This is a genomic window from Streptococcus taoyuanensis (genome assembly GCF_029589235.1).
Classification (GTDB): domain Bacteria; phylum Bacillota; class Bacilli; order Lactobacillales; family Streptococcaceae; genus Streptococcus; species Streptococcus taoyuanensis.
Genome location: NZ_JARQVW010000001.1, coordinates 229,378 through 287,048 on the forward strand (window position 1 = coordinate 229,378; position 57,671 = coordinate 287,048).

General features: G+C 41.0%; 51 protein-coding genes and 5 pseudogenes (2 of these 56 only partly in view). 7 read left to right on the plus strand and 49 right to left on the minus strand.

The window, feature by feature from the left end:
• On the minus strand, positions 1-797 hold the 5' portion of the coding sequence (locus P5Y91_RS01110; RefSeq protein ID WP_277838773.1) for a cysteine desulfurase family protein. The gene continues 346 nt to the left of window position 1, outside the view; the window shows 797 of its 1,143 coding nt (coding positions 1-797); it begins with the start codon at positions 795-797; its stop codon lies off the left edge, out of view.
• A gap of 192 nt (positions 798-989) precedes the next feature.
• Between P5Y91_RS01110 and P5Y91_RS01115 the strand changes: the two genes are divergently transcribed.
• Positions 990-1,424 carry a DUF6556 family protein gene (locus tag P5Y91_RS01115; RefSeq protein WP_277838774.1) on the plus strand — a complete coding sequence of 145 codons (435 nt, stop codon included), beginning with the start codon at positions 990-992 and terminating at the stop codon, positions 1,422-1,424.
• A gap of 133 nt (positions 1,425-1,557) precedes the next feature.
• Here P5Y91_RS01115 and P5Y91_RS01120 read toward each other — a convergent pair whose 3' ends face one another.
• The 12 genes from P5Y91_RS01120 to P5Y91_RS01175 form a co-directional block, all read right to left on the minus strand.
• The gene (locus P5Y91_RS01120) at positions 1,558-2,001 is read right to left on the minus strand and encodes a hypothetical protein (RefSeq protein WP_277838775.1); all 444 of its coding nucleotides are present in this window, start codon (positions 1,999-2,001) and stop codon (positions 1,558-1,560) included.
• 34 nt (positions 2,002-2,035) lie between these two features.
• Positions 2,036-2,473 (minus strand): lipoprotein BUG3, encoded by a 438-nt coding sequence (locus tag P5Y91_RS01125; RefSeq protein ID WP_277838776.1) that lies wholly within the window; start codon positions 2,471-2,473, stop codon positions 2,036-2,038.
• A 31-nt stretch (positions 2,474-2,504) separates the two neighbouring features.
• On the minus strand, positions 2,505-2,966 hold the full coding sequence (locus P5Y91_RS01130; protein ID WP_277838777.1) for a hypothetical protein: 462 nt from the start codon (positions 2,964-2,966) through the stop codon (positions 2,505-2,507).
• Between the two features lie 38 nt (positions 2,967-3,004).
• Positions 3,005-3,475 (minus strand): hypothetical protein, encoded by a 471-nt coding sequence (locus tag P5Y91_RS01135; RefSeq protein ID WP_049498235.1) that lies wholly within the window; start codon positions 3,473-3,475, stop codon positions 3,005-3,007.
• A 120-nt stretch (positions 3,476-3,595) separates the two neighbouring features.
• Positions 3,596-4,666, minus strand: coding sequence for an ABC transporter substrate-binding protein (locus P5Y91_RS01140; RefSeq protein ID WP_003016505.1), 1,071 nt, complete (start codon positions 4,664-4,666; stop codon positions 3,596-3,598).
• Complete coding sequence (locus P5Y91_RS01145; protein ID WP_003002847.1) at positions 4,663-5,436, minus strand: ABC transporter permease; 774 nt, start codon at positions 5,434-5,436, stop codon at positions 4,663-4,665. The genes P5Y91_RS01140 and P5Y91_RS01145 overlap by 4 nt, the downstream gene beginning before the upstream one ends.
• Positions 5,433-6,239 carry an ABC transporter permease gene (locus P5Y91_RS01150; protein WP_003011144.1) on the minus strand — a complete coding sequence of 269 codons (807 nt, stop codon included), beginning with the start codon at positions 6,237-6,239 and terminating at the stop codon, positions 5,433-5,435. Before P5Y91_RS01150 ends, P5Y91_RS01145 begins: the two co-directional genes overlap by 4 nt.
• Positions 6,220-7,377, minus strand: a complete 1,158-nt coding sequence (locus P5Y91_RS01155; protein WP_003002881.1) for an ABC transporter ATP-binding protein — start codon at positions 7,375-7,377, stop codon at positions 6,220-6,222. The genes P5Y91_RS01150 and P5Y91_RS01155 overlap by 20 nt, the downstream gene beginning before the upstream one ends.
• A gap of 207 nt (positions 7,378-7,584) precedes the next feature.
• On the minus strand, positions 7,585-8,481 hold the full coding sequence (gene murB, locus P5Y91_RS01160; protein WP_277838779.1) for a UDP-N-acetylmuramate dehydrogenase: 897 nt from the start codon (positions 8,479-8,481) through the stop codon (positions 7,585-7,587).
• Between the two features lie 118 nt (positions 8,482-8,599).
• Positions 8,600-9,580, minus strand: a complete 981-nt coding sequence (locus tag P5Y91_RS01165; protein WP_118228064.1) for a hypothetical protein — start codon at positions 9,578-9,580, stop codon at positions 8,600-8,602.
• Between the two features lie 83 nt (positions 9,581-9,663).
• Complete coding sequence (gene thrB / locus P5Y91_RS01170; RefSeq protein WP_118228063.1) at positions 9,664-10,530, minus strand: homoserine kinase; 867 nt, start codon at positions 10,528-10,530, stop codon at positions 9,664-9,666.
• Positions 10,531-10,532: 2 nt separating this feature from the next.
• On the minus strand, positions 10,533-11,819 hold the full coding sequence (locus P5Y91_RS01175; RefSeq protein WP_049507335.1) for a homoserine dehydrogenase: 1,287 nt from the start codon (positions 11,817-11,819) through the stop codon (positions 10,533-10,535).
• 175 nt (positions 11,820-11,994) lie between these two features.
• On the opposite strand from P5Y91_RS01175, the gene P5Y91_RS01180 reads away from it, so the two are divergent.
• Positions 11,995-12,873, plus strand: a complete 879-nt coding sequence (locus tag P5Y91_RS01180) for a polysaccharide deacetylase family protein (protein WP_277838780.1) — start codon at positions 11,995-11,997, stop codon at positions 12,871-12,873.
• Between the two features lie 126 nt (positions 12,874-12,999).
• On the opposite strand, the gene P5Y91_RS01185 is transcribed toward P5Y91_RS01180, so the two are convergent.
• The 3 genes from P5Y91_RS01185 to P5Y91_RS01195 form a co-directional block, all read right to left on the minus strand.
• Complete coding sequence (locus P5Y91_RS01185; protein ID WP_049523709.1) at positions 13,000-13,842, minus strand: CPBP family intramembrane glutamic endopeptidase; 843 nt, start codon at positions 13,840-13,842, stop codon at positions 13,000-13,002.
• A gap of 49 nt (positions 13,843-13,891) precedes the next feature.
• Positions 13,892-14,464 carry an HD domain-containing protein gene (locus P5Y91_RS01190; protein WP_023918398.1) on the minus strand — a complete coding sequence of 191 codons (573 nt, stop codon included), beginning with the start codon at positions 14,462-14,464 and terminating at the stop codon, positions 13,892-13,894.
• 99 nt (positions 14,465-14,563) lie between these two features.
• A complete protein-coding gene (locus P5Y91_RS01195) occupies positions 14,564-15,133 on the minus strand; it encodes a TetR/AcrR family transcriptional regulator (RefSeq protein WP_049483763.1) in 570 nt (189 codons plus the stop codon).
• A 129-nt stretch (positions 15,134-15,262) separates the two neighbouring features.
• Between P5Y91_RS01195 and P5Y91_RS01200 the strand changes: the two genes are divergently transcribed.
• Complete coding sequence (locus P5Y91_RS01200) at positions 15,263-16,105, plus strand: DegV family protein (protein WP_049483762.1); 843 nt, start codon at positions 15,263-15,265, stop codon at positions 16,103-16,105.
• A 192-nt stretch (positions 16,106-16,297) separates the two neighbouring features.
• Here P5Y91_RS01200 and P5Y91_RS01205 read toward each other — a convergent pair whose 3' ends face one another.
• The 4 genes from P5Y91_RS01205 to P5Y91_RS01220 are packed head-to-tail and all read right to left on the minus strand — an operon-like array spanning position 16,298 to position 23,481.
• Positions 16,298-17,944 carry a hypothetical protein gene (locus tag P5Y91_RS01205; protein ID WP_155124814.1) on the minus strand — a complete coding sequence of 549 codons (1,647 nt, stop codon included), beginning with the start codon at positions 17,942-17,944 and terminating at the stop codon, positions 16,298-16,300.
• On the minus strand, positions 17,934-18,677 hold the full coding sequence (locus P5Y91_RS01210) for an ABC transporter ATP-binding protein (RefSeq protein WP_045759582.1): 744 nt from the start codon (positions 18,675-18,677) through the stop codon (positions 17,934-17,936). The genes P5Y91_RS01205 and P5Y91_RS01210 overlap by 11 nt, the downstream gene beginning before the upstream one ends.
• 38 nt (positions 18,678-18,715) lie before the next feature.
• A complete protein-coding gene (locus tag P5Y91_RS01215) occupies positions 18,716-20,347 on the minus strand; it encodes a M20/M25/M40 family metallo-hydrolase (RefSeq protein ID WP_277838781.1) in 1,632 nt (543 codons plus the stop codon).
• A gap of 23 nt (positions 20,348-20,370) precedes the next feature.
• Positions 20,371-23,481: a CocE/NonD family hydrolase gene (locus P5Y91_RS01220; protein ID WP_155124813.1), complete on the minus strand. Its 3,111-nt coding sequence runs from the start codon at positions 23,479-23,481 to the stop codon at positions 20,371-20,373.
• Positions 23,482-23,653: 172 nt separating this feature from the next.
• On the opposite strand from P5Y91_RS01220, the gene P5Y91_RS01225 reads away from it, so the two are divergent.
• Positions 23,654-25,135: an alpha-amylase gene (locus tag P5Y91_RS01225; protein ID WP_223141787.1), complete on the plus strand. Its 1,482-nt coding sequence runs from the start codon at positions 23,654-23,656 to the stop codon at positions 25,133-25,135.
• A gap of 189 nt (positions 25,136-25,324) precedes the next feature.
• On the opposite strand, the gene trxA is transcribed toward P5Y91_RS01225, so the two are convergent.
• The 5 genes and pseudogenes from trxA to P5Y91_RS01250 all read right to left on the minus strand — a co-directional run.
• Positions 25,325-25,639 carry a thioredoxin gene (gene trxA / locus P5Y91_RS01230; protein ID WP_049483759.1) on the minus strand — a complete coding sequence of 105 codons (315 nt, stop codon included), beginning with the start codon at positions 25,637-25,639 and terminating at the stop codon, positions 25,325-25,327.
• Positions 25,640-25,736: 97 nt separating this feature from the next.
• Positions 25,737-28,754, minus strand: coding sequence for a CocE/NonD family hydrolase (locus P5Y91_RS01235; RefSeq protein ID WP_277838782.1), 3,018 nt, complete (start codon positions 28,752-28,754; stop codon positions 25,737-25,739).
• Between the two features lie 119 nt (positions 28,755-28,873).
• Positions 28,874-30,859: a peptide ABC transporter substrate-binding protein gene (locus tag P5Y91_RS01240; RefSeq protein ID WP_070449107.1), complete on the minus strand. Its 1,986-nt coding sequence runs from the start codon at positions 30,857-30,859 to the stop codon at positions 28,874-28,876.
• Positions 30,860-31,443: 584 nt separating this feature from the next.
• Entirely contained in the window at positions 31,444-32,481 is a 1,038-nt protein-coding gene (locus P5Y91_RS01245; protein ID WP_049506597.1) for a M42 family metallopeptidase, read from the minus strand.
• Positions 32,482-33,022: 541 nt separating this feature from the next.
• A pseudogene (locus P5Y91_RS01250) lies at positions 33,023-33,277 on the minus strand (hypothetical protein); the annotation flags it as partial.
• Between the two features lie 334 nt (positions 33,278-33,611).
• Between P5Y91_RS01250 and gshAB the strand changes: the two are divergent.
• Positions 33,612-35,876, plus strand: coding sequence for a bifunctional glutamate--cysteine ligase GshA/glutathione synthetase GshB (gene gshAB, locus P5Y91_RS01255; protein ID WP_070449109.1), 2,265 nt, complete (start codon positions 33,612-33,614; stop codon positions 35,874-35,876).
• 180 nt (positions 35,877-36,056) lie between these two features.
• On the opposite strand, the pseudogene P5Y91_RS01260 reads toward gshAB, so the two are convergent.
• The 13 genes and pseudogenes from P5Y91_RS01260 to P5Y91_RS01325 form a co-directional block, all read right to left on the minus strand.
• A pseudogene (locus tag P5Y91_RS01260) lies at positions 36,057-36,380 on the minus strand (transposase); the annotation flags it as partial.
• A 1-nt stretch (position 36,381) separates the two neighbouring features.
• Positions 36,382-36,597, minus strand: a complete 216-nt coding sequence (locus tag P5Y91_RS01265) for a hypothetical protein (RefSeq protein WP_277838835.1) — start codon at positions 36,595-36,597, stop codon at positions 36,382-36,384.
• 132 nt (positions 36,598-36,729) lie between these two features.
• Positions 36,730-37,176 (minus strand): riboflavin biosynthesis intermediates N-glycosidase, encoded by a 447-nt coding sequence (ybiA, locus tag P5Y91_RS01270; RefSeq protein ID WP_277838784.1) that lies wholly within the window; start codon positions 37,174-37,176, stop codon positions 36,730-36,732.
• Positions 37,163-37,807 carry a hypothetical protein gene (locus P5Y91_RS01275; RefSeq protein ID WP_277838785.1) on the minus strand — a complete coding sequence of 215 codons (645 nt, stop codon included), beginning with the start codon at positions 37,805-37,807 and terminating at the stop codon, positions 37,163-37,165. Before P5Y91_RS01275 ends, ybiA begins: the two co-directional genes overlap by 14 nt.
• A 48-nt stretch (positions 37,808-37,855) precedes the next feature.
• Positions 37,856-38,221, minus strand: coding sequence for a hypothetical protein (locus P5Y91_RS01280; protein ID WP_347272184.1), 366 nt, complete (start codon positions 38,219-38,221; stop codon positions 37,856-37,858).
• A 79-nt stretch (positions 38,222-38,300) separates the two neighbouring features.
• Positions 38,301-38,723: a hypothetical protein gene (locus tag P5Y91_RS01285; protein ID WP_277838787.1), complete on the minus strand. Its 423-nt coding sequence runs from the start codon at positions 38,721-38,723 to the stop codon at positions 38,301-38,303.
• 1 nt (position 38,724) lies between these two features.
• Positions 38,725-39,381 carry a DUF443 domain-containing protein gene (locus P5Y91_RS01290; protein ID WP_277838788.1) on the minus strand — a complete coding sequence of 219 codons (657 nt, stop codon included), beginning with the start codon at positions 39,379-39,381 and terminating at the stop codon, positions 38,725-38,727.
• Positions 39,375-39,701 carry a hypothetical protein gene (locus tag P5Y91_RS01295; protein ID WP_277838789.1) on the minus strand — a complete coding sequence of 109 codons (327 nt, stop codon included), beginning with the start codon at positions 39,699-39,701 and terminating at the stop codon, positions 39,375-39,377. The genes P5Y91_RS01290 and P5Y91_RS01295 overlap by 7 nt, the downstream gene beginning before the upstream one ends.
• A 393-nt stretch (positions 39,702-40,094) precedes the next feature.
• Entirely contained in the window at positions 40,095-40,418 is a 324-nt protein-coding gene (locus P5Y91_RS01300) for an ABC transporter (protein WP_277838790.1), read from the minus strand.
• A gap of 168 nt (positions 40,419-40,586) precedes the next feature.
• Positions 40,587-41,804: a tyrosine-type recombinase/integrase gene (locus P5Y91_RS01305; protein ID WP_001291561.1), complete on the minus strand. Its 1,218-nt coding sequence runs from the start codon at positions 41,802-41,804 to the stop codon at positions 40,587-40,589.
• A gap of 81 nt (positions 41,805-41,885) precedes the next feature.
• Positions 41,886-42,089: an excisionase gene (locus tag P5Y91_RS01310; RefSeq protein ID WP_000814511.1), complete on the minus strand. Its 204-nt coding sequence runs from the start codon at positions 42,087-42,089 to the stop codon at positions 41,886-41,888.
• Positions 42,090-42,549: 460 nt separating this feature from the next.
• Entirely contained in the window at positions 42,550-42,780 is a 231-nt protein-coding gene (locus P5Y91_RS01320; protein WP_000857133.1) for a helix-turn-helix domain-containing protein, read from the minus strand.
• Positions 42,777-43,199 carry a sigma-70 family RNA polymerase sigma factor gene (locus P5Y91_RS01325; RefSeq protein ID WP_000804885.1) on the minus strand — a complete coding sequence of 141 codons (423 nt, stop codon included), beginning with the start codon at positions 43,197-43,199 and terminating at the stop codon, positions 42,777-42,779. Before P5Y91_RS01325 ends, P5Y91_RS01320 begins: the two co-directional genes overlap by 4 nt.
• Positions 43,200-43,703: 504 nt before the next feature.
• On the opposite strand from P5Y91_RS01325, the pseudogene P5Y91_RS01330 reads away from it, so the two are divergent.
• Positions 43,704-43,925, plus strand: a pseudogene (locus P5Y91_RS01330) (helix-turn-helix domain-containing protein); the annotation flags it as partial.
• A gap of 73 nt (positions 43,926-43,998) precedes the next feature.
• Here P5Y91_RS01330 and P5Y91_RS01335 read toward each other — a convergent pair.
• The 4 genes from P5Y91_RS01335 to P5Y91_RS01350 all read right to left on the minus strand — a co-directional run bounded on the left by P5Y91_RS01335 (position 43,999) and on the right by P5Y91_RS01350 (position 48,775).
• Positions 43,999-46,917 (minus strand): Tn3 family transposase, encoded by a 2,919-nt coding sequence (locus P5Y91_RS01335; RefSeq protein ID WP_001240982.1) that lies wholly within the window; start codon positions 46,915-46,917, stop codon positions 43,999-44,001.
• A gap of 3 nt (positions 46,918-46,920) precedes the next feature.
• Positions 46,921-47,475: a recombinase family protein gene (locus P5Y91_RS01340; RefSeq protein ID WP_000576156.1), complete on the minus strand. Its 555-nt coding sequence runs from the start codon at positions 47,473-47,475 to the stop codon at positions 46,921-46,923.
• Between the two features lie 354 nt (positions 47,476-47,829).
• A complete protein-coding gene (gene erm(B) / locus P5Y91_RS01345) occupies positions 47,830-48,567 on the minus strand; it encodes a 23S rRNA (adenine(2058)-N(6))-methyltransferase Erm(B) (RefSeq protein WP_001038790.1) in 738 nt (245 codons plus the stop codon).
• Positions 48,568-48,691: 124 nt separating this feature from the next.
• Positions 48,692-48,775 (minus strand): 23S rRNA methyltransferase attenuation leader peptide, encoded by an 84-nt coding sequence (locus P5Y91_RS01350; protein WP_001865637.1) that lies wholly within the window; start codon positions 48,773-48,775, stop codon positions 48,692-48,694.
• Between the two features lie 233 nt (positions 48,776-49,008).
• Here P5Y91_RS01350 and P5Y91_RS01355 point away from each other — a divergent pair.
• Positions 49,009-49,146, plus strand: a pseudogene (locus tag P5Y91_RS01355) (XRE family transcriptional regulator); the annotation flags it as partial.
• A gap of 59 nt (positions 49,147-49,205) precedes the next feature.
• On the opposite strand, the gene P5Y91_RS01360 reads toward P5Y91_RS01355, so the two are convergent.
• The 7 genes and pseudogenes from P5Y91_RS01360 to tcpF all read right to left on the minus strand — a co-directional run.
• Positions 49,206-49,373 (minus strand): cysteine-rich KTR domain-containing protein, encoded by a 168-nt coding sequence (locus tag P5Y91_RS01360; RefSeq protein WP_000336323.1) that lies wholly within the window; start codon positions 49,371-49,373, stop codon positions 49,206-49,208.
• A 118-nt stretch (positions 49,374-49,491) separates the two neighbouring features.
• Positions 49,492-51,411 carry a tetracycline resistance ribosomal protection protein Tet(M) gene (gene tet(M), locus P5Y91_RS01365; RefSeq protein ID WP_000691745.1) on the minus strand — a complete coding sequence of 640 codons (1,920 nt, stop codon included), beginning with the start codon at positions 51,409-51,411 and terminating at the stop codon, positions 49,492-49,494.
• A gap of 15 nt (positions 51,412-51,426) precedes the next feature.
• Positions 51,427-51,474, minus strand: a pseudogene (locus P5Y91_RS10380) (hypothetical protein); the annotation flags it as partial.
• Positions 51,475-51,787: 313 nt separating this feature from the next.
• A complete protein-coding gene (locus tag P5Y91_RS01375) occupies positions 51,788-52,723 on the minus strand; it encodes a conjugal transfer protein (protein WP_001224320.1) in 936 nt (311 codons plus the stop codon).
• A complete protein-coding gene (locus P5Y91_RS01380; RefSeq protein ID WP_000769868.1) occupies positions 52,720-53,721 on the minus strand; it encodes a bifunctional lytic transglycosylase/C40 family peptidase in 1,002 nt (333 codons plus the stop codon). The genes P5Y91_RS01375 and P5Y91_RS01380 overlap by 4 nt, the downstream gene beginning before the upstream one ends.
• Entirely contained in the window at positions 53,718-55,895 is a 2,178-nt protein-coding gene (locus P5Y91_RS01385) for a CD3337/EF1877 family mobilome membrane protein (protein WP_000804748.1), read from the minus strand. Before P5Y91_RS01385 ends, P5Y91_RS01380 begins: the two co-directional genes overlap by 4 nt.
• A 2-nt stretch (positions 55,896-55,897) precedes the next feature.
• A protein-coding gene (gene tcpF, locus P5Y91_RS01390) for a conjugal transfer ATPase TcpF (protein ID WP_000331160.1) crosses the window boundary here: on the minus strand, positions 55,898-57,671 show its 3' portion. The gene runs 674 nt beyond the window's last position; the window shows 1,774 of its 2,448 coding nt (coding positions 675-2,448); its start codon lies off the right edge, out of view — the gene reads right to left on this strand; its stop codon occupies positions 55,898-55,900.

Genomic DNA, 57,671 nt, shown 5'->3' on the forward strand with positions numbered 1-57,671 from the left:
TGCTGGGTCTTGTTGGCAAAAGCTTCTTGGTTTTCCATAGCTAAGCGTAGGGCTTTTGCTGTTGCTGCGATTCCTGCCACATTCTCAGTTGTCGAGCGCATTTCTTTTTCTTGGCCCCCACCTGATAATAGAGGGGTGATCTTTTTGCCTTCTTTGATATAGACAAAACCTACTCCACGAAGGCCATGGAATTTGTGACTAGAGAAGGTCGCAAAGTCCACGCGCTCTGGTAGATAAACTTCTGTTGCTACCTTTGCCAAGGCTTGAACCGCATCGACATGGAAACTAATCGTTGGGCGATCTTCCAGAAGAGCCGCGATGTCATGGATGGGCTGGATGGAGCCAATCTCATTATTGACGGCCATGACAGAGACCAAGGTCGTATCTGGACGGAGTAGGTTAGCCAAGGCATCCACCTTGACAAAGCCACGCGCATCCACTGGAGCATAATCCACTTCGAATCCCTGCGTCTTTAACCAAGCAGCCGATTCCTTGATGGCAGGATGCTCGATGTCAGAGACAATGATATGCTTGCCATAAGGAGCTTTCTCAAATGCGACACCCTTGAGGATCCAGTTGTCTCCTTCTGTCCCACCAGACGTGAAGTAAATTTCCTCAGCTTTCTTGCCAATTAGCTCCGCAATTTGTTTCCGAGAAGCTTCCAAAATACGAGTAGCTTGACTACCTAGATTGTGCAAACTAGAAGGGTTGCCCCAGATCCGAGTCGCTACTTCTGTATAAGTCGCAAGGGCTTCTGGATAGGGTTTAGTCGTTGCTGAATTGTCAAAATAGATCATGTCCTACGCATCCATCACTTTCTTTTTACGTAACTTCTATTTTATCATTTCTAACCGCTTGGGACAAGGATTTGATAAAGAGAGATGTGGCAAAATCACTCTATAAAATTCAGTTCTTTTTAGACATTTTTCAGAAAATGACTTATAATAGGAAAGTGTTAAAAAACAATTTTTGATAGAAAGAGAATGAACATGTCACAATATTCAAGAAGTAACAAAAACCAAAAACCTGAGGAAAAAGTAGATTCAAGACCATCTCGCGGTGAGAAAGTCAAACAAGGGTTGTCCGTATTTCAAACCGTTGTAGCTACGATTGCCAGTCTCCTAGGGATTATCGTCACTTCCTTTACCATCATGAGTCTGCTCAATAAAGACAATCAAAAGACAGAAGACAAACCCTCTAGTAGCACCAGCGTCGTCGTGGTTCATGATAAGGGATCTGACTCAAGCGCTACCAATACAGATGCTAACACCAATACGCAAACCGATTCAAGCAATACAGATGCTAGTTCACAAAAAGAAACCGATAGCTCATCTGCTACAGAAACCAGTTCGTCTGCCGCACAAGACCAAGGCTCCACAGCAACAGACAGTGGCGCAGATACAGCATCATCTGGAACCAACTAAAAAATCAGTAAGGACAACCTTACTGATTTTTTTTGGCTTTCGATTCCAGCTTTTTCTGATTTTTATAGAAAGCATCTATCTCGTTGTCATACTCCCATTTGAGCTTTGAACGCTCTTCCTAGATTTGATCCAATTATTCAAATAATCTACCCCCTACTCTAATGTCGGATCCTATATACATCTCATCTAGATTCAATGTATTGTCCTCATTAATTGGGATATCTACTCCCCAACTCGATTCTTCAATATGATTTATACCTCCATAAACATTCATATAATATTCAGGAGTTGTAAGCCCACCATCACTCCATTGTGTCTGATCCCAATCAATCTGAACGGATTCGACTTTTGAATTTTGTGCTTTGACTAAATCAATAACCTCCTGTTCGTGTTCTTTTAGGTAGTCCAGTTGTTCTTTTTTTATGTCTCCTTCTGGCTTTTGTACGACTTTCTTTGAAGATGGGGTCGTTATCTTCTGTTCGGGTCTTTTGGTCAGGGTCATGATTTTTCCTCCAAGAAAAACCAGTCCTAGGATCGGTAACAAAATGATCAAAAATAGTTCCATTTGTCTCTTCATAAATCCTCCTTACAGGCTTTGAATCTTCCAGTTCTTACTCAATATAATCACCCTTAATACTAATATTATAGCCCATACTGAAAGTCATCTTTTGATCAGAATCAAATACAGCATCCACCCTCCATCCTGAATCTTCTAGCTGATTGACGGTACCAAAAATTTCTATGACCTCATCTCCACCTTGTGGTGTCCCATTTCCACCCTCAATCCATTGCGTTTCGTCCCAATAAATTTGAACAGATTCAATCTTTGAACTCTTCGATTTCACAAAATTGACTATTTCTTGCTCGTGCTCTTTGAGATAAGCGAGCCGTTTTTGTTTGATCACTTCTCTATCTTCTTTAGCGGAGGAAGAGGTGGCAGTTTGTGCTTGTTTCGTATGAGCTTTTTGCTTTACAGTACAACCTCCAATGCTTGTGAAAATTAGCATTAAAGCTATTAACTTAAGGGTACATTTCATTTTACTTTTCATGTTTCCTCATAACACTTATACTTCTATTTACTTAGGAAAAAATTTTCCAGCCACCATTTTCCTCGATATAGATATCATTTAACATCCCCATTTTTTTGATAGTTGGTATGCTATTTTGATCTTCTAGGTAAAAATCAACGGAGAATTTTGTGTTTTTTAATTGATTAATTTTACCAGAAATAGATAAATTGTATCCACCACCCTGAGGTGTTCCATTCCCAGACTCTTCAATTTGCATACTGTTCCAATCAATCTGAACGGATTCGACTTTTGGATTTTGAGCTTTCACAAAATCAACAATTTCTTTTTCGTGTTCTTTCAGATAGGCGAGCTGTTTTTGTTTAATGGTTTCTTTGTCCTCTTTTGTAGTTGAAGAGGTGACAGTTTGCGCTTGTTTCGTTTGCTCTTTTGATTTTATAGTGCATCCTTCGATACTAAATAAAGCAATTATCGATGTTACTGTTAGCAAAATAATTTTAGTATGTTTCTTCATAATTTATCCTTAAATTTCAACATAGATCAAAAGAACTACTACTCCAATATTTCTTCACCGATGGTTATATGGTTAAATATGGAAATTTTTTTCAAATCGATTGAATCATCATCATTAATCGGCATAGAGGCACTCCATCCTGAATCTTCAATATGATTCACTGTTCCATAAACTTCAATAGAATAATCAGGAAACAAGAAACCTCCATCACTCCATCTCACATCAGTCCAATCAATCTGAACTGACTCAATTTTTGAATTTTGAGCCCTCACATAATCAACGATTTCTTGCTCGTGTTCCTTGAGAAATGCGATTTGCTCTTTTTTTATTTCTTCTTCTGATTTTTGTACGACTTTCTTTGAGGATGAAGCCGTTACCTTCTGTTCGGGTCTTTTGGTCAGATTCATGATTTTTCCTCCTAGAAAAACCAGTCCTAGGATCGGTAACAGAATAATCAAAAAAAGTTCCAGTCGTCTTTTCATTTTTTCTTCTCCAATCCTTCCTTTCATGACTGAATGGGCCAGTCACTTTCCTTACTATTATAGCATCTTTCATTTGAATCTCAATCTAACTCACTAGTTAGAGACTATATGCAGCAATCAAAAAGGAACCCTGAGGTTCCTTTTGTGTTATTTTCGATACATCTTGACCTGAAGGTAAAGATCGTTATAGACTCCAAGCAATTTCTTGCCTAATTGTTGATAGACTTCCAAATGGTCCAGCGTTTCATCGCTTGGATAGAAGGATTGGTCATCTTGGATTTCTTTTGGCAACATGGCTTTGGCTTTTTTATTTGGCGTTGAGTAGCCGACATAAAGAGCATTTTTCAAAGCATTTTTAGGACGAAGCATGAAGTTAATAAAGGCATATGCTGCTTCTTTATTTTTCACGGTTTTTGGAATGACAATGTTATCAAACCAAAGGTTGCTGGCTTCAGTTGGGACGACATAGCGAAGATCCTTATTGGCTTCGAGCATTTGGCTGGCTTCTCCTGAGAAGGTAACCCCAATAGCCGCATTGTTTTGGATCATATAGCCTTTCATCTCATCAGCAACCAAAGCTTTGATGTTTGGCGTCAAGGTGTAGAGTTTATCTACTGCCTCTTGCAATTTCTTTGGATCCTTTTCATTGAGGCTATAGCCCAAGGTATTGAGACCAATTCCCATGACCTCACGCGCACCATCGTACATCATGATGTCATTTCTGTACTCTTCACGCCAGAGATCTGACCAATGTTCAGGAGCATTTTTGACCATCTTGGTATTGTAGATAATCCCCAAGGTACCCCAGAAGTAAGGGACTGAATATTGGTTGCCCGGATCAAACGATTGGTTCAAGAGTTTTGGATCGATATTTTCCATCCCTTTGATCTTGGATTGGTCCAACTTTTCAACCAGATGCTCATCCATCATCTTAGCAATCATGTATTCACTAGGAATCGCAATATCGTAAGTGGTTCCACCTTGCTTGATCTTGGTGTACATGGCTTCGTTGGAATCAAAGGTATCATATTGCACCTGAATCCCTGTCTCTTTTGTAAATTCCTTGAGCAATTCCGGATCGATATAATCTCCCCAGTTGTAGATGACCAGCTTGTCACTATTCTTGGTATTCATGCTCGCTTCGATCTGGTGGCTAATTCCCCAGAGGACCAGAATGACAAGGACAATCCCAGTTAGGAATGAATAAAGTTTTTTCATGCTGCTTCCTCCTTTTCACGGGTGATAAAGTAATAACCGATGACCAAGAGCACACTAAAGAGAAAGACAAGGGCGGACAAGGCATTGATACTGAGGGAAATCCCTTGACGCGCACGTGAGTAGATCTCTACAGACAAGGTTGTAAAGCCATTTCCGGTTACAAAGAAGGTCACGGCGAAGTCATCAAGAGAATAGGTAAAGGCCATAAAGTAGCCCGCAATGATGGCTGGTGTCAGATACGGCAACATGATCTCTTTGAGCATTTGCACTTGAGTAGCTCCCAAGTCATAGGCCGCATTGACCATATCCCGGTTCATTTCCTTGAGTCGTGGCAAGACCATCAAGACCACAATGGGAATCGAGAAGGCCACGTGGCTAGCCAGAACAGATAGGAAACCTAGCTGGTACTTCACCGTCGTAAAGAGAATCAAGAAGCTGGCCCCAATCATAACGTCTGGTGCTACCATGAGAATGTTGTTGATGGAGAGCAATGGTCCTTCTAACTTTTTCTTGGATTGGTAAATATAAATGGCTCCAAAGGTTCCAATCACTGTCGCAATCAAGGCTGACAAGAAGGCCAAGAGGAAGGTCTCTGATAAGATCAGCATCAGGCGACTATCTGCGAACAATTCATTGAAATGCTCAAGCGTGAAGCCCGTGAAGGCATTCATATCTCCCCCTTTATTGAAGGCATAAAAGATCAAATAGAAGATGGGAAGATAGAGGATCAGAAAGACGAAGCCTAGATAGAAATGGGATACTTTTTTCATCGTTCTCTCCTTTCTCTAGTTGCCCACATGGTAAAGAGCATAGCAAGGATCAGAACAACTCCGATGGTAGAACCCATTCCCCAGTTTTGTGTTGTTAGGAAGTGCTGTTCAATCGCAGTCCCTAAGGTAATGACGCGGTTTCCACCGATCATCCGTGTCAACATGAAGAGGCTCAGACTAGGAATAAAGACAGATTGTACACCTGAGCGGACTCCATTCATGGACAAGGGGAAGACCACATGACGGAAGGTATCCCAACGATTGGCTCCCAAATCATAGCTGGCATTGATCAAGTTTGGATCTAAGTCATCTAAGACATTAAAGATCGGCAAAATCATAAAAGGCAACTCGATGTAGCTAGCTACAAAGATAAAGGAGAAATCGGTAAAGAGGATCTGCTGGGGAGCGACTCCGAGAAAGCTTAAAAAGCTATTGATGGAGCCGTTTTGACCAAAAATTCCTATAAAGGCATAGGCCTTGAGCAAGAGATTGACCCAGGTTGGCAAGACGATCAACATCAACCACAACTGCCGGTGTTTGAGAAGCGTCAAAAAGTAAGCAGTCGGGTAGGAGATCAAGAGCGTCACCAGGGTGACGATTCCGGCATAAAGGACCGAATTAAAGCTCATCTTTAAATAGGTCAAATTTTGCGAAGTAAAGAACTCTTTGTAGTTTTCAAGTGAAAACTGCCCTTCAACGTTAAAAAACGATTGAAAGATGATCATGACTACAGGAGCCAAGACAAAGAGAAAAATCCACAAGAAATAGGGGAGGATAAATAGATTAGAGGTTGTTTTCTTCATCTCTTTCCTCCTCAATGGCATTAATCAAACCAGCTTCTTGCTCTTCCACTTCAACGTACTCTTCGATCCGCGCATCGAATTCTTCTTCGGTTTCATTGAGACGCATAACGTGGATATCTTCTGGTTCAAAGTCTAGCCCGATGACTTCTCCCACGATGGCCTTCCGAGTGGAGTGAATCATCCACTCATTTCCCAAATCATCATAGGCGATGATCTCGTAATGCACACCACGGAAGAGCTGGGTGTCCACCTTCACTTGGAGCTTGCCTTCTTCAGGAAGAGTGATTTGCAAGTCTTCAGGACGAATAACGACTTCAACTGGTTCATTTGGACGCATCCCACCATCGACGGCTTCAAAGCGTTTGCCATTGAACTCAACCAAGTAGTCCTCGATCATGCGACCATCTAGAATGTTGGACTCCCCGATAAAGGTAGCTACAAAGTGGTTGATCGGTTCATCATAGATATCTACTGGTGTACCAGATTGGACGATCTCCCCTTCATTCATGACAAAGATCCAGTCACTCATGGCAAGGGCTTCTTCTTGGTCGTGGGTAACAAAGACAAAAGTAATCCCCAAACGTTGTTGCAATTCCCGCAACTCATACTGCATGTCTGTCCGAAGTTTCAAGTCAAGTGCAGACAAGGGCTCATCTAAAAGGACCACTCGTGGTTCATTGATAATAGCCCGGGCAATAGCTACCCGCTGGCGTTGACCACCAGATAATTTTTGGATCGAGCGTTTTTCAAATCCAGCTAACTGGACCATTTTCAAGACTTCTGAAACCCGACGTTCGATCTCAGCCTTATCCACCTTTTTCAAACGAAGGGGAAAAGCCACATTTTCAAAGACCGTCATATGTGGAAACAGGGCATAGGACTGAAAGACGGTGTGGACGTCCCGTTTGTTGGTAGGGACATCATTGATCCGTTCCCCATCAAGGTAGACATCTCCAGTCGTCGCATCCAAAAGACCGGCAATGATATTCAGGATGGTCGATTTTCCAGATCCAGATGCACCAAGCAGGGTATAGAACTTCCCTTCTTCCAATTCAAAATTGATATCCTTTAGGACAACGGTTCCGCTATCTTCAAAGACCTTTGAAACATTTTTAAACTCAATAATTGGTTTTTTCAATTCACATAAATTCCTTCTTTACTGCGATTACCAAACTGCTTTTCATACGAAAATGCAGCGGCTGACAGGAAGACCTGTCAGACCACCAATACCTCTCGGGGACTTACTAGACTGCCCCACCTATTTACGGTATCGATAGGCACTCACCCCCTCTCCGACTGATGCTATCGATGGTTCACTATCAATTGTTCTTCAATACTAACGTTCTTAGGATTGGCCGATAATGCGAACTTCTGGTTCTAAACGGACGCCTGAGTGAGCTTCTACTGCCTCAATGACATGGGCGATTAGGTCTTCGTAGTCCTTAGCTGTTCCATTGTCGACATTGACCATAAAGCCGGCATGCTTTTCAGACACTTCAACACCACCGATTCGATAGCCTTTTAGACCTGCTTCGCTGATCAATTGACCTGCAAAATGGCCAACAGGACGCTTAAAGACGGATCCACAAGAAGGGTATTCAAGGGGTTGTTTCAACTGACGAAGATGGGTCAACCGATCCATCTCCTGTTTAATTTGCTCGTGATTGCCTGGTGACAAAGCAAATTTGGCAGAGATGACGATAGAACCTGTCTCTTGAATCTTAGAATGGCGGTAGCCAAAAGCTAGTTCACTCGCTGACAGAGTTTCGATCTCCCCATCTTTGGTCAAGACCTTACAGGATACTAGGACATGCGCGATCTCTCCTCCATAGGCTCCCGCATTCATAAAGACTGCGCCACCGACACTGCCTGGAATGCCACTAGCAAACTCGAAGCCTTTCAAACTATGGTGCAAGGCCACATGGGTGGTGTCGATGAGTTTAGCTCCTGCCTCTGCTTCGATCACATAACCATCCACACTGATGTCACGCAAGCGATCAAACATAATGACAAATCCCGGAATGCCCCCATCTCGGACAATGATATTGGACGCATTGCCCAGGACCATCCATGGGATTTGCTCTTGGTTAGCAAATTGGACGATGCGCTTTAATTCGTATTGGTTGCGAGGGAAGGCTAAAAATTCAGCATTCCCACCTACCTTTGTGAAGGTATAATGTTTTAAGGGTTCTTGAAAACGGATATCAATCCCTTCAAGAATTTGATTCATTTTTTCATTCATCTTTCTGTCTGTTCTCTCTCTATAAAAATACAAACTATTATACCAAATTTTTGACTATTTTTCGACCCTAAAAAACAAAAGAAGACCTATAATATTCAGGCCTTCCTTTTATCATTCACTATGCAATTTTACGAGCGATAGTACGATTCTTCTGTCCATCCAGAGCTGATTTGACCGAAATCCAAGCACCACCAAGAGTGAAGACAGCTAAGAGTCCTAGATTCAAGTAAAATTTATCTGGGACGTCCCCTGAGAATGTCGCTTCATTGAGAAGCGTCCAGGTCATACCAAATGGCAAATCCAGTTCACTCATGAGCGCCAAAGTATAATCTAATTGGTTGACCAAAAAGACCGTCAAGACCATCAAAATAGCTGAAACTACCACGCCTTTTTTAGTCAATTTCTTACCAAGGATCTCATAACCTTTGATAGTACAATAACCGAGGGCAGCCCCTGCTAAAACAGATACATAGCCAAGACGCGCTACTAAGAGGGCAACTGCTCCACCGATGATCACACCAATCACAGCACCTACAATCCCTAAAAGGAAGTTTTCTTCCCGCGCTTCATAAGCCTCAACTGTATCTTGCACTTCGGCTTGGTAGGCTCTAAAGGTTTCATCGTCGATTAAAAAGATCGCATCTCCAATTTGATACAGACCAATTGGTCCTTCCTCACCCGTTTGCGCATTCACTTGCACAAATTGGTGGTTGAGCAAGAAATCAACAATATCTTGGATAGCTGTCCATAAGGTTTCGACAGCCTTCCCTTTGGTCATTCCACCTTTGACGACGATCGAGGTCAAGTAACCATCAGAAGAGATGGCATTAATGGCTTTTGATTGTTCTTTTAATTCATTCCAAAGAATTTCACTATCTTCGATCAAGTCTCCTTCGGAACCTTGTTTCACACTGAGTGAAATGGTAAATACATTCTTGGTTTGAGCGCCTTCAATGACTAACAAGAAGCCTTCACGCTCTCCATACATCACACGGGCTTCGCCATCAAATTGCAGACCAAGATCGGTAGCAATACTATATAAATATTCTGGTTTCATGTTTCCCCCTAGATTTTCGGGAAAGCTTGAACTTTTCCCCATACAATTCCCATTCTACCATAGAAGAAGCAAAAAGGACATATACATTCGTATACATCCTTCTTTCATTTGTGTTACATTGAGGTTTATTTCTCAACACGAACGCCAAATGTGTCGATTTTAAGTTGGAAAATCTGACCATCTAGCCCGAGTTCTTCGAGAGCTGCGACAAAGGCTGCTGTATGCTCTGGCGCTAAGAGGTTCATGATCGTTGGGCCTGCTCCTGACAGATAGGTAGCGTAAGCCCCATGCGCATGCGCTACTTCTTTGACCTGAGGGAACTCTTTGACAAGAGATTGACGGTAGCGTTCGTGGAAATGATCTGACTCGATGGAGCGACCAGCCGTCAGCAAATCTCCCTTGAGGAGAGCTGCGATAGCGACATTGGCTACGCTACTAGCTGCAACAGCTTCCTTATAAGACCATTCTTTCGGTAGGACATTTCGACTATCACTGGTCTTCAATTGGTAGCTCGGTACAAAGGCCACAAGGTCACAGCTTGGGAAGTCAGCAGTGACATATTGGACATCTTCACCGATGTAGCTCGCAATGACCATATTCCCAAAGATAGCTGGAGCTACATTATCCGGATGACCTTCGATCTCGGTCGCGATGCGTAATTTCTCAGCATCTGATAGCTGGAGGTTAGCTAATTGGTTGGCCAATTCAATCCCTGCGACAATGACCGAGCTAGAAGATCCAAGACCACGCGCCAAAGGCACTTCACTAGTCATCTTGACCCGATGGGGTTGCATATCCGTTGAGATAGAAAGAGCTGTTGAGAGCAAGAGGTTTTTCTCATCTGTCGGAATCCCTGCTCCTAGATCATGCTCAATGAACCAAGCATCAGCTGGTTCAAGGACTTCAATGGTCAAATAGCGAGTCACGGCAATCCCAACCGAATCAAATCCTGGCCCTACATTGGCACTGGTTGCTGGAACAATAATTTTCATGCTTATTCTCCCAAGACTTTAAAGGTATTCAAGAGTTCGAAATTCGCCTCTGAATCCAATTTTTCAACCAAGTTCTTGAATTGTGTTTGGTTGACTTGGTGGGTAATGATGACGACACTTGCATAGTGACCATCTGAGTCTTCTTGGAGGATTTGCTTGAAGGAAGCTCCTTCTGCATTAAAGATTTCCGCAAGACGCAAGATTTGACCAGTCGCATCTGGTGCCTTGATTGAGAAGTAATAATTGTTCTTCACGTCTTCTGGCTTAGCCAATTGAAGAGGACGGCTGTATTCATTGAAGGCTTTACCGATCGTTCCTTCTTTTAGTCGACGGACAATGCGAACGAGGTCGGCTACGACACTGGTCGCAGTTGGTTTTTGACCAGCACCTGGTCCGTAGTACATAGACTCCCCAATACCGATGGATTCCACATAGACCGCATTCATAACGTCGTTCACTCCTGCGAGTGGATGTTGTTTTGGAAGGAAGGTTGGTGTCACTTCTGCTGCGATCCCTGACTCTGTTTCAACGATAGAGCCGACAAGCTTGATGACATAGCCAAGGCTTTGAGCAACTGAGACATCTTGAGGAGTGATTTGGCTGATTCCTTTGTGACCTACCTGGTCAAATTGGATATTCATTCCAAAAGCGAACTGGCTCAAGATCACCATCTTGTAAGCAGCATCAATTCCTTCAACGTCGTTGGTTGGATCACTTTCAGCGTAACCAAGACGTTGCGCTTCTGCTAAAGCATCCTCATAAGTCCAGCCTTCTTCGACCATTTTAGTCATCATGAAGTTAGAGGTTCCATTGACCACACCGAGCACTTTGGTCACCTTGTCTGAGGCCAAAGAATTCACCAAGGTCCGAAGGATTGGGATCCCACCAGCTACGGCAGCTTCGTAATAAAGGGCCACTTTGTGTTTTTGAGCAATCTCTAGCAACTCGCTTCCATGAACGGCAAGAAGGTCTTTGTTAGCAGAAACTACGTGCTTGCCTGCTTCCAGGGCACGGGTGATAAAGGTTTTCGCTGGCTCGATACGACCCATCAACTCGACCACGATGGCAATGTCCTTGTCTTCAATGATCTCATCGACATTGGTCACAAAGTTGTAGTTGTGACCAGCCGCTTGCAAGCTTTCCTTTTCAGCATCATCTCGAACCAAGACCTTAGCGATCTCGATTTCATCTTGAGCTGCCTGGGTGATTTTTTCATGGTTTTCTTTTAATAAAAATGGTACGCCACTTGCAACAGTACCAAATCCTAGTAAGGCAATCTTAACAGACATCCTATTGACTCCTTGAATTTTCTATAGTAGCTCCATTATAACAAAAACTTGAGCGTTTGACAGCCAATTGCCTTAAAAATTCTGAATTTTCATGACAGGATCTGCCTGTAGCAAGTTCTGGAAAAGAACATAGAATTTGTGGTACAATAAAGAAAATAATGAAAACGGTGACACTATGAGTAAACGAAGAGTACCTAAAAAAATCAAAGTCCTACTTGGAATTAATGCACTCCTACTGGTCTGTATCTTTATTTGTAGCTTTCTTCTGATCAAGCGGATCACTCAGCCGAGTGGCGGGAATACCAGTGGCACTGCCATGACGCGCTCGCTAGATGAACACAGTTCCTCTATCGAGTGGACTCGTGTGAAAAAGCCGGTCAAACTGCCCATCCTCATGTACCACTCCGTGCACAATATGGCCGAGTCTGAAGCTGCCAATGCTAATTTGATCGTCGATCCAGAAACCTTTGAAAGCCAACTAAAGGCCCTAAAAAAAGCGGGTTACTACACCCTGACACCTGGGGAAGCCTATCGCATCCTCGTCAAGAACGAAGTACCCAAAGGAAAGAAATTTGTCTGGCTGACCTTTGATGATGGCGTCGAAGATTTCTATACTATCGTCTATCCGCTTCTTAAGAAGTACAAGATGACCGCCACCAATAATATCATCACGGACTTTACCCAAAAGGAAAAAGAAAATGTCCTGACCTTTGACCAAATCAAAGAGATGAAAAGTGCTGGCTTGACCTTTGAAAGCCATACGGTCAATCATCCAGACCTAGCCAATTCCAGTCTTGAGACCCAAAAGAATGAGCTAGTTGCTTCTAAACGCCTGCTAGATAAGGTGCTGGATCAAAATACCAGCGTTATCGTCTACCCATCCGGTCGCTACAGCCAGGTCACGATCGACCAAGCCAAGAAAGCTGACTACAAACTAGGCCTCACCACTAAAAATGGAATCGCCAGCTCCGCTGATGGCCTCTATTCCCTCAAACGAGTTCGGATCCTTCCAACCACTACAGGAGAGGATCTCCTAGCCATGATCCAAGAATAAAGAAAGACCCCTGTCTGAAATCATTGTTTCAGACAGGGGTTCTTGTTACTTCCTTATAAACAATTCCTTTTTAAACCGTCGGTTTATAAACTGTAATAGGATTCAAAATTTCCTAAAAGAGCTACATCATTGATTAGCTATCGTCTTTGACTTTCTTCTATAAATGATCAAAACAATTGCAAATGACAACAACTGCCACAGAAGAATTCTTACTATCTGCAAACTATCCCCTTCAGAATTTGAAACCACATGAACTAGATTCGAAGCAAGATTGTTGAAAAAATGATCTCCTAACCCAAACCATAAGGAACCTGTCATTTTGTAGAGTAAGGACCATTTGATACTCATCATTCCCGCTAAGATAACATAGCCTATGCCCATGGCGATGAGGTTTACGAGTGACGACTCTCCTTGAAGATAATCTCTTAAGGGCATTACCAAGTGCCATATTCCAAATAGGAAGGCTATAAAGAATAGACTCTTGCGGTAAGAAAGCCCTTCAAGAATTTTTGTGAAAAGGCCACGAAATATTCCTTCTTCCATCCAGACATTTATCAGGTTAAACAACACACTTGAGAGAATAAGTAAGATTCCTGCTTGAGATACTTTTTCGTTTGTTAAGGAAAAACCACTGGCGTAAAACGATAAGTGAACATTGCCATGAAGAAACAAGAGAACAATGCACTCAACTGTATATGCAAAGACGGAACACACTAAGCCAAAGAGTAGCCCCTTCCCTATACCACTCACGGTTCCGTCAGGACTGAAACCAATATCTTTCCATCTTAATTTACAAATTGAAAGGACTCCCCACAGTAGAAGAATTCCAAAAAGTTTATGTAGAAAATTCTCAGATAAGAAGGTTTTATCCGTCCTAATATAGAAGTATTCAATTAGCCTTGCTACTGAGCAGATAACAAATATAATTGAACAACTTAAAATAGGTTTCTTTATTAGTTGATTTAGCATATCTTTCTTTCAAATAAGTCTTTTATAAAAGTTAATTTCAATATTTCACTCAGTCCAATTCCTTCTCTAGTTCTTTTAGAAAGGTGATTAAAAATTGATGGCGACTTTCTGCCATTTGTTTGGCAGTCTCCGTGTTCATTTCATCTTTTAAGAGGAGCAACTTGTCGTGGAAATGTTGGACGGTATCAGTAAGGGGTCTCCCTTTGTGGCCACCATAGGAAAAAGTTCGCGCAATTCCTACAGCTCCTATCGCATCGAGCCGGTCTGCATCCTGGACAATCTTGCCTTCTAAGGTTTCTGGATGTTTACCGCGATTTTTGCTGAAAGAAACAGCATTGATTACCCGACAAATCTGCTCGATTTGGTTTTTAGGAGTACCGATCTCTTCTAGAAACTTACGAGCATTCGCATGATTCTCTGTTTGAAACAATTTATCATCATCAGCATCGTGAAGAAGAGCTGACAAGCCCACTATCTCCAGATCACATGGCCCTTCTGCTTGTGCGATTCTCATAGCATTAGTATAGACGCGGAGGGTATGCTCTACATCATGGCCATCCGCTCGATCAGCAAATAAGGTTTTCACATACTGCTTAGCAGCAAGAATTCGTTCTTCCATCATCGTTCTTGTCCTTTGAATAATCTATGTATAGTTCTATCTATTCATTTGGGCTAGTTATGGAGAGGGGCAGTTTACTTTAAAACCACCTATCGGTGGTTCTTACTTCTTCTTTTGTGGGAAGAGGGGCAGGCCAAGGGTCGCGATCTTCTCAGCGGGTATCTTCATGCCATCCTTGATCCATTTGGAGATCACAGAGACAATGGCGGAGCTCCAGAAAGAATTGAGGTAGCTGCCAGCACCATTTGAGGAGTTGCCATTTCTTTTTTCTAGAAAATCATAGACTGCCTTGGTCAAGAGCCGCTCAAAATTGTAATCAATGGCCAGGCTGATGATCTTAGCTTCTTTCTTGACTTCCTTGAAGAGGTAGACCCAGACTTGGTAGAGATCTGTCTTAAGGTTATAGCCATCTAAAGACTTGGTAATCTTTGCGATACTAGATTGAAAGATGGATTCTAGAATCTCTTCTTTGGAGTCATAATTCCGGTAAAAAGCTGCGCGAGAGACACCGGCACGTTGAACTAGCTCAGAGATGGTAATCTTTTTCAGATCTTTTTTCTCCAATAATTGCAGGAGAGAGATTTCGATGGATTCTCGTGTAATCGCATTGTTTTCTTGGTTAAATCGTTTGAGATTTTCCAAGGATTTCTCGGATATTTTTCTTTCTGCCATAACATTTACTTTCTATCTGTCTCACCTGATGATATCTGCTTGGATAGCATTGTACTTCATGATATAATTGTAAAAGAAGACATACTACTTGTCAATGTACATTTTTATATAACCATGAGGTAAAAATTAATGAAATGGAAAATTATTGCGGATTCCGGCTGTGACTACCGCTCTTTGGACAATCTGGCACCAGATACGGAGTTTGTCAGTGTCCCACTGACCATCCAAGTGGGTGATACCATCTATACAGATGATGCCCAACTCAATATCGATCAGATGATGGAAGAGATGTATGCGACTGCGACTGCTTCTAAGTCTGCCTGTCCAAGTCCAGATGACTACATGAAGTCTTTTGAAGGGGCGGATAATATCGTCGTTGTCACTATCACAGGTACCCTTTCTGGTAGCTACAATAGTGCTGAGGTAGCCAAGAAGATTTATCTGGAAGAGCATCCGACTACCAATATCCACGTCATTAATAGCTTGTCAGCTGGAGGCGAGGTGGACCTGATCGTTCGCAAGCTCAACCAGTTGGTCGCTGAAGACCTTGACTTTGATCAAGTGGTCGAAGTCATTACCAAATACCTAGAAAAAACCAAGTTGCTCTTTGTTTTGGCCAAGGTCGATAATCTGGTCAAAAATGGACGTCTCAGCAAATTGATCGGAACGGTTGTCGGGCTCCTCAATATCCGTATGGTTGGGGAAGCTAGTAAGACGGGTACCCTTGAGCTGCTTCAAAAAGCACGGGGCCAAAAGAAAGCGATCAAGGCTGCTTTTGATGAATTAACCAAGGCGGGATATAAGGGCGGACATATTACTATCGCCCACCGCAACAATGAAAAATTTATCGAGCAATTCTCTGAATTGGTTCGTGAAAAATTTGCCCATGCAATGATTGAAGTCCTTCCTACTTCTGGACTTTGTAGTTTCTACGCCGAAGAAGGCGGGCTCCTCATGGGGTATGAAATTTAAGTTAGCACTAAAAAGAGGCTGGGACAAAAGTCCTAGCCTCTTCTTGTTTTTAGATTGTTGAGCAAGACGCAGTGGTTGAGTGGGCTCTACTACGCTGATTTCATCAACTTTACAGCCCTACTCAACTGTGCGGTGGTGGGACGACGAAATCGAATTCTAACGAATGACCGATTTCTGTCCCACTCTCTCTTTTTATTCTCCGATCTCTTGGTAGAGAGTCCGGATTTTTTTGCGGTAGATGGCAGAACTGATCCCTGCTCCGATGAGCAGGATGACACTATAAAGGATCACAGCCAGCAGGGTGCTGACGGAATGATAGGTCCAAATGAAGCTGACAATGATCAAGAGAAACATCACAAAGAGAAAGACAATCAAGAAAATAGACTGAAGGACGGCATTCCCTCGATGACGGGTCATCAACTCCGTGATATTGGTCCAATTGGTGCTAAAATTTTGAAAATCTTTGACATAGTCTCGAATGCATATCGGAATAGTGGTTACGACCCAGATCAGCAACATGGCAAGGATGGCCAAGGGATGGACGCCAAAATAGAGACAAACACCAACCAGAAGAATGACAGGAAGGATGGATTGCACCAGATAGAGCAACCAAAACTTCAGGAAGAGATAGCGCTTGAAATCAATAGGGAGCGATCTCAAGTACTCAAAGTTTTCACGCTCCAGCGAAATACCGATACTGGTCAAGCCTCCAAAACTGTTGAAAACACCGATCAAGAAGGCAACAAGGGCCAGTGGCACCAGATACTGGGGTGTCAAGTAAGGACTGAGGCCTCCTATATTCTTCGATGCTCCTGCTGCTCCACTGAGGAGGAAAATATATGGCAGAATGCTCATCATCAAGAGGACTTGCACCATAAGGGTTCCATCAAGCAAGAGTCTGCGATGATACTGAATGACAAATCGTCTAAAAGAGTCTTTCTGACCCACATGGATCGCTCTCACGCGCTCTTTGACGGTTTGGTTTGTCGAAACCGCAAGGGCTGCATCATAAAACTGCGGGATCACAAGTTTACGAACCAGGGCGATCAGAACTAACAGCACCGCGATCCAGCCCAAGAGGCCAAGGATCGCTCCCCCATCAAAAGGATGGAGGATAAACTGATGAAAGGCAACAAAAGGCGGAAAAAGAATGGGAATATCCGCTCCACCCGACATCTCTACCCGGTGAGTTTGGACTAGATTTAGATAAAGATAGGCGCCTAGACTGAGAAGGGAGCCGATTCCGATCATGATGTTGGAGACCAGAGTCGTGTGTTTTTTAAAAAAGAGGGTCTTAGTGATCAGATGGGATAGAATGATCGTCGCTAAAAAGAGAACGGCTAAGAGAATCAAAGCACAAAAGATTCCCAGCAGGATCCCTATCGGATTGAAACCACCTGCTTGCACAGGGAGGATCAAAAAATAGCTGATCAAGGGAAGGATAGCCATAAGGAGGGTCAGGATGACCGAGATACTCTTTCCTGCAATGACTTCCGCATCTGAAAAGGCATAAGGCCGGTAAAACTGCAGGTCCTTGCTTTCATAAAAGACATTGTAAAAGCTCATAAAGCCTTGGGAAATGGTCATCAAGGAAAAGAGGGCGACCATATTGACAAAGAAGGCTGGTTGGTTCACAAAATCATAGATACTAAAGAGCAAGCCAAACAAGACGAAATAGAAAAAACCTAAAGCGAGATAATTGAGCACCGATTTGCGGGCAACATTGAGTTTGACGTCCGGTTTTTTGGCCTGTTTGGCACGTAATTTTGCGATCTGGGCTGGCTGGCTGGCATAGATGATATTGACATTGACCAACTGTTGGATGATCTTAAGACGCATGATCGCCACCTTCTTCCTTCCGCCCCGCTAAACTGAGATAGATACTCTCCAGGCTTTGTTCGGGGTGTTGGCCCTTCAATTCCTCGATCGTCCCATAGAAAATGAGATTGCCTTTTTTGAGAATAGCGATCTTATCACAGAGTTGTTCGGCCACTTCTAAGACGTGGGTAGAGAAAATAACGGTCTTTCCGCGATCCGCATGTTGGCGCATCATTTGTTTTAAATCGTAAGAAGCCTGCGGATCCAACCCGGTCATTGGTTCGTCCAAGACCCAGATATCTGGATCGGATAAGAGCGCTGCAATAACAAAGACCTTCTGGCGCATCCCATGTGAAAAGGATTCAATCACTTCATAGCGGTGGCTCTGAAAATCAAAGATCCGAAGAAGCTCCTCCAAGCGTTGATCACAGTCCTTCTGACTCATATCATAAGAGGTCGCAACCAACTCCCAGAATTCATTGGCTGTGAGACGCAAGAAAAGATCCGGCGAATCCGCCACATAACCGATCTTCTTTTTGATCGCAAGCCGATGGCTATAGAGGTCCTGACCGTCCACTTCAATCGTCCCAGTGCTTGGGGTGATGACACTGACCAGGCTCTTGATGGTTGTGGACTTACCGGCTCCGTTGTGGCCAATCAGTCCGACAATTTGCCCATCTTCGATGGTCAGATCCAAGTGGTTGAGGGCAATGTGCCCATCGTAATCTTTGGTAACTCCGTGGAATGTAATCATACTAACTCCCTTTACGATCCTCACAGGGATCGTTTTTCTTATTCTGTTGATAAGCGATCATCGAAATGGTAGAGCAAATCTAGCAGATAGGTTGGAATGGTCTCCAAGAAATCTTCTTGGTAAACCCGCTCTCCTCGCTTATGCAATTCTTTACCCCAGGGCCCGAGATTGATCGCTGGAACCTGAATTCGAGCAATTTTATCCAGATCCAGATCATAAATTTGAGCCGGAGTGGCTAGGCTATCAAGGACGACTTGATAAGAAGCCACATCCTTTTCCAAGGCACAATAGCTGGTGTCGTTAATCCCCATAAAGTATTCTTCGACCTTCAAGCTATAGCCTCTTTTGTCCAGATACTGGCGGTAATCCTCGATCAAGGATTCGATTTTGAGTTCTGTATTGTCCAAAAAGCGACAATTCATAGAAGGATAATATGGGGGCGCAAAACCAATGACCACCATGGGATCCTTATCTCCGAGAAACTCTAGGAGTCGCTGGATTTGCTGGATTGCAAGGCTCTGGTAGCTGGTACCATTACGAAAATCGTATTCCGCTTTTTGGTTAGAAGCTTCCCTAAAGGCTTGGTAACCTTCTATGGCTTGGCATCGTTCCTCTAGTTCTTGATAGGTGATGACTCTTGGCCTTGCAATCATATGGTCTTGGCCAGCCTGATCCTGCAAGTGCTCATACTTCTTGTAAAAGGCATCCAAGGCCTCCTGACTAAGCTCATAAATCCGCTGTAGGAGCTCTTGGGGTGTTTTCTTCAAATGCAGAACACTGAAATAACCAGCCGCATAGAGCACGGTCGATACATCGTACTGGTCCTTCAAATCTCTGAGATAGGACCAAGAAGGAAGGGGAGACGTTTCTCCCAGCGCCTGATCTGCCAGATCGGGATGAAGATCTAGCTGGCTTGCGATGGCCACTAAGAGTGACAAGGCATTGATCCCTTTAAGGGGCTCCTTCATATGGGACAAGACACCTTGTGCCACAACGACCGGCATGAGTTTGCCGACTGTGCCAATGTGAAGGACCTTTTCTTTTCCTACCTCTGATTCAAAGGGTTCTGAATCCACTGCTAATACATAATTCAGATCAAACTTCTCCTGCAAATCTGTGAGGAGGCCCAAAGCTCCACGCATCCCACGTGAATAGGATTCCTCATCTCCAACAGAGAGATAGAGCAGATTGACCTGACCTTCCACGGGATCTGCCGCATAGGCTTCCAGAACCCCCAATTGAAGGGCCAATGCTGCTTTCATATCGCAAGACCCTCTGCCAAATTTCCATTCCCCAGAAGCTAAATCTTCCTGCATATCAGGTCGACTGTCCAGTCTTTTCAAAGCTTCTGCTACTTTATCAGAATCGAGCGCGATCTCTGCCAAATTTCCATAGTCTTCTAGATCAACTGTATCATGGTGGTGGAAAAGGATAACTGTTTTTTTCTTTCCCTTATCAACCAGGGCCCAATTGACCGACCGATGCAAGTGATCCTGTGGCACCTGATAGCGCCCAAAATGGTCCGGGTGTTCCTTGAAATAGGGGATTTGTCCAATCCGTTGATCCAGGTAGGCTTCGATTCCTTGCTCGGTCTCAGTATTGGTGAAGCTTGGAATCGCCAAGGCTTCGGAAAAAATCGTTTCGATGCTCTCTCTATTGGTGGTTTTCACTTTCTCTCCATCCTTCTTTTCTACTATTCATCTTTGTGAGCTTTGCCAAGTGACAAAAGGCTGGTGAGCATGAGTCCTAGGAAGCCAAAGAGAGTCCAAGAGCTTGTTGCTTGACCTGTTTTTGGAAGGCTTGGTTGGCTTGTCACTTCTATCTTATCTTTATCAGCTCTTTGAGCCAATTCTTGTGCAGTTTCTTCTTTTTGTTCCTTACGGAAGTCCATCGGATCTCGACCGTGGCTTGGTTTTTGAGGAATTTCAGAAATAGCTGGATTGGTTGGCGTCATTGGATTACTTGGAACAATTGGTTTTTCCGCTTGATCTACTGGACTTGGGTCTTGTTCAGGATCTACTTTTGGTTGAATGGTTGCAATTGGCAAGATCCGATCTGCCAATGACGCATAGTCTGTATCTTTTTCACTTGGTTGATAACGGAACAAGAGAGATCGACTGTCTTCTACGATTGGAATCGTTGCAGAAATAGAATCTGTCTTGAAGGTCACTTCATAAGGATCTGCAAAATAGATGTAATCTGGATCATAGGTGTGCAAACTCAAAACCAGTCGATGGCCTTTTTTCACTGTATAGAGATTTGGTTGCAGATACATGGTGTAATCATGATATTCGTTTTCTTTCAGATCAATAGAATGACTAGAACTTGCTGAGTCATAGCGAGATGCTGGATTGGCCAGATTCATCCAACCACGCGCAATCACCACACTCTTAACCTTGTGGGTCTTGTAACGTTTGAGAGGCAAGGTTTCAAGGTTGCTACCATTCCAGTAGCCTGTCTCATCGATGGTTTCTTTTTCCAATGTGCGCGTGCTATAACCGTCTTTGTCATAGGTGATTTCTTCTTTGACCACATCAAAGTCTTCGTCTGAAACATCCATCAGGGTCGCACTGACATGGGCATGGTTTTTGTCTCCCTTGACAAAAGCAGCGCTAAAATGCACAGGAATATGGCCTTTGATGGTGACATCTTGGTCGACGGTGGCTGCATAGGAAGCTGCCACTTCGGAAGAATGGAAGGCTGCATCTTGGTTACGTGTAGTCCAGTTATTTCCTGTACCATAGTAATCGCCAGTTACTGTCACATCCTCCCGTTTAGAGTAGATTCGAGCGGAGATGGCATTGTTGGTATCCCATTTATCAAAACGACGCCATTTACTTGGATCTAGATTGTCCTGAGCTGTTACTTGTGGAAGGTTTTCAATCCCATTTTCAATACCGTAGAGGTAATGGCTATACCAGAGATTCATCAGGTCATTAAAGGCTTGGCCTGCGACTTCTGTCCCTGACCAACGAGTAGATGGATAGATGTGATTGCCCTGGTGGAGCAAGACCTTGGCATCGATCCCCGCCTTTTTATAGGCTTCTAACATGAGTTCAAAATGTTTGGGTTTGACATTGTCATCATTGAGCCCTTGGATAATGAGAGGGGCCGCTTTCAGATTGGCTGCATTGAGCGTGTAGTCGCGTTTAGCATATTCTTCGTTGTAATTATGACCATCCTTGTGTTGGAGCTCATTGAGCTTGGTGATATAGGCTGCATAGTAATCCTTGACCTTGTCCCAATCTTCCTTGTCAAGGATACGACCAGAGGTATAGACAGATAACCAGGAAAGGTCATTGGAAGCTCCTGTATCAAGGGGAGAGCCTTGGCTGTTGAAATGGTCATACCAACTAGCAATCCCTGCGGCTGGCACAATGGTCTTGAGCCCTTCAACCCCAGTGGACGCTACACCAAATGTCGTCGTACCTGCCCAAGACAAGCCTGTCATAGCGACATTGCCGTTGGACCAGTCTGCCTTAACTTCCTGGTTGCTAGTCTTATCAGAGTAGGCTTTGCGTTTGCCGTTGAGCCACTCCACGATATTCTTGTATGCGGCCACTTCAAGATCAGAGCCGGTCGTATTGATCCCGTCTGATCCTTTTGAGCCCAAACCACTACTGGTCACCACTGCATAACCACGAACTAAGAAATAATTGTACCAGTTGAGATTTTCGTAATCATAATGCGTATAATCTTCAGAGCTTTCACGTGGATTGACGTAGTACCAATCCTTTGGATCAGTTGCTTTGGCTACTTCTTCTGTCGTAACAGACTTGGTTGCTTGGCGTTTGGCAGGTTTTTCATAGAGCTTGGCCATATCGAATTTTCCACCTTCTTTGAGGCCAATTGCCTCTAAGGTACGCTCTTCTGTTGTTCCTGTTACATAAGGACTAGCTTCAAAAATGGTCGCAGCTTTATAGTCCCCATTGACAGCAGCTTTTGGCACCTGCACGAAGGTCTTGACCAAGTCAGGCTTGCCATCTCCATCCGTATCATAATCAGTTTCCACATAGACAATATAGCGGACGATGTCACTCTTGTCATAGGAGTAATGCTCCGGATCGTCCCCTGGCGTAAATGGGAAAATAGGTTGTGCTTTGCCATTCAAAAAGAGAGGTGTCTTCTTGTCAGCTCGGTAAGCGGCACGGAGCTGTTTGGCTACATCAACCATCGAAGTGAGATTAGTGACTGGAGCAGAGCCCTCCACTCCTTCCTTGACCATCCCTAGGCTCTTGGCAAAAGCTAATCGGTCTTTATCAGTAGATCCGACTTGATTTTCCTTGGTAGAAGCCCAGTTCAATAGTTGATTGACTGCCTCCGTCACAGTGACTTCTTTTTCACGATCCTGATCGGTTACAGTTGCACCAGTAATTTCAGCCAAGTCTCCTTGGGTTACTTTTGGAGCTGTGCTCACCTCTTGACTGCCAACGGTAGGCGTCGCAGGCGCAGGGCTTGGCTGATTGGCTAGAGTGGACTCAACAGTTGGGGCGCTCACTACCGCTGGACTTGACGCAGGTTCTTCATGTAGCTCAGTCGTCGGAGTAGTTGTCGGAGCGGTTGGCGAAGTGGTTGGTCTGTTAGTTTCTGAAACCTCTTCCACTTTTTCAGGATGTACGGTTTCTTTAGTGTCTCCTTGTGTTGAGGTCACTGTTTCAGTAACTTCAGGACTTACCGTAGAAGGAGTAACCGTCTCCTCAGTAGTTGTGCTGCTTACTTGGTCTGCTTGCACATGCTGGGCGAGTACAGCAGGACTAATCAGTAAACCTGCAACGAGTAGAGAAACAAGAGTTGTTTTTTTCATAAAATGGTCTCCTTTCACCATTTTCAAAGTCAGTCCTAGCGGAGCCTGACTCTATTATGTTATATTCTCACTTCATTTCTTTCATGTATGCGATTTCTTTTCTAGAAAGGGCTTGCTTCCAGCGCAAAAGTTTGTCGCATCCAACTATTTTTGGTAAAATAGGAACATTCACATGAAAGAAGAAATAAAAATGGAAAATCAAACCTTAATGCAATATTTTGAGTGGTATTTGCCCGCTGATGGGAACCACTGGACGCGTCTTGCTGAAGATGCGCAACACTTAGCAGACTTGGGTATTCGTAAAGTCTGGATGCCACCTGCCTTTAAAGCTACATCTAACAATGACGTTGGGTACGGAGTCTATGACCTCTTTGATTTGGGCGAGTTCGATCAAAAAGGAACGGTTCGTACCAAATACGGTTTCAAAGACGATTATCTTCAAGCCATTCAAGCCCTCAAAGATGCAGGGATTCAACCAATGGCCGATGTCGTTCTTAACCACAAAGCTGCTGCAGATGGTTTAGAAGAATTCGAGGTCGTTGAGGTCGATCCGATGGATCGAAACAAGATCCTTACCGAACCTTTCACCATTCAAGGATGGACCAAATTCACCTTTGATGGCCGAAATGGCGCCTATAATGACTTCCACTGGCATTGGTACCATTTCACCGGTACGGACTACGATGCTTCACGTAATAAAAGTGGGATCTACCAAATCCAAGGGGACAACAAAGGTTGGGCCCATGGAGATCTGGTTGACAAGGAAAACGGAAACTACGATTACCTCATGTACGCCGATATCGATTTCAAACATCCCGAGGTTGTAGAAAATCTCGACCAATGGGCTGAATGGTTTATCGAAACAACAGGGGTTGAGGGATTCCGTCTGGATGCAGTCAAACACATTGACTCCTTCTTTATGAAGAATTTCATCCACAATATCACCAAAAAATATGGTGAAGATTTCTACGTCTTTGGTGAATTTTGGAATGGGGACACAGAAACCAACGATGAGTACTTGGAAAGCATTGACTACTTATACGACTTGATCGATGTGGCCCTCCACCAAAATCTCTTCCGAGCTAGTCAAGAAGGTGAAAATTTCGACCTTCGAACTATTTTTGACGGAACACTAGCGCTCAATCATCCTGAACAGGCCGTAACCTTTGTGGACAACCATGATACCCAACGAGGGCAAGCCTTGGAATCTACCATCCAAGAATGGTTTAAGCCTGCAGCCTATGCCTTGATCTTACTTCGTGAAGCTGGTTTGCCTTGTGTCTTCTATGGAGACTACTACGGTATCGAGGGCCAATTTGCGCAAGAAAGTTTCCAAGGGGTCCTCGATCGACTCTTATGGGTTCGTAAAGATCTGGCCTATGGGGAAGAAACGGACTACTTCGATGATCCTAATTGCATCGGTTGGACACGTTCAGGTTCAGAAGAATCAGCACCAATCGCCTGCTTGATTTCCAATAACCAAGCTGCTACAAAAGTCATGGAGATCGGCTCATCCTACGCAGGCCTCACCTACTATGATGTACTAGAAAATTGTAGCGAAACCGTCCAAGTCCAAGAAGACGGTACTGCTGAATTCCCAGTGGCAGAACGTTCCGTCAGTGTCTGGGTAGCCCAAGATACAGAGGGGCAATAACCTTTATATGTAATTTTCTCCTAGGATCTACACCTTCCTAGGAGAATTTTTTCCTGTAAAAATTTTATAGGAAATACAGCTTCATTTTAGCACTATAAGAAAGCGCTGTCAATGGGTATCGCGTCTATTTGAAAGAAATAAAGAGCATCAAAAAAACTCGTTTTCCGGTTTGGAAAACGAGTCTTCTTTTTAGCTCAATTCTGCAATGATTTCTTTCAATTGGGCTTTCGTATGAACTCCAGCCACTTGTTTGACAACTTGTCCATCTTTTTTAAAGAGAAGAGTTGGAATCGACATGATACCGAATTGACGCGCTGTATTTGGATTTTCATCGACATCCATCTTACAGATTTTCAAATCATCTTCATGTACTTCTTCTGCCAACTGATCCAAGATTGGAGCTTGCATGCGGCATGGACCGCACCAAGTTGCCCAAAAGTCAATCAAGACAAGGCCTTGGCTGGTTTCTTGTTCAAAAGTTGCATCTGTGATTATGTGTGCCATATTTCCTCCTTTTTCAGTAGTGACTACTGATTCTGCATTTCTAATTTTATTTTACACTAAAAGATGCCATTTTAGAAATATTTGCTACGGGGAGTCCTTAGGCATCTTCTCTCTTTTTGCGCCAAAAGATGAGGCTAGAAGCTGTTAGGCTAATCACCCCTAAGAGACCCAGAGAATGGTCTTTGCTCCCTGTTTGAGGAAGCGTATGATCTGCTTTCTCTCCTCCCACTACAAGAGTTGCAGCTTGAGGATCTTCTGCCAATCCTTGTGAAACAAATTGAGGTCCATAAGATACAGCTAGTGTATGAAGAGAGTGCTCTTGTCTTGCTGATCCTATTTGCATCTGCTCTGCTTTTTCAGGAAGAGTTTGGCTTGGTTGGACAAAGGATTCTGGGCTTGGAAGCCTATATTCTTCCTTGTAGTGCACTTCTGGAGCGACTAGAGCAGCACCTTCAACTTCTGGTAAATTCGCATAGTCTGTATCTGTTGCACTTGGTACATAAGCTGCCTTTTGGGCGCGGGTCTTTTCAACAATTGGAATCGCCGCCTGGATAGAATCTGTCTTAAAGGTCACTTCATATGGATGCTCCACCGTTAAATCAGATGGGTCATAGGTGTTGAAAACAAGTGCTAACTTGTGACCTTTCTTAACCGTATAGAGATTTGGTTGGAGATAGACCGTATAATCGTGGTATTCTCCCACTTTTGGCTCGATGCTAGCTCGTGAGCTTGCTGAATCGTAGCCAGACTCAGGGTTCGCAAGGTTGATCCAGCCTTTCGCAATCACCTTGTACTTGGTCTTGATGGTTTCGTATTCGGCAACAGATAGGTTGCTTAAATTGCTTCCCATCCAGAAAGCGTCTGCCGTTTTATCTTGCTTGACGCTACCATTTCCTACCACGCCAAAGTCCTCATCTGCCACATCTACCAAGAGGGCGTTGATTTGGAAATTCTTTCCTTGACCCTTGGCAAGAGCTGCCTTGAAATGAACAGGGATGTGGCCCTTGATCGTAGTGTCCTCAGTAACATCAGAAACGAAGGTCAGATTGGCCTTAGAGGAGGCTTTGCTGACAGTTTCATTACGGTTAGCGATCTCAACACCTGCAGCCGCATAATCACTAGAAATGGTTTCTTCTAGACGTTTCGAGCTTGCATTCAAGAAGAGACGTTGACTGCTCTTCCAGTTATCATAGCTGGTCCACTTGCTTGGATCATAGTTGTTTTGAGCTAGGACCGCTGGCAAGCTTTCGACGTGATTGTCCACTCCGTAGAGGTAATGGGTCAGCCAGGTATTGAGCAGGTCATAAAAGTCCTGACCATTGGCGGTGATGCCGTATCCCCGTGACATAGCCGCTGGATAGACGTGATCTCCTTGGTGGAGATAGAGCTTGACATCTTGGCCTGCTTTCTTGAGGGCATCGTACATGAGTTCAAAGTGTTTGGTCTTGACATTGTCATCATTCAAGCCATGGACGATCAGGGCGCTGGTCTTGAGATTTTCCGGATGAAGGGTATAATCCCGCTCCTTCCAGACATCACTGTAGTTACGATCATGGGCGTACTGGTCCTTGTTCAATTGGTTGATGTAGTTGGAATAGTTTTGCCAAATCCCTGCCCAGTCGTCTTGGTCCAGCATCCGCGTGCTAACGTAGAGGGATAGCCATGAAAGATCACTATAAGGCGCATTGCCAAACTGGGTTCCTTGGCTATTGAAATAATCATACCAAGAGGCAATCCCTGCTGCTGGAACGATGGTCTTTAGGCCTTCTACGCCTGTCGCTGCCACACCAAAGGTCGTGGTTCCAGCCCAGGAGAGACCGGTCATAGCGACATTGCCTGTTGCCCAGTCTGCCTTGATTTCAACATTGCTAGTCTTATCGGTGTAGGCCTTGCGTTTGCCATTGACCCACTCGATGATATTCTTGAAGGCATTGATTTCGAGATCAGAACCTGTGGTGTTAAATCCTTCTGATCCCTTGGTACCAAGTCCCGCACTCGAGATAAAGGCATAGCCTCTGACCAAGAAATAGTCGTACCAGTTCAGATCTTCGTAGTCATAGATATACTCGTAGGGACTGTAGTAATACCAATCCGATGCCTTGGCTTTTTTGGCTGCTTCTACTGTTGTTTCACTGCTTACTGGCTGTCTCTTTGCAGGTTGGCTGTGCAGTTTCTTCATGTCATAGCTACCGTCCGTTGGAAGCCCCAAACTTTCGAGGGTCACGTAGTTTTCATCAAGCGTCCCCGCTACGTAAGGGCGCGCTTCCAGAATAGTGGCTGCCTTAAAATCACCTTGCGCTACTGCTTTTGGTAGTTGAACAATGGCTTTGACTAAGTCAGGCTTGCCATCTGCATCGGTGTCATAGTCTGTTTCAACATAGACTGGGAAGCGGACAATTTGGCTGTCCTCATATTTGTAGTCTTCGTCTGCTTTTTCTCCCGTCGTATAAGGGAAAATAGGCTGGGCACGACCATTTAAAAAGAGAGGGCTTTTCTTTTCGGCCCGGTAGGCATCATAGAGTTTCTTAGCTGTTTCGTACATCTTGGCCAATTCTGGCTGACTGACCTTACGAGTCAGATCTTCTGATGTTTCAATCAAACCTAAACTCTTGGCAAAGCGTTCCCGATCTGCTTGGCTTTGGCCTAATTGGCTTGGATCCGTTGTTGCCCATTGAAGCAAGCCACTAACAGCATCTTGAACTGTCAACTCTTTAGAGGTCTGATCACTTGCAAGGGTCGAACCTGTGACTTTTGCCAAATCCTGACTTGTTGCCGGTGCTTCTGAAGTAGGAGTGGATTGAGGTGCAGCTTCCCTGTTTGTTACTACTGGAACAGTTGGATCACTTGGTGCTGTGTGGGCTTCTCTTGTATGAGCTACTTGATTGGCACCTGCTGCCCGATCCAGCGATGCCTCACTTGAGTTTGTCCCTTCTTCACTAGCGGCAGTGCTTGCGTCACTAACTGTCGGTGTTGCTTCAGTAGATGGAGCATGGACCACTTCTGTGGATGGGGCTAACTCTTCTGTCTGCTCATCTGCTGCTGCTACTTGGTGCAAAACCATTGGCGCGATCAGTAAGCTCGATGCGACAATGGAAACCATTGTTTTCTTTTTCATGTCAGTCTCCTAACTTTTTGTAATCAACACTCCCATTATACTATGTAAGCGTTTTAAGATCAAACAGATATTCATCTGATCCACAAAAAAACCGAGGCATCAGCCTCGGTTATCGATCCTTATTTAACGTGTTTCTTAAGATCTTCTTGTGCTTTTTTATTTGACTCTGCTTGTTCTTTTTGCCATTTTTCAAGGGCTTTGTTGTAATCAGCACTTGTCACAGCTTTGTCTTGGAGTTTCATTCCTTTGTAGATCACGTGGTCTTTTCCTTTACCACCAGTCCATGCAAATGGAGCTGAGAATGGTTCGATACGTGTCAAGAATGGACGTCCAGTTGATGAAGAAGTTGGCATAACAAGGGCGCTATCAGTCAACCAAGCTTGCGCAGCCGCATATTTTTCATAGCGTTTGTTGACGTCTTGTGTTTCTGCACCAGCATCTTTGATCATCTTTTCAAAGTCGTACAGACCAACTTTTTTAGCTGCTTCATTGTTTTCACTTGGGTCAAATCCAAGGAAAGTCTTAGTATTTTCACCAGATGAAGCTTTCAAGATATCCATGTAAGTTGATGGGTCTTGGTAGTCAGGGCTCCATCCAACATTATCAGAGAGATCCCAGTCTTCGCCAGCCGCATTTGGTGCAAAGAGGGTCACATTTTGAAGGTCTTCTTTCGAAAGCATTTGGATATCGATGACGACATTTTCTTTACCAAGCGCTTCTTCAACTGATTGTTTGAAAGATTGCACCCGTTGAACTCTTGATGGAGTGGTTTGGTCCACAGGCATATCGATGTGAATTGGGAATTTCACACCATCTGCTTCCAAGGCAGTCTTCGCTTTTGCAAACTCTTCCTTCGCTTTCTTCGCATCGAAGAGACCGTTTTGACCATCATCTAGTTTAGTAGATTTCCACTCATCTCCATAGGTATCCAATTGTGTTTTCACCATTTCACCGAAGGTCTTGCCATCAGCTTGGACAAATGTTGGTGGAATGTAGAGGTTACGGATGATCTTGCTTGCTCCGTCTTTTCCGTTCAATTGAGCAGCATAAGCTTCACGATTGAAGGCAAAGCTGATCGCTTGACGGAAGTCCTTGTTCAAGAGGGCTTTCTTAGTAGATTGTTTTTCTTCATCGGTCTTCTTAGCTGTGTGTTTGTAAGATTGACGGTCGATGTTGGTACCAATGACATAAGAAGCAGCATCTTGAGGAGTGTAGGTGATTTCGTCTTTAAATTCTTTGGCTTGCTCTGAGTAACCAGATCCAGTTGGGAAAAGTTTTGCCAAGCTAAGAGCATTTTCACCGAATGATTTGGCCAATTTACTTTGGTCTTGTCCATCGTAGAATTCCAATTTTACATCTGAGACGTAGACCTTGTCTTTATCCCAGTAGTTTTCATTCTTAGTCATTTCGATAGAAGATTTTGAAGTAAAGCTCTTCAAGATGTAAGGACCATTGTAAAGAAGGGAGCTAGTATCACTTGCTTGAGCGAATTTATCCCCTTTTGATTTTACGAATTTTTCGTTGACAGGGAAAGTGATCCCAAGTGTCAATTTAGAGTTCCAGTAAGATTCTGGTTGGTTCAAAGTGATTTGAAGGGTATGATCATCAACTGCTTTTACTCCTACAGCTGAGAAATCTTTATTTTTGCCACTGACGTAGTCATTCAAGCCTTTGATAGAATCTTGGATGATGTAGAGCATTTCTGATTTGTTATCAGCCGCATATTTGATTCCTGTGACGAAATCTTTAGCTGTTACATCTGCATACTCTTCGCCTTCTGAATCATACCATTTGGCATCATCACGAAGTTTATAAGTATAAGTCAAGCCATCTTGCGAAACTGTCCAATCTTTTGCAAGAGATGGAATCAAGTTCCCGTATTTATCATTTTCAAACAAACCATCAATCAAGTTTCCAGTGATATCGTGGGTTGCTGCTTTACCAGATGTGATATAGTTTAGGTTTTCTGGCTCAGTCTCATAGACATATGAGAATTTTTGACCGTTGCTTGAGCTAGATGATTTAGAACCACCCGAACAAGCTGCTAGGATACCTGCTGAAAGGAGGGCAACTCCCGCAAGTGCAATGACATTTCTTTTTTTCATGTAAAACTCCTTAAGAAATTTTAAGTTTATTTTAAGATTATACCACAAAGATTTTCAGAAGAAAAGAATTTTCAGAAAATTTTAGTTTATAAAAAAACTACTCCGGAGAGTAGTTATCAATTTAACTTTAAGACTTATTTGAGACTTTCCTTAGGTGAGTACGGACGTTAGGTGAAATTATCCAGTGGATGATTTCAGCAATCCAGGAAGTTCCATGACTTATCCAAGATACAAAGGGTGTCTGCGGATAAAGTCAAAATAGGAAGTTTGACGAAGAATCTTTCGATTCTAGGAGAACTTATCTTTTTGACACAATCCGCAACCCGTGTTCAATTAGTTTTGAACCCCTTCGCTTTTTTATTTCAATGCTCAGGCTAAAACAGTTCCCCGAACTGTTTTACTCTCAAAACTCCCGAGTGCTTGAAATGATTCTATTTCAAGCACTTTTCTCACAGCAGAAAGTCTCAGTTTTGATTTGAAAAACTATAAGGACTAGATATTTTATAAAAAAATTTCTTATGTTATTTTCTAAGAAAAAACATTGTTTTCTTTCTAAAAATAGTTCACAAAAGTAGATCCAATTTTTAATCTACCAAGTCGCTCTTGAGGTAGGCATCGACCATGCGCTCTGTTGCGACTACAGAATCCAAGTGGGTCCGCTCATATGAGTGGCTAGATTCGATTCCTGCCCCGAGAAGAGCGTGTTTGACTTCTGCTCCAGCACTCATGGCTGCAGAGGCATCTGATCCATAGAAAGGATAGATATCCAACTTATAAGGGATTTCTTGGGCTTTTGCAAGAGCTACCAAATGCTGACGGAATTCGTAGTGATACGGTCCAGAAGCGTCTTTGACACAGATGGATACCGTGTATTCATCTGTCGCTTGGTCATCTCCCATAGCTCCCATGTCCACTGCCAAGTATTCGACCACTTCAGCTGGAATACTAGAATTAGCCCCATGCCCCACTTCTTCAAAGACTGAAAAGGCAAAGGTGGTCGTTACTGGCAGTTGGATCTGCTCTTCCTTGTACACGCGCAGAAGATTCAAGAGAATCGCTGCACTCACCTTGTCATCTAAGTGACGAGATTTGATAAAGCCGGTGTCTGTTACAATTGTCCGTGGATCAAAGCTGACAAAGTCCCCCACTTCAATACCAAGGGCACGGGTTTCTTTTTCGTTGGTCACTTTTTCATCCAAACGGACTTCCATATTATCCTGGGTCCGCTCGACAGTTCCCGCATCCTTGTAGACGTGGCAAGAAGTCTGATGGACCAAAATTGTCCCCGAATGGGTCTTTCCTGTATTGGCTACATGGACTGTACAATTTTCCCCTTCAATCATATTCCAAGGGAAACCACCGATACGGTCTAGCTTGAGCCGACCATCTGCTTTCACAGCGCGGACAATAGCCCCCAAGGTGTCCACATGGGCTGTGACGTAGCGTTGCTTGTCTGTGATCACACCAGGAACGGTCACATTCACGCCTCCCTTAGCAGTCCGAGTTACCTCATACCCAAAGCCTTCAATGGTTTTGACCAAATAGTCTGCGATCTCACGTGTAAAACCGGTCGGTGAAGGAATGGCTGTCAATTCCTGCAAATAAGTCACTGTCTGATTCATAATGCCTCCAAATGTGTTTTTCTTTATTCTAGCATGAAATAGGTGGAATAGCTAGAGGAGAGATTACAGGTTAGCGTTTTTCAACTCTTCCCGTACTTGCATTAGGAGAAAGCCAGAGTTCTATTTATATTTTCAACACATTTTGGGAGAGATTCATCTAGTGCACCTAAAGAAACTTGTCCACAACTAACGGTGTCTAAACAAGTTCCACGCAGGCTATTTCAATGGTGAAACATAATTATCAGGATAAAATATGATGTAATTTTTGACAATATCTGTTAGACTATCTTCAGTTATGTTTCTCCACTTATGGAGATAGAAGGTTTCAGACTTGAGAACAGAGTGAAACCATTCGATACAGCCATTATCTGCTATTTCGCCTCTTTTCTGAGAATTCTTACACTCCTGTTTCCAGCGATAAAGGTGGAGCGTTTGACGCCGAAACATTCTAAAATAATAGATACAGCGCACGTTTTCTTATACTCTTCTACTAGCTTGATAAGACTTACTTTGTCGATTCTCTTATCAAGCTCTGATACTTTTTTAGTAATTCTACCTGCAAACGTAACTGTTCCACTTCAGATAACTGTTTCATCCCATTACCATAAGTATATTGTTTCCCCACGGGTTGGTGGAAACGGTACAATTCATCATTCTGATACCATCGCAACCAGTTCTTGGCCTGACTAGCATTTTTGATACTGAGGGTATCCATGATAACTTTATTTGATTTGCCTGCCTTCTTCATTTCGATACAGGCTAACTTAGTTTCTACCGAATATGCTTTTTTGACCATAACAAAACACTCCTGTTTCTAGTTTACCAGATTTCAACAGGAGTGTTTTCTTGTGTCTCATTTTATGGGTGCAGTGCCGACCCTAGGGATTCTTTCGTTCTCATATATACGTCATTAGTATAGGCTAATTTGATTTAAATTCCAAGAGAAATAACATTTTACATAAAAATCAGTGGGTATTTTACAATTTTTCCATATAATATAGCTAAAAAACAACTGGTTTTAAGAATTCTTATCTGAAACATTCGGAAATTTCCCTTAACCGTAGCGGAAAGTTGTTTTCTTCTCCTATTTATAATAGACTATCACTAACATTAGATGAAAAGGTGACTCTATGACTATAAATCAACTGCTTCAAAAGCTGGAGCCTACTAGCCCTATCCTTCAAGCTAACTTTGGAATTGAACGCGAAAGTCTTCGTGTCGATAGACAGGGAAAATTAGCACATACGCCTCACCCTTCCTGCCTAGGAGCTCGAAGTTTCCACCCTTATATTCAAACAGATTTTTGTGAGTTTCAGATGGAACTCATCACACCAGTTGCTAAATCTACCACTGAGGCTCGTCGATTTCTTGGAGCCATTACCGATGTAGCTGGACGTTCCATCAGTAAAGATGAACTTCTCTGGCCCTTGTCCATGCCTCCTCGTATCAACGCCCAAGAAATCCAAGTTGCCCAACTGGAAAATGAATTTGAACGCCATTATCGTAACTACCTGGCCGAAAAATACGGAACTAAACTACAAGCTATCTCAGGTATCCACTATAATATGGAACTAGGGAAAGATTTGGTTGAAGCCCTATTCCAAGAAAGTGACCAGATTGATATAATTGCTTTCAAAAACGCCCTCTATCTTAAGCTGGCTCAAAACTACTTGCGCTACCGTTGGGTGATTACCTATCTTTTTGGGGCTGCACCTATTGCTGAGCAAGGATTCTTCGACCAAGAAGTTCCAGAACCTGTGCGTTCCTTCCGTAACAGTGACCACGGCTATGTCAATAAGGAAGAAATACAAGTATCTTTTGCAAGCCTAGAAGACTATGTCTCTGCCATCGAAAACTATATCGAACAAGGTGATTTGATTGCGGAAAAGGAATTTTACTCGGCTGTTCGTTTCCGTGGACAAAAGGTTAATCGCTCCTTCCTTGACAAGGGAATCACCTACCTAGAATTCCGTAACTTCGACCTCAACCCCTTTGAGCGTATCGGTATTAGCCAAACTACCATGGATACCGTACACCTACTCCTTCTAGCCTTCCTCTGGCTGGATGCCCCTGAAAATGTTGATCAGGCTCTGGCTCAAGGTCACGCGCTGAATGAAAAAATTGCCCTCTCTCATCCTTTAGAACCTCTACCTTCTGAAGCTGAAACTCAGAACATTACGACAGCTCTAGACCAACTGGTGCAACATTTTGGGCTTGGTGACTATCATCAAGGGCTGGTCAAACAAGTTAAAGATGCCTTTGCAGATTCCAGTCAGACACTAGCTGCTCAACTTCTTCCTCATATCAAAGACAAGTCCCTTTCTGACTTTGCCCTTGACAAGGCGCTTGCCTATCATGATTACGACTGGACTGCCCACTATGCCCTTAAGGGTTATGAGGAGATGGAACTTTCTACCCAGATGCTGCTCTTTGATGCCATTCAAAAAGGGCTTCATTTTGAAATCCTAGATGAGCAGGATCAATTCCTTAAACTCTGGCATAAAGATCATGTTGAGTACGTCAAAAATGGTAACATGACCTCAAAAGACAACTATGTAGTTCCTCTTGCCATGGCTAATAAAACCGTGACCAAAAAAATCCTGGCTGATGCTGGCTTCCCTGTCCCTGCCGGCGACGAATTTACCAGTCTAGAACAAGGTCTAGCCTACTATCCTCTTATCAAGGGCAAGCAAATTGTGGTTAAACCAAAATCAACCAACTTCGGTCTGGGCATTTCCATTTTCCAAGAGCCTGCCAGCCTTGATAACTATAAGAAAGCTCTCGAGATTGCCTTTGAAGAAGATACAGCTGTTCTTGTTGAAGAATTTATCCCAGGAACCGAATACCGTTTCTTCATTCTGGACGGGCGTTGTGAGTCTGTCCTCCTTCGTGTCGCTGCTAATGTTGTCGGTGATGGCAAACACACCATTCGTGAATTAGTCGCTCAGAAAAATGCCAATCCATTGCGAGGCCGTGACCACCGCTCACCTCTGGAAATCATTAAGCTAGGAGACATCGAACAATTGATGTTGACTCAGCAAGGTTATGCACCTGATGATATTCTCCCAGAAGGGAAAAAGGTCAATCTCCGCCGTAACTCCAACATTTCTACGGGTGGTGACTCTATTGATGTCACTGAGACAATAGATTCCTCTTACCAAGAATTGGCAGCAGCTATGGCAACTAGCATGGGGGCCTGGGCTTGCGGGGTTGACCTCATCATTCCAGATAAAACTCAGCCTGCTAGCAAGGAAAAACCTCATTTCACTTGTATCGAGCTCAACTTCAATCCCGCTATGTATATTCACACCTATTGTGCTGAAGGTCCTGGACAAGCTATCACTCCAAAAATTCTAGACAAGCTTTTTCCAGAAGTTGCCACAAGTCAAACCTAAAACCTAATTCTTAGGAACAAACAAATCACCTTTATCTCGATGATATGATACCTCTTAAGTAGACAAGGTAAATACCTAAAATCTACGGCTCTTTGTCAACTTTAGTGGGTTGAAGAAAAGCTAAGCTCGAGAAAGGACAAATTTCGTCCTTTCTTTTTTGATATTCAGAGCGATGAAAATTCACTTCTTGAAGTTTTCAAAGTTCCGAAAACCAAAGGCATTGCGTTTGATAAGTTTGATGAGATTATTAGTCGCTTCCAATTTTGCGTTGGAATAGGATAACTGAAGGTCATTGATGATTTTCCCTTTGTCCTTTAGAAATGTTTTAAAGACAGTCTGAAAAAGAGAATGAACCTTCTTTATATTGTCTTCAATGAGTCCAAAAAATTTCTCTGGTTCCTTATTCTGAAGGTGAAAAAGCAAGAGCTGATAGAGATTATAGTGGTATTTCAAGTCTTCTGAATAGCTCAAAAGCTTGTCTAGGATTTCTTTATTGCCTAAATTGTCAAATTAAGTTAGACTTTTCAAGTAACTCAGAAAAAACTTGGTAGGGTGATTGAAATAGTTCTAATGGGAATTCATAGACTACCCTCTGTTCAGCTATTCCCCCTTCATCTGTAACAAAAAAATATTTCTCATGATGTCGCCAAATATGTTGTCCATAACCTTTTATTTCCTCAAACTTACTAACTTCTTCCCAGCCTAGTTTACTATATTTCATGTATGTTCTCCGATCTTTTCACTAATATCTTACATTACACCTTCAGGAATATCTCCTGTTGATCATTGTAACTATCTAGTTGACTGTTATACCAAACCCAGACTGTTAAATGGAATAGCTAGAGGAGAGATCTTACAGGATAGAGTTTTTCAACTCTTCCCGTACTTGCATTAAGAGAAGGCCTAGCTTGTTCTTTCCAGAGCCATCTCCCCCATCAGCCCAGTAGTCGTCATTTCGTGTATGTTCGATGAGGATGGCATCTCCTGTCGCGAGCAATTCTTTCGCGATTTCTGGATTTTGGCTAAATTTCATTCGAAGGGCCTGGAGCATTACCTCATCTTTGACCTCTTCCCAATCTGGTCTCAAGGGATTTTGTCGATTGCGTCCCTCTAAAGCAGCATCCATTGGAGAAACTATCTGACGAATTTTCTCTTGAATATGGGGCACTAAAAACTTTTGTGCTTGAAAATAATGCTCTGATGTTGGCCAGATTCTGCTACCATCTGAAAAAGGGTAGGGAGCAAAATTGGACATAAAACCATAATCATCATTTACTTTATAAAATTTAATTTCTTTCACCTTTACCCTCGATTCCAAAATCTCTTAGGGATTTTTGCTTGTCTTTTAATAATTGTGTCACATAATCAGGCTCTACTTTTAAGAATAGCTTCAAGGTATCATGAATTCGCCAATAATTACCCTCAGGTTTGTCCATAATGGTTGAAAGGAAGTGTTTCAAGTAGGGGATGTATTCCGTATAATGTTCCTCACTAACCAAGCGATATATTGTTGAAATATCATAATATCCAATCTCAGCCTGTTCGATGATTTTACAAACATAAGGATAAATTTCTCCTCTAGCCATCTTCTCTTCGCCCAAATCATATCGGCTCGCCCAATAATTTACGATATCATATAGAAAAATCCGATTGGTATCATCATAACCATACAGACGATGCGAAATCATCCCTTCTAATTGCCCTTGACTGAACATCTGAGTCAAGACATCAAAGCCTTCTCTGATTCCCCAAATTGTCAACAATCTAGAGGATTTATAACGCAAAAATTCATCATCACTAGACAATAACGAAGTCAACTTTTGAATCGTTTCTTCAGGAACATCCTCTAGATCAACATCTTCCAATATATCTGCATAATCAACCCCTTCAGGGACTTTATAAAATAAATCTTCAAATTCTTTATTGTTCATCACTTCTCCATTATTCTTGGAATTATTTTCAACGTCAATCCTCTAAAGTCACTGGAAAACATCTTCCCCTCTTTTCATTCTTTCTTCCATTTCTTTCCACTCTAGAACCAATTTATACAGTACATTCGTAGGAATAAAGCAAGGTTCACCTAAAAGTTCTTCCTCAAATTGGAAGTAAACTTCTGTGATTTCTTTTCCAACTTCAATCCCCAATAAATTTCCATCAAAAGCGTACTCTTCCATACTTCCAGAAATGACATTCTCCAAAGCTTCGCGAACATCCAGATAAAAATTATGAACTTCCGAATTTAAAAAATTCGACAGGGATTGAAATTTTGGATCAGTAAACTTCAAGAGCAGCATCTGAACTGTTTGCTCATTTTCAAAAGCGACTATAGAATACGTTCTTTTCATCATTGGAATTCTGTCAATATTTTGCGATTCATTTAGTCCACTTAAAGTGAAAACAGGAACTTGCCTAAATCCTTACAAGCTATTTCAATGGCGATACATAATCATCTGGAAGCTTGCCTCTCCAGTCAATCCATTTCTGTTCAGCAAGCGGAATTAATCTTTCAAGCTCTTCCTGAGTAAATAATTCCCAACTCTTAGGATTAGCTATTAAAGGAGTTAAGCCTTTTAATATAAATTGTTTCTCACTAGCTTTCTTTTCTTCTTCCGTCGGTGGCCAACGATCGTGCTTAATCTTCCAAGATATTTCGAGTAGCGATCTTTCTCCACTATCTAATAGGGAGAATAATTCTTGGGGTAATTCATAGACTACTAACCAAGAAGCCACAGTTCCCTCTTCTGAAACTAAATAATATTTATCCTCATTTTTCCAGATAGATTTCCCATATCCTTCAACTTCTTCAAATTGGATAACATCTTCCCATTCTAGTTTTGTTGGTTTCATTTTATACCTCTTTCAGTTCTTTAAATTCTAAGTATTTCTTGTTATAATCATAAATCAATGGAATAGCGCCAGATTCAATCCAAATAAATACATAAGCCAACATACCATTCAACACTAGAATGGCAGCTTCTGTTCCATCATCTTCTCCCATATAAATGGCTAAAGCAATTGCATGTAAAAGAATAAACAGATAGGCATGGAATTGTCTTTTTTTCTTATTATTCTGAAAGACTATTTTAAACCTCTTCTTTTCCTGCGATAAACGACTTGAAATCTCCTTCCTCGATTTCATTAAAATACTTTGATAGACAATATAAGCTACCAAAATAGATATAAGAAATAAAGATACTTTTAAATACAGATTATGACTAATATCATAATATCTAAAAATTGATGTTGCTACTCTATACAAAAGAAGGCCAAAAAAACCACCTACCATACTCATTCCTGAAGGACCCATATTAATTCTTTTGTCAAAATTTTTATTCTGACTATCAAGTTCTATCAAATCCACTTCAAGAGTTTCAGGGGAAAGTCCCCAATAATAACTCTTTGGTGTCGTGGAGTTGGAATCGAGAACATACTTTTTCTCTCCCATCTCTAACACATCAAAATAAGCAACATCTAATCCTCTAAAATTAATTTTCACATTTACCACCCAAACACTTTCTGAATTGATTTAAAACCTGAATCAATAGCATAACCAACGTTTTTGATTCCTTTATTAAGACTATCTCCCATGTCATTAGCTATATCTTTGATTCCTAAAAAGTTATTGTCGTAAGCATAGTCAACTACCAGACCAACCCCAATACCCGCCGCAATAGACCAGCCTACAGGAGTTGTTCCAAGCGCTATGGATGAAGCAAAACACATGGTAGCCTCTGTACCAAATGCTGTAGCCACTCCAAATACCCCAGAATCTAAACTGGACACTCCTACTGCTGTCATTGCCGTCGTTGTTGCAGTATGTGTCAAGGCACGTCCTGCATTCTCTTTTTGCAAATAATTTTGAATTAATAGGCCTGTCCCAAGCTAACAGTTTTACACGCTCTTGAACTGTTAGACCTGACTCAGCATATTCATGCCATTGAAGATAGCTTTGACAGTCCATCGGTTCCATACCCATCAAGGTTTTCTGGAATTTCTCCTTCGCCAAATATTGGTCAAAGTTACTGAATTATCTCGCAAGTTTGCTTTCTTCTATATTTCGTAAAATATATTCACGATCGTAAGTTTACCTCTTCAAATTGGATAACATCTTCCCATTGTAGTCTTGTTGGTTTCATTTTATACTTATCTCCATCAGATACCTTTTCAATGATATCTGCATGTTCTTTACTCAACCAGAATCTTGTTCCAGCTTAGCCTTCAAAAGATTTCACGTTCCAATAAATAATTAGCAATAACCATTTTTAATTCGGTAATAGTCTCATTAATCTGTTTGCTTAATTCAACATCATTATTCCAATAGTAAATATCAGAAAGTCCCCCATGTGGTGGAAAAAGGGCTTGATAAATTGTCAATTTATCTCTTAAACTCATTCCCCTATTAGTATTTGCATATTCTTTCAAAATCTGTAACTGATTTACCTGTTGAGCAATAGTTTTAATATTATATTTGTCAATGATAGACAACAAATGATCAATCGCTTCTAAAAAAGTTTCTTTCTTACTAATGTTTATATAAAACAAAGTATAAATTTCTAATTATCTTTTTATATTTTCTTAAATGCTCGTAAAGCCTTATTCTATGTGCTTTCGAGTATTTTTACTGTAGGAAGATACTTCACGTTTCTTTGCATATTTCCTCATGTCTTAGCTGTCAGAAGTGGTAAATAAGTAGTAAATTCATTTGTACTACTAAGCAACAAGACGCTCCTGTTGCTTCTCTTTATTCAAGCGTTTCATTTCTGCCATTGCAGAATCGAATGTTGCATGTGCGTAATAGTTCAGCGTCATGGCTATATTAGCATGTCCCATAATGTACTGTAATGCCTTTGGATTCATTCCTGCATTTGCATAGTTGGTACAGAATGTATGTCGCAAACTATGTGGAGTGATGTGTGGCAATTTATCCTCGTTATACTTATTGTATTTCTTAACAAGACCTTTCATCATGCCGTTGTAATCACTTGCCACTTTTGGATAGTTCTTTCTATTAAGAAAGAGGAAATCACTATATCCATCAATCTCAACACGCTTATCATTCTTTCGATTCGCTAACACTCGCTTAAATGCTTGATAGGCTTCTTCAACCATAGGAACTTGACGTTCGCCACTTTTGGTCTTTGGTGTTTCAATGTAGTACCCAATTTCAGTATCTCTCAATAGCTGATGGTCTATATTGACAAGACGATTCTCAAAATCTAAATCTGGAAGTGTCAAACCACCAAACTCTGAAATACGAAGACCTGTTTTTAAGAGTATCAGAATTTCATCATAATTTTTGCTGTAGGTTTTATCAGCTTTTGCAAAGGCTAACAGTTTTTCTTCCTGTTCTTCTGTTAGTACGGTCTTAGGGACAGTATCATCATCAAGAACTGCTTTCAGTTGAAAGTCAAATGGATTCTTCCGAACACAATCATCTTGTATAGCAATATAGAATGAAGCCTTTAAAGAACGTTTGTAGTTATTGATGGTTTGATAAGCATAACCATTTTCACTCATTCTAATAGCCCATTCTTTAGCGTCTGATGGCTTAATACTGTCAATACTTCTTACACCTAACTTGTCTTTCTTCAAAATATCCATAAGATATTTGCGTCCAGTTTCAGTGTTTTTTCTAACCTTTGGTCTTTGAGCGTTCTGTTTTGCGTAAAGCTGGCAGAGTGTCATTTTCTTTCCTACAACATCAATACCATCATGAATGTCTTTCTGTAACTCTGCGATTTTCTCTCTAAGTGAGATACAATCACGCTTTCCTGCTGGTACTCGGTCTGTAGCCACAAGTTTCCACGAGTAAACAAATTGCGGTTCTCCAAATGAATCTATATATTTGTATAAGTATCTTCCGTCTTTTCGTTGGCTCTCTCCAGTCTTTAAGATTCGACCTTTATTGTCACGTCTTTTTTCTGACATGGCATTTGCTCCTTTCCTTTATGGAAAGAGCCTTGATACGACTTAATACTATTTTATCATATACAAGACCCTTTGGCGACGCTAGATTGCGTCCAATGTATCTATAATTTTTTCAAATTGTTTTCGTTTAATCTGAATACGATTGCCATTCATAATCAGCCAATTTGCATTTTTATTTTCCTCTGCCAAGCGTCGTAGCTTGTTTTCGCCAATACGAAAATATTTTGACGCTTCTTCAATGGTTAGGGTATAACGTTCCCAAATAGGAATGTCAGTCTGCTTCATAAAATCCTCCTTTCCAAATCACTTATTTGGATTTCATAAAAGTTGTTTTACCAGCAATCGAACAGCTTTAGCAAAGCTCACGGGAGTTCCACCCCTGCATGGTTCTCATGTAGCCATACTCATTGCCTGCGACGGTTTTATCACGCTCGGACTATTGACTGTATGGGAGTATCATTATCACGATAAGAATGTCGTTGCAGGCAATCCTGCTAAAGATTGCTTCTCGGATCACTAACATGAATCGCTCGCTATCTTTATAAGATAGGTCATGGCGGTTAGTTCCGTTGGCTCTTTTCTTATCGAAACGTATTCGATTACTTTTATTCAGTTTTCAAAGAACAATGGCTCGTTAGCCTATCAAAACACATTGAAAGCTCAATATGCTTTGGTGGAATAACAAACCTCCCTGTTCGGGAAGCGTGGAATGGTTTAGCACGCTTCCACGAAAGGAGAGAGGATATTACTTAATTTCAAATGACAAAATCTTTGTAATCAGTCTGGTTTCCATTCTTCCACGTAAGACTTCATCAACGACCATACTTTGATTGCCATATTCATCTTTCATAAGTCGTAGGGAACGCTTCGTTATGTACCCTCTGTAATGATGTAGAATCTGGTTAATCGCTTCGGTATCGCCATCTGTTGCCTTTACAATGAGAGGAAAGGGAATCATAGGATATTGTGTTTTCATTCTTCAAATTCCTCCATAAACTTTTTAATTAAGGCTAGTCCACTGGTTCTATGCCGATAGACAGTAGAACGGTTCAATTTCAACAGGTCTGCAATTTCTGAATCGCTCATGTCCATAAAGTAAAACAGCAGTAGAATTTCACGTTTCTTGTCTGGCAACTCACGTAATGCTTCACTCAACAAATCATTTTCAACGCCTACTGATAACCCATTGAGTGTAAAAATCTGAAAGTCAGTTGAATAGTTATCTGTTGTCGCAAACTGGCTAACAAGATAATCGCCAACATCCGAAAAGGACACCTCACGCTTTGCAATCCTTGAAAGATAAAGCATATAATTCTTTCGCTCGTCTTCCATAGCACGTTTACAGATATAGTCAAACTGATTTTCTATTGTGGTCTGAAAAGAAGATGGTTTCATGTTTCTCACCCCCTTTCTGTCTAGGAAAGGAAGTGAGCCTTGCTCGTTTATCTCCTTTCACTCTTAGTCCCAATGTGAAAGGGGGATTTGTTGCATTACTGATAAATAAACTTTGTAAAAAAGTTCTGAATAGCCAAAAAAGCATATAAACAGATTTATTTCTCTGTTTACATGCTTCTGTTATTCTATCTATATGATTTATAAAACCACATTGGTGGACGTACTTATCTATTGCAGATAGACGACTTTTTTTGACAAGAACCCAATGTAAGGAAATTTATTGTATATGATGTACTTCATGGCGACGTTGACCTCCAACAAACCGCCATTTGGAAGTAATATACAATATTTTAACAGCGTAAATAGCACTACCATATAACGGTTTTTTTTATTGGCGTTTAGTAGTGCTTTTTATTAAATATAAACCTATAAACCATATAACACGTTTTTCTATACCTGTTTTTAATTCAGTAGGAACAATAAAATGTATAGAGGTGGTCTACTATGCGTAAAAAAGAAGATAAATATGATTTTAGAGCCTTTGGTTTAGCCATTAAAGAAGCTCGATTGAAACGAGGTTTAACTCGTGAACAAGTGGGAGCATTGATTGAAATTGACCCACGGTACTTAACTAATATTGAAAATAAAGGGCAACACCCCAGCATACAAGTTCTTTATGACCTTGTATCGTTACTTCATGTTTCCGTTGATGAATTTTTCTTACCTGGGGTCCCGAGCGCTTAGTGGGAATTTGTATCGATAAGGGGTACAAATTCCCACTAAACCAATGTTTCAAGGCCTATTTATTTTTTATATTCAATTCTCTTAAGTGTTTAGGAATAGATAACAAGTCAAATTTATACTCTCCAAGAAAAGTGATATGCTCCCAATTAATAGGAGATACATGCTTCATATACTTAGTTACTTCGGGATCTATTTTGACGAGATAATTATAAGCTGCTTGTAAGTAGACGGCGTTCCATATACTTATTGCATTTATTAACACATTAAGCGCACTAGCACTTTGAAGTTGTCGGCGAATATCGCGCTCCATAAATTTTCCGCGTCGCCCAAAAAATAGTTCTCTAGCTAAAGCATTAATCGCTTCTGTCTTATTTAGTCCATGAGTGATCCTTCGCCGTAGCTCACTATCTGTAATATAATCTATCATAAAAATGCTCTTTTCAATGCGACCTAGTTCTCTCAGTGCAAGAGCTACTCTATTCTTACGTGCGTATGAGCCTAGCTTTCCTAATAGTAAAGAACTAGATACTTTTCCTGTTTGAATCGAATAGGCGATTCGTTTAATTTCATCATAGTTTTCTTCAATAATTTTTACATTGATTTTTCCGCTTATATCTTCTGATAAGTTAGGGTAGTAGGAAGGTGATTTGATAGAAAATAATTGTGATTTTTTTATATTTCTGATGCGAGGTTCAAAATCAAAGCCTAGTAATGCGGTCATTCCAAACACCTGATCAGAATACCCATTTGTATCAGTAAAATGTTCCTCAATATCTAGATCTGTTTCATGATAAAGTAGGCCATCAAGGGTATGAGTAGCTTCCCTTGTATTAGTTGAAGCAACCTCGATATGATGAGTCGTATGCCTATCATTTATTGATCGAATCATTGTAGCTCCTTTTTCCATACTTTTGTAATGTGGATTAACATCGGATTTTAGAGCTGAGACGCCCACTGGGACGCGCATTCCGTCTGAAGCAGTGGTTTTTCCTTCACCCCAAAAGTCTGCAACAGGAAGCTTTAACTGATAATTAACCAAAACAGATTGAGCACGAGTCAGAGCTTCTTTATAAAAGCGCCATTGTTTGGCATTGGCTAACTGAGAATAAGAAATTCCAGGAGTTGATTGGGCCATTTTTTCAAGACCAATATTCATCCCTAAACCCAGCAAAGCAGCAAAAATAATTTTTCTTTCTTGTTCACTCGGCGGTTTCCCTGTAGAATCATGACTAAATTCTTGTGAAAAGTTGGTCCAACTGTCCACCTCAATTAAAAGATCACTAAGCCTTATCTTAGGAATTATTGAATAAAGTTTTTTTCTATATATTTCTGCTTCGCTAGGTGTAACTTTTTCCAACTTTTTAAGGTTTGCTCTTGAAATTCTCTTATCAACTGTCGAATAAAATTGAAGCTGTAAATCTAAAATTATTTCCCGATCCTTTAAATAGTCCTCAAACGTGTCTGGAATAGTTTCTGAATCAATACAAGCAGATAAATCAACTAAGTAATCATCAATATTTCGATGGATCATACTTCCTTCAACTGAAATATCTCCTGATCGAATATTGTTCTTTAGCTCGGTGAAAGCTACTAACTCATAGTAAGACCGATCTATTTTCCCCTCTTCTGGCCGAACAAGGCTTTTCCATTTTTTACTCACAAAATCAGTAGAAGTATCTGCCGGTATTTTTCTTTTACCACTATTGTGTAAATCAGTTAGTTGAGTTAGGGCCATGAGGACTGGATTTGCTGCCGGAGTTGCTTTGAACGAAAGGGTCCTCAATAACATTGGCGTGTATCTTCGGAGGTAATTAGCTTTATTTCGAACCATTTCTAAATAGCCATGATTTTTATTACCTGTAATTTTTTTAGCTTCTTCTCCATCTTGTACTAAATCTTCCCAAGGCATGATTCGTTCAATTTCGTCAAAAGGATTACTATCATTATCTTTTGCAAAGTGAAGAGCATCAATTAAAGAAGCATAATGTTCCAATTTTTTAGTAGCCAATTTTCCTTTTTCTTTTAACTGTTCTTGTGAATCACGTGTCCCTTTGCGTTTAATACTTGCTAAAATGCGGTCATTAATCTCAATCAGTTGATCGATCAGATATTGATGATGATTGACTAAAAAAGCAATAAGTAAAGAGTATCTTTTTTCAAGCTCAAAACGGGAGAAGTCATATGCATCATAATTTTCCCCTAGTCTAGCTAGCTGAAGAAACCTGTTCCGATTAATATGGGAGACATTAATTGTCCCGAGTCCCATGGAAGCAATCACTTCCACTTTTTTACAAATACTCATAAAGCTTTCTGGATTTGCCTTACCTGGAATGTCTTTTAGCCAAGCGAGTTTAGTTATTTTCGTCTCTTCATAAATTTGAAACAAACTCTCTAGTTTTTCAATTTGTATATCTGTTAATGAACAGAGTAATATTGAAAATAAGTTGTTTTCTGCTTTATCTCGACAGCGGCTTATAATGTCTTCAAGTGTAGCTATAGATGGAAAAATAATTCTTTTTCGAGTTAAGAAATCAATTGTTTTTTTCATTAGATAGATAGAGTCATCATTTTCTAAAGCTAGTTCAATTAAATATTCTATTAACTGTTTTTGTGTATTAGCACTACCGAATCGATGATAGTTGAATACTTCTAAGATCTCGTTGAAGTGATTTGCACGTGTATTTCTATGATCATATGAATTTAAATCAATTGCATCAAGATGGAGCTGTCGACTCACATAAGAAGTTAGTCTGGTTGATTTAATCGGCCAATTACTTAAAGAACACCCAGGATACCGGGCCAAACAAAGTTGTATCGCAAATCCTAGTTTATTGACCTTTCCACGGTGTTGATTAATAACCTCCAGATCATAATCAGAAAAACTAAAATACGCTTTAAAATCCTCTTCTGATAAGTGGTCTACAGAAAGAAGTTGTTCACGCTGTGAAGTAGTTAAAATTCTTTTCATAGCCATATCTTAAGCATTCCTTTTATTGAGGTAACGGTAAAAGGTTGTTTTGCTTAATTTAGAGGCATCAAGAATTTGACGAATAGAATACTCTTTGCTGTCATACATTTTTAAAGCTAAATCAATTGATAGCTTACCTTTACTTGGACGGCCCCCTTTTTTTCCTCGGACTCTGGCTGCCTTAAGACCAGAGTTAGTTCGTTCAATAATAATATCCCGTTCCAGTTCTGCTAAACTAGCCATAACTCGGAAAAAGAATCTTCCCATAGACGTTGAAGTATCTACGTTATCTTGAATAGATATAAAATTGACACTAAGTTCTTCAAATAATTCAGAAAGTTCAATCAAATGTTTAGTTGATCGTGAAATTCGATCTAACTTGTAAATGACAACAGAATCTCCTTCACGTAGTAGGTTGATCATTTCTTCTAATTGCGGTCGGTCTTTTTTCGCACCAGTTACTTTTTCTTGAAATAATTTATCAATTCCATAATGAGTAAGTGCATCAATTTGTAAACTAAGATTTTGATCATCCGTACTCACTCGAGCATAGCCAAAAATCATAAAAAAACCTCCTTAATTTTATAATTTAAATGTACCATAACTCATTAAGTATAACTATATAGGAACTATGAAAAAGGAACGGATTTTGGTACTTGATTTACTTAAAAAACATTTAGAAAAAGCAGGAAAATGAAAAGGTACCATAAACGGTCGTTTATGGTACCATTCAAATTTATCCTTATTGTACAAAATAACAGCGAAATTTTTAAATCTATTCCTTATCGATACAAATTCCCCGTAGGCGCTAGGGACCTCTTTAGCTCCTTGGAAGCTGTCAGTAGTATACCTAATAATTTATCTACATTCCCTTTAGTAACGTGTAACTTTCCAAATTTACAAAAGCGACTCATAGAATTATTTCCTCCCGTTAAATAATAGATAACTATTAAAAATAGACAATACTTGCTCATAAGTAACGGTACTTAAATTGTTTACTTTGGCGTGTTTCATTGCTTGATGAAACTGATTTTTAGTAAACAGTTGACGATATTCTCGATTGACCCATTTTGAAACAAAGTACGTATATAGCTTCCAATATTTATCTGGAACATCTGTGGTATGGCGGGTAAGTTTTATTAAGACACTGTTTACTTTTGGTTTAGGATGAAAGCATTCCGCTGGCAGCTTAAGCAATTGCTGAATCGAGACTTGAGTGTGCAAGAGCAACCCTAGTGTTCGGTGAATATCCAAGGTACGCTTGTAGAATCCTTCTTCAACAATCAGATAGATGTCAGACGCATGGCTTTCAAAAACCACTTTTTTAATAATTTGTGTGCTTAAATGGTAAGGAATATTCCCAACAATTTTATACCTCTGTTTGTTAGGGAATTGAAACTGTAGAATATCTTGGTGAATTAAAGTGACACGAATGTTCAGTTTTAATTTTTCTGACGATAAGTTGAATAGATGACTGTCTAATTCAATAGACGTTACCTGTTTACTTATTTTAGCCAGTTTCGTCGTTAAATGCCCTTTACCTGTTCCAATTTCGTAAACGGTATCGGTTTCTTTTAAATTCAATTGTTTTATTATTTGGTTGAGTACTTTTTCACTCGTTAAAAAGTTTTGAGAATATTTTATATTTTTGTTCATGTAATCACTCCTGAAGTGATTACATCTATAAATAAATACAGAAGTTAAACGATTTGTTTGTAATTTTAGTTATCTGTTTAAAAAGTCATAAGATTAGTCACTGGTAGGAATTAATCTAACGTATTTATTTATCTGTGTAATCACTGTTTTTAGTCTGTTTCAAAACAGTAGATGTTTTATCTACATTACGCATTTGGAATACCAACATGACGAATCCCTCCTTCTTAATTACAAATTTTTAGCATCTAATTTAACTTCAATTCCTATTATACAAAATTTTAAGATAATGCACCACTTTTTTATAATTAAAACGGTTGAAAACTGTACCACTAATAACTCACAATAGAGAGATGTCACCGTCAAGTTAAATGTACAAAATAACAGCGAAATTTTTAAATCTATTTCTTATCGATACAAATTCCTCGTAGGCGCTCGGGACCCCTACCTGCTAATAACTTGGTAAAAAGCACCCGACGATTACAGATAGAGAAATACATGGATAGCTTTACAGACAAAGAACTATCCTTAATGGAATCTTTAGCCAGCGGTATCAACGAAGCAAGAAACATCGAAGACTAATTAAAAGAATCCATACATAACGGAAAGAGCCGATAAAATGAGATTGTATTAATCTCATTTTATCGGCTCTGCGTCTTTGCGTCTGGCTCTGTAATCACAGTTACTTTGAACTGCTTTATTTCAATTAAATTTTCTTGTCTGCATTTCGGACAATAGAGGGGGAATTTTTTTAATTCAGTATCTTCCCTTATCTTTAATCGTGTTTTATTTCCACATACAGGACACAATATCCACTTGTAGTTTATAATAACTATCTCCTCCTTTACACTTTAATTCAAATCTTTATTAAAAAATATTTCATCTTATTTAACAAGAAACCATATTTATATAACAACATAAAATACACTAAGTTATTTTATTGAACATATATCGTACTTTATCTATCCGACTATTTGGACGACGGGGCTGGCAAACAGGTTCACCGGTAGTAACATGGTACCCTTTTAACTCTGTTAAACAAACACTACGTCCATTTGTAAAGAAAGTTAAATCACTACGATATTCTTGAATACACCGAGCAGGGATTTCTCCACTAAGAATGACCTCATTATTTTTCAATTGAGTGTCTACGATGTTCGCACAATATTTAGGAGCATCGGTGTATGCTCGTGAAAGATATTCCTGTGGCGCATAAATTTTAAAACTAAGATATGGCTCTAACAATTCTGTTCCAGCTTTTTTTAAGACTTGTTCCAATACAATAGGAGCAAGCATCCGAAAATCTGCTGGGGTACTAACAGGGCTATAGTATAAGCCATACTTAAAACAGATTTTACAGTCCGTCACATTCCAACCATACAATCCTTGTTCACAGCCATAGCGTATCCCTTCCATAACTGCATTTTGAAATGATTGATTTAAGTATCCAAGAGAAACCGAGCTCTCATACTGCATTCCACTTCCCAACGGAAGCGGTGATACAGATAAACCAATGGAAGCCCAGAAAGGATTCGGTGGAACTTCGATGTGAATGGTATACTCTGCTTTTTTTAACGGTCTTTCCATATAAATGACTGTAGGCTCTTTTATTTCTATCTCCACATGATACTTTTCTTGCAGCAGAGCACAAGTCACTTCCATTTGTACTTTCCCTAAGAAAGAAAGTATGATTTCATGTGTCGCAGAATCCACATAATATCGCAGAAGCGGGTCACTGTCGGAGATTTCTAAAAGTGCATCAAGTAACATTTCCCTTTGTTGAGGTTTGCTCGGTTCAACAGTCGTTTGCAGCAGAGGGAGGGGATTTTCAATTCTCTCTCTCTGTGGCAATAGCTTTGTATCTCCAAGAACACTATTTAACTTCAAAAACTCATTCTGCAAAATAACAATTTCCCCGGAATAAGCCTTATCGATTTTACATAATTCACCATTTATTGAAGTATACATTTCTGTAATTTTTATTTTTTCCTTTTCCGATATTCTAACCGAATCTCGCAAATGCAGTACGCCACTATAAAGACGTATATATGCAAGACGCTGTCTTTTTTCCGAATACTCAATTTTGAAAACTTTTCCGCAAAGTTCAGACTGACCTCGATGTGTTGATGAATAAAATTTATTCGTAATCACTTCTATAAGGTTATCAATCCCTATATTGTTTTTTGCACTTCCGTGATAAACAGGGAACAGAGAACAATTCTGAAATCTTATGCTTTCCTCTTGTTCGAGTTCCAATGCTTCTAATGATTTACCGGACATATATTTCTCTAAAAGGTCATCGTTTCCCTCTATTACCGTATCCCATTGTTCAGATTCGGTAAAGTTCGTCACACACATATTAGGATACAGTTCTACCTTCTGTTTGATTACAATTTCGGCAGAAAGTTTCTCTTTAATATCCTGATAAACCGTTGATAAATCAATTCCATTTTGGTCAATCTTATTGATAAAAAAGATTGTGGGAATCCCCATTTTCCTAAGTGCATGAAATAATATACGAGTTTGTGCTTGTACGCCATCTTTTGCAGAAATCAGTAGAATTGCCCCATCTAAAACTGATAATGAACGATATACTTCTGCTAAGAAATCCATATGTCCTGGCGTGTCTATGATGTTCACCTTCGTATTTTCCCACTGAAAAGAGGTTATTCCTGTCTGAATTGTAATTCCTCTCTGACGTTCTAAAAGCGTATTATCCGTCCTCGTTGTACCTTTGTCCACGCTTCCTAATTCTGTAATCGCTCCACTGTTATATAATAAGCTTTCTGTTAAGGTAGTTTTTCCTGCATCAACATGAGCTAAAACTCCAATATTAATAATTTTCATGTGATTTTCCTCCATTCAAAAACCCAAAAGGGCATAAAAATCCCAGTGATAAATACTTTTATCACTGGGATTTTTATGCATAACCATAGGTATACAAAGCATACAGATATTCTCTGGATACTTTAGAATCACATGATAAAGGTATTCTTAAACTGGGTACAAAAAACTAAGCCCTCCTAAAAAAGGACATCCAATTATTTGTTCCCACTATCAAATTGACAGTTTATTTAAGAATACCTTGCCGCATATTTATTAACTCCTTTTAAATAGATACTTAAATAATAGCACGTAAGAGCATATTTGTCAAGGAATCTCCAATTTTTTATCAAAGAGAGTACGTGATTACAAAATAGCTGTAATAATGTACCAATATTTGTTATTCTATAATCTTCCAATTACTCCCGTTCTTTTCAAGTACCAAATCAAATTGAGATACCTGCGTTGCTTTGGTCTGCTGGTCGATATACTCCACTGTCAGCGATACCGTGACTTGATTATCCTTACGATTGTGAATAGGATTTACCAGTTCTTGAAAGATGTACTCTTTTCCGATTGGTTTTAATATCCCGTCATTCACATAGTAGGAAAGTTCACTGGCTGTCGCTGTAGGATAGAGCTTGAAGAACGTCGTTAAAAACTCATTGATTTCATTGGTTGTAATGGAATCAACCGTCCCCTCACTTTCAATGGCTTTTGGTTTATAACTTGATTTCTTAGGTATGTTGGTAATGGTCGGATTCTTAACCAGTACCATATTTCCAGAACCATCTACATAGACACTCACTATATAAGCAGAGTGGACGGTCTTTGTATTTTCTCCCTCTGTAATGAGCTGGTCTACACTGTAGGTTACATTAAACTCATTGTCGCCAGTTGGCTCTACCGTCCATATCTGAAATCCTCTTACAGAAGACGATACAGGAATATCTTTGCGTACTGTATCAACATTGAGAGCTTGAAGTTCATCTGTCAGATAGCCTTTTAGACTTTCCATTCGATTATCAATGGACTTATCGGATTGCTCCCATGAATAGTAGACTTTCGCAAAGTTCTCTACAAAATTTTCTACATGATGAGTATCAACGTATTCCTTTTCTATGATAGTTGTTTCGTGAATAGTATGAGTATCTATAGCTGTAAAGTGCTTGAATATCGCAAAGCTGAAACTAAGCCCTAAAAGTACCCACAAGGCAATCACAACCTTTTTATGAGGATTGACCTTATAGTAGACACGAGGTTTCTTTTCCTTTGGTATCTGTTTTTCTTTATTCTGATTTTTTCTAAATTTCATCATTAAATCTTCCTTTCTCATTGTTTGATTCGTCCTGCTCCCACTAAATGCTGTTGCCAGTAGGGGCTTGTTAAGTCGGCATAACCGATTGGGTCGCCTGCATGAAACATACGGTTATTGCCAAGGTATATCCCAACATGAGTAATATAAGAGCCAGCGTTATAGGTAGAATGAAAGAAAACCAAATCGCCAGCTTGTGCTTCCGATAGTGGGATATGCTGGGTCACATCATATTGCTGTTGTGCGGTTCGTGGTAAGTTAATTCCAGCTTTTCCATACGTCCATTGTGTCAGTCCGCTACAATCAAAAGAAGTAGTCGGGGAAGCTCCACCGTAAACGTATCGCCAGCCCTCATATTTCAGTGCTTCGTCCATGATGGCTTGTACCGTATCATCATCAAACTCTGTTGTGACAAGATACTGCGTTACCAGTTGCACATAAAACATATTGCCATAGTTGTATCGCCAGCCCCCATTGATAGGTATGGCTATGGGATTGGGGTAAGACACTTTTTCGCCACCTGAATACTCTTTTGAGAAACTTTGAGCCAGTTCAAAGGTATATTTATTTCCACGATTAGCCACATACCCTAAGAAACCACCACCATAATTGTAGGACTGGATAACCGATTCTAAATCTACACTGAGCCTTTCGCTACTGGCTAATAATTCACTGAAATACTTCACACCTTGCTTAATGGATTCTTCTGTACTCAATGAATTAGGTGGAAGACCGAGGGATTCCGAGGACTGCATAACATCTTCCGCAGTACCGCCCGATTCCACCTGTATAATCGCAAGAAGTATGTTGACATATTCTTCAACGCCATATTCTTTGGCATATTTTTCTACCATAGGCTTATGAGCCAGCACTTCTGCGGAAACATTCACACCTCCATAATGAATATTGGAAATTCCGCTGTCCTGTTCATCTGAAAATAAAATGGCAACAAACAGAAGCAGTGAGAAGACCATCAAGAATAATCCAGAACCACCAATCACTAAAGTTTTCAACTTCATGGTTTCTTACCGACTTTCTTAATGGTGGCGGTTTTGATTGGTGGTCTACTTCTTGTATTTTGTAGTGGTACTCTTTGAACAGTAGACGGACGTTCTTTTGTGATTGGACGTTGTGAAGTTCTATCTGCTGTAGTGGTTGAAGTTGCTGGCTTTTGAACGGTTTTTTCTTGAACGGTATTGCCTTGGCGTTCCACTTTTGGACTTGAAAAATCGGACTTAACTGCTGGACGCTCTTGTTTGGCTTGTTGAGATTCCTTATATGAAGTCTGAATATTAGACTGTTTTGAGGTCTGTTCATCATGATATTGTTCTTGTCTTGTAGTCGGTCTTTCATGAACAGAAGAAGCAGGCTGTTTTTTCTGTTTGACCTGTTCCATTTCAGAGCGACGCTTCGCAATGGTTTTTCGCCTTTGTTCCTGCTGTTCCTTGCGTCCACTGGCTCTGTCCGCTTTGGTTTGAGAAATACTACTGGTTAAATCACGGACATTCTCTTTTACTTTGGATTTTCCTTGATATACTGCATATCTTGCATTGGTCGGCAAATCTTTAACCTGTTCTTTCAAACCACTAGCAGTGTCTACCATTCTGTCTTTGGTATCAGCTACTGTACCGATGGTTTGACCGATACGTTTTCCAAGTGTTGATTTTTCCTTTCCGTCTGGTCGGGAGTGATCTGCTTGTGTCCTTGCAGAACTCCCCGAACCCGACTGTCCTTTTTTACCTGTAACAATGGCAGACCCAGCCCCTAGAGTAGTCATGGAACGTCCAAGTTTCCGCTGTAGACGGTGCATGTGAGCGTGCATAAGCATACGAGGTTTTCTCATCACACGACTTCCCACACTTTGAGAATCGTTACTCTGTAGAGAAAACATACTCATTAAATCGCCCAGCTTGAAGTAGATTCCTGCAAAGGTCACAATCTGTAGAAAAGCAATCAAAAAGAACGGATAACCAGCCGATAAGGTATAGAGCATGGTTGAAATACTAAATGCTGTCGTAATAATCAATGTGATTCCAGCTCGTGTCAAAATGGTATTAAAGAGCTTTGTTATGGCTCGTTTTGACATACCATCAAATGATGGAATCATGCTTAAAATAAAGCTCACAGGCAGAAACATAGCATAGATGATAAAAAGTACCTGCGAGAAAATCATGATTCCTGTTAATAGGAATACAAATATGGAAATCCCAATATTGAAGACAAATAGGAAGAAGACTGTACCTAAACGGTTAATGGTCTTTGTAATGGTTAGATTGGTATTGCTTCTGTCTTCAATTTCTTCCGCAACAATTTTTTCTCTGTCTTCGCCATTGTTGGAATCTGGGCTGGTGGAGAGCAGGCTTTCCACACGGTCAATACCGATACTTTCAATGTCTGAACTGTTGTATTGAAGCAGTAGCCACGGTTGCTGAACCTGTATGGAAAACAGGCTATCTCTGATTAAGTCCACGCTGTCCTTGCCTTGACTATCGGAATGGGGCATGACAATCTTCGTGCCAAGTGATAAACTGGCATTACTGATGTCTGATGAAAAGTCATTGATTTTTTTAATGTAGTCGGGAGCGTAGGCAATAAAGGAAGCCGATAGGATAAACACCAGCACAAAATTCATAATGGCATGAATTGCCTTTGTGGTTTCTCTCTTTATCAGTCCCGTATAGGCAACATAAACCCCAAGAACCAAAATCAAGAGTAAGAGGAATCCAACATAGAAACCCTCTGTTGAAAATCCGTTTGCACTCACACCAGCTAAGGTCTGCATATTCTTACCAATGGAATCTGCTGTAGCGGAAATGAAGTCTAAGGAATAGGCTTCCTGTACTAAGTAACCTGTCGCATTGGAAACATACAAACTGATTGTCCAAATAAAATTGGTAATGGCATATAGTCCATACATGACCTGTTTTCCAATCCCGTCCGACCAGTTCCACGGAAGCCAGCCCCAGCTATTATCCACATAAAAATCCAGTTGATAGTTTTCAAGTGGGTATCGGCTGTATTCATTTGCCACATTGACCGTATCATCTACCAAGCCCGCAGCTTGAACCACCGTTCCCAGCATGGCTAAAAGAAAAATGGCAATCACAAGTGTGAAAGCCACTGTCATTGCCACTTTACCTAGACGTTTCAGCGTCCAGTTTGATTTTATTCTGTTTACTATTGATGGTTTCACATTTACACCTCTTTTCGCACAGGTGGTCTGGTATCAAAGGCATGGAGCAGTTCTTCAAATACAGGGTGGAACTGTATCACACCGACACGACCATATAAATCACTGATAAGGCATTGCCCGTTTTCCAAATCACGCAATCGCTTCTGATTGTTTTCGTCCTCTGGGTCTACACCAAAAAAGGCTAAGGTCTTTTTAATCTCGTTAAGGTCAGTGGAACGAAATGCAAATTTTAAGCCGAGGTTATTTTTCAGTTTTTCATCTAAGAGGTCGTCTGTATTTTGGGTCACGAAATATACCCCAGCGTTCATAGCACGACCAGCCCGAACCAGCTTCATAGATAGTGTTTTTCCTTGTGCTACCTGTAAAAAGCTCCATGCTTCGTCTAAATCTACAATCTTGAAAATGCTTCGGTCTGTATGGATAAAGTCTAAAGCAAAGGTACTAATGACAATCAGCATAGCAACGGATAAAAGCTCCATAGTGGTATATTCCTCAAAGGAAGTTTCCTTGTCGGGAAGTACCAAGTCCGCAACCTGTATAATGTTCAGTTGTTTTTCTAAGCTGATAGACTGCTCCACATAACCATTACTGAATAATAAATGTGCAAAGTCATAGTCTGTAAAACTTTCGATATGGTCGGCTATACTGGTACTTAGTGGCGTATTCTCAACCCGTAATTCCTCAATCACTTTCATCAACCCTCGTACTTCACTATTGGTTACTGCACGAATGGCTTTTCTAAGGATTGGGAAGCGTTCCCCATCACGAGAGGAAATCCCCGTAAGGAATGTCAGAATATCAATAGCCAGTGATTCAGAATCTTTGGGATTTTTCATAATCACATAAGGGTCAAGTAAGCCTTTGTTTTTCTCATCAGAAGTCAGAGTGACGATATTGATTTCATGGGAAATCTCTGGCAAGGTTTCTTTCCATCTGCCACGTTCTGCTTTTGGGTCTACAATCACTGCTTGTGCCCCATAAAGCACCGCATAATAGACGATAAGGTTATTCGCAAAGGATTTACCACCACCCAGCGAACCAACAAAAGCCGACGCTAACGCATTGGTTACTGAACCCTTAACCCCTTGACTGGCAAGAGCAGGTTTCAGATAGACATTGCGTCCAGTATCTAAGCTGTAGCCAACATAAATCCCCTCATTTTCCCCCAGCATTTGAGTAGCACCAAAACCTAAACCAGCGAGGAAATCAGAGGTCACGTATTGAATATAATCATTCATATAACGCTTGCTGGCAGGTAAAAATTCTTCATGTAAGCCGAGCATATCCCCAAATGGTCGTACCAGTTTTACGCTTAAATCGTCATAAAAATCTTTCACTTCATTACAACGACGTTTGAGTTCGTCAAGATCATTTGCTGATACCCTTACCACATAAGACAGCTTGTACATAGATTCCTTGCTTTGGTCTAAATTGGTTTCCAGCTCATTCACACTTTCCAGAGCTTCCGCCACATTGGAGCTGGTTTCATTATCACTTTGCCAAGCGTGGTTATCCAAGTCTTTCAGTTCTTTCTTTTTATTGCGGACAGTAGATAGGGCTTTACGATTCGCTACAATTTCCACATTCATTGACGTATCAATCGGGAATGTAAATTGCTGTTGCTGGTAGTAGAAGATTTCAGAGGACGGGAAGTCCAGTTCTCCGACAATGCTGTTAATGGTAAAGTAAGCTACATAGACGGTTTCATCTTCCTGCTGGATTTTCAAATATCGCTGTTTTTCTTCCACCAAACAGCGAGTAGGCTTAATCAAGTCA

Excerpts from the sequence above, each read along its gene's own strand:
- P5Y91_RS01115 (WP_277838774.1), top strand. The coding sequence starts at position 990 with ATGTCACAATATTCAAGAAGTAACAAAAACCAAAAACCTGAGGAAAAA.
- P5Y91_RS01120 (WP_277838775.1), bottom strand. The coding sequence starts at position 2,001 with ATGAAGAGACAAATGGAACTATTTTTGATCATTTTGTTACCGATCCTA.
- P5Y91_RS01125 (WP_277838776.1), bottom strand. The coding sequence starts at position 2,473 with ATGAAAAGTAAAATGAAATGTACCCTTAAGTTAATAGCTTTAATGCTA.
- P5Y91_RS01130 (WP_277838777.1), bottom strand. The coding sequence starts at position 2,966 with ATGAAGAAACATACTAAAATTATTTTGCTAACAGTAACATCGATAATT.
- P5Y91_RS01135 (WP_049498235.1), bottom strand. The coding sequence starts at position 3,475 with ATGAAAGGAAGGATTGGAGAAGAAAAAATGAAAAGACGACTGGAACTT.
- P5Y91_RS01140 (WP_003016505.1), bottom strand. The coding sequence starts at position 4,666 with ATGAAAAAACTTTATTCATTCCTAACTGGGATTGTCCTTGTCATTCTG.
- P5Y91_RS01145 (WP_003002847.1), bottom strand. The coding sequence starts at position 5,436 with ATGAAAAAAGTATCCCATTTCTATCTAGGCTTCGTCTTTCTGATCCTC.
- P5Y91_RS01150 (WP_003011144.1), bottom strand. The coding sequence starts at position 6,239 with ATGAAGAAAACAACCTCTAATCTATTTATCCTCCCCTATTTCTTGTGG.
- murB (WP_277838779.1), bottom strand. The coding sequence starts at position 8,481 with ATGAATGAAAAAATGAATCAAATTCTTGAAGGGATTGATATCCGTTTT.
- P5Y91_RS01165 (WP_118228064.1), bottom strand. The coding sequence starts at position 9,580 with ATGGGGAAAAGTTCAAGCTTTCCCGAAAATCTAGGGGGAAACATGAAA.
- thrB (WP_118228063.1), bottom strand. The coding sequence starts at position 10,530 with ATGAAAATTATTGTTCCAGCAACCAGTGCCAATGTAGGGCCAGGATTT.
- P5Y91_RS01175 (WP_049507335.1), bottom strand. The coding sequence starts at position 11,819 with ATGTCTGTTAAGATTGCCTTACTAGGATTTGGTACTGTTGCAAGTGGC.
- P5Y91_RS01180 (WP_277838780.1), top strand. The coding sequence starts at position 11,995 with ATGAGTAAACGAAGAGTACCTAAAAAAATCAAAGTCCTACTTGGAATT.
- P5Y91_RS01185 (WP_049523709.1), bottom strand. The coding sequence starts at position 13,842 with ATGCTAAATCAACTAATAAAGAAACCTATTTTAAGTTGTTCAATTATA.
- P5Y91_RS01190 (WP_023918398.1), bottom strand. The coding sequence starts at position 14,464 with ATGATGGAAGAACGAATTCTTGCTGCTAAGCAGTATGTGAAAACCTTA.
- P5Y91_RS01195 (WP_049483763.1), bottom strand. The coding sequence starts at position 15,133 with ATGGCAGAAAGAAAAATATCCGAGAAATCCTTGGAAAATCTCAAACGA.
- P5Y91_RS01200 (WP_049483762.1), top strand. The coding sequence starts at position 15,263 with ATGAAATGGAAAATTATTGCGGATTCCGGCTGTGACTACCGCTCTTTG.
- P5Y91_RS01205 (WP_155124814.1), bottom strand. The coding sequence starts at position 17,944 with ATGCGTCTTAAGATCATCCAACAGTTGGTCAATGTCAATATCATCTAT.
- P5Y91_RS01210 (WP_045759582.1), bottom strand. The coding sequence starts at position 18,677 with ATGATTACATTCCACGGAGTTACCAAAGATTACGATGGGCACATTGCC.
- P5Y91_RS01220 (WP_155124813.1), bottom strand. The coding sequence starts at position 23,481 with ATGAAAAAAACAACTCTTGTTTCTCTACTCGTTGCAGGTTTACTGATT.
- P5Y91_RS01225 (WP_223141787.1), top strand. The coding sequence starts at position 23,654 with ATGAAAGAAGAAATAAAAATGGAAAATCAAACCTTAATGCAATATTTT.
- trxA (WP_049483759.1), bottom strand. The coding sequence starts at position 25,639 with ATGGCACACATAATCACAGATGCAACTTTTGAACAAGAAACCAGCCAA.
- P5Y91_RS01235 (WP_277838782.1), bottom strand. The coding sequence starts at position 28,754 with ATGAAAAAGAAAACAATGGTTTCCATTGTCGCATCGAGCTTACTGATC.
- P5Y91_RS01240 (WP_070449107.1), bottom strand. The coding sequence starts at position 30,859 with ATGAAAAAAAGAAATGTCATTGCACTTGCGGGAGTTGCCCTCCTTTCA.
- P5Y91_RS01245 (WP_049506597.1), bottom strand. The coding sequence starts at position 32,481 with ATGAATCAGACAGTGACTTATTTGCAGGAATTGACAGCCATTCCTTCA.
- gshAB (WP_070449109.1), top strand. The coding sequence starts at position 33,612 with ATGACTATAAATCAACTGCTTCAAAAGCTGGAGCCTACTAGCCCTATC.
- P5Y91_RS01265 (WP_277838835.1), bottom strand. The coding sequence starts at position 36,597 with ATGAAATATAGTAAACTAGGCTGGGAAGAAGTTAGTAAGTTTGAGGAA.
- P5Y91_RS01275 (WP_277838785.1), bottom strand. The coding sequence starts at position 37,807 with ATGAACAATAAAGAATTTGAAGATTTATTTTATAAAGTCCCTGAAGGG.
- P5Y91_RS01280 (WP_347272184.1), bottom strand. The coding sequence starts at position 38,221 with ATGAAAAGAACGTATTCTATAGTCGCTTTTGAAAATGAGCAAACAGTT.
- P5Y91_RS01285 (WP_277838787.1), bottom strand. The coding sequence starts at position 38,723 with ATGAAACCAACAAAACTAGAATGGGAAGATGTTATCCAATTTGAAGAA.
- P5Y91_RS01305 (WP_001291561.1), bottom strand. The coding sequence starts at position 41,804 with ATGTCAGAAAAAAGACGTGACAATAAAGGTCGAATCTTAAAGACTGGA.
- P5Y91_RS01310 (WP_000814511.1), bottom strand. The coding sequence starts at position 42,089 with ATGAAGCAGACTGACATTCCTATTTGGGAACGTTATACCCTAACCATT.
- P5Y91_RS01320 (WP_000857133.1), bottom strand. The coding sequence starts at position 42,780 with ATGAAAACACAATATCCTATGATTCCCTTTCCTCTCATTGTAAAGGCA.
- P5Y91_RS01325 (WP_000804885.1), bottom strand. The coding sequence starts at position 43,199 with ATGAAACCATCTTCTTTTCAGACCACAATAGAAAATCAGTTTGACTAT.
- P5Y91_RS01335 (WP_001240982.1), bottom strand. The coding sequence starts at position 46,917 with ATGGCTATGAAAAGAATTTTAACTACTTCACAGCGTGAACAACTTCTT.
- P5Y91_RS01340 (WP_000576156.1), bottom strand. The coding sequence starts at position 47,475 with ATGATTTTTGGCTATGCTCGAGTGAGTACGGATGATCAAAATCTTAGT.
- P5Y91_RS01350 (WP_001865637.1), bottom strand. The coding sequence starts at position 48,775 with ATGTTGGTATTCCAAATGCGTAATGTAGATAAAACATCTACTGTTTTG.
- P5Y91_RS01375 (WP_001224320.1), bottom strand. The coding sequence starts at position 52,723 with ATGAGAAAGGAAGATTTAATGATGAAATTTAGAAAAAATCAGAATAAA.
- P5Y91_RS01380 (WP_000769868.1), bottom strand. The coding sequence starts at position 53,721 with ATGAAGTTGAAAACTTTAGTGATTGGTGGTTCTGGATTATTCTTGATG.